48 protein-coding genes (1 of these 48 running past the window's edge) are annotated in these 57,671 nt (G+C 46.9%); 19 read left to right on the top strand and 29 right to left on the bottom strand.

The features are described 5' to 3' along the window. Window positions 1-1,032, top strand: the 3' portion of a protein-coding gene (locus tag E2R66_RS15330; protein WP_133234075.1) for a sodium:solute symporter. It extends 666 nt beyond the left edge of the window; 1,032 of the gene's 1,698 nt are visible here — the last part of the coding sequence; its start codon lies beyond the left edge, outside the window; its stop codon occupies window positions 1,030-1,032. A 2-nt stretch (window positions 1,033-1,034) separates the two neighbouring features. Continuing rightward, on the top strand, window positions 1,035-2,186 hold the full coding sequence (locus tag E2R66_RS15325) for an acyltransferase family protein (RefSeq protein WP_133234077.1): 1,152 nt from the start codon (window positions 1,035-1,037) through the stop codon (window positions 2,184-2,186). 34 nt (window positions 2,187-2,220) lie between these two features. On the opposite strand, the gene E2R66_RS15320 is transcribed toward E2R66_RS15325, so the two are convergent. From E2R66_RS15320 to rsfS, 3 genes are all read right to left on the bottom strand, one after another. Next, the gene (locus E2R66_RS15320; protein WP_133234079.1) at window positions 2,221-2,859 is read right to left on the bottom strand and encodes a LutC/YkgG family protein; all 639 of its coding nucleotides are present in this window, start codon (window positions 2,857-2,859) and stop codon (window positions 2,221-2,223) included. Between the two features lie 85 nt (window positions 2,860-2,944). Next, on the bottom strand, window positions 2,945-5,050 hold the full coding sequence (gene ftsH, locus E2R66_RS15315) for an ATP-dependent zinc metalloprotease FtsH (protein WP_133234081.1): 2,106 nt from the start codon (window positions 5,048-5,050) through the stop codon (window positions 2,945-2,947). A gap of 63 nt (window positions 5,051-5,113) precedes the next feature. Continuing rightward, entirely contained in the window at window positions 5,114-5,488 is a 375-nt protein-coding gene (gene rsfS, locus E2R66_RS15310; protein WP_133234083.1) for a ribosome silencing factor, read from the bottom strand. A gap of 92 nt (window positions 5,489-5,580) precedes the next feature. On the opposite strand from rsfS, the gene E2R66_RS15305 reads away from it, so the two are divergent. The 5 genes from E2R66_RS15305 to E2R66_RS15285 all read left to right on the top strand — a co-directional run bounded on the left by E2R66_RS15305 (window position 5,581) and on the right by E2R66_RS15285 (window position 10,555). Continuing rightward, window positions 5,581-6,306, top strand: a complete 726-nt coding sequence (locus tag E2R66_RS15305; RefSeq protein WP_240049330.1) for a biotin--[acetyl-CoA-carboxylase] ligase — start codon at window positions 5,581-5,583, stop codon at window positions 6,304-6,306. 1 nt (window position 6,307) lies between these two features. Continuing rightward, window positions 6,308-6,760 carry a protein-disulfide reductase DsbD domain-containing protein gene (locus E2R66_RS15300; RefSeq protein ID WP_133234087.1) on the top strand — a complete coding sequence of 151 codons (453 nt, stop codon included), beginning with the start codon at window positions 6,308-6,310 and terminating at the stop codon, window positions 6,758-6,760. Between the two features lie 21 nt (window positions 6,761-6,781). Then, the gene (locus E2R66_RS15295) at window positions 6,782-8,500 is read left to right on the top strand and encodes a protein-disulfide reductase DsbD family protein (RefSeq protein ID WP_133234089.1); all 1,719 of its coding nucleotides are present in this window, start codon (window positions 6,782-6,784) and stop codon (window positions 8,498-8,500) included. A 173-nt stretch (window positions 8,501-8,673) separates the two neighbouring features. Next, a complete protein-coding gene (gene pfkA, locus E2R66_RS15290) occupies window positions 8,674-9,651 on the top strand; it encodes a 6-phosphofructokinase (protein ID WP_133234091.1) in 978 nt (325 codons plus the stop codon). Between the two features lie 106 nt (window positions 9,652-9,757). Further along, window positions 9,758-10,555, top strand: a complete 798-nt coding sequence (locus E2R66_RS15285; RefSeq protein ID WP_133234093.1) for a TerC family protein — start codon at window positions 9,758-9,760, stop codon at window positions 10,553-10,555. A gap of 247 nt (window positions 10,556-10,802) precedes the next feature. Here the strand turns inward: E2R66_RS15285 and E2R66_RS15280 are convergent, their stop codons facing one another. The 3 genes from E2R66_RS15280 to E2R66_RS15270 all read right to left on the bottom strand — a co-directional run bounded on the left by E2R66_RS15280 (window position 10,803) and on the right by E2R66_RS15270 (window position 16,541). Continuing rightward, window positions 10,803-13,076 (bottom strand): Tex family protein, encoded by a 2,274-nt coding sequence (locus E2R66_RS15280; RefSeq protein ID WP_133234095.1) that lies wholly within the window; start codon window positions 13,074-13,076, stop codon window positions 10,803-10,805. A gap of 161 nt (window positions 13,077-13,237) precedes the next feature. Continuing rightward, complete coding sequence (locus E2R66_RS15275) at window positions 13,238-13,846, bottom strand: GIN domain-containing protein (protein ID WP_133234097.1); 609 nt, start codon at window positions 13,844-13,846, stop codon at window positions 13,238-13,240. A gap of 235 nt (window positions 13,847-14,081) precedes the next feature. Beyond that, window positions 14,082-16,541 carry a TonB-dependent receptor gene (locus E2R66_RS15270; RefSeq protein WP_133234099.1) on the bottom strand — a complete coding sequence of 820 codons (2,460 nt, stop codon included), beginning with the start codon at window positions 16,539-16,541 and terminating at the stop codon, window positions 14,082-14,084. Between the two features lie 124 nt (window positions 16,542-16,665). Here E2R66_RS15270 and E2R66_RS15265 point away from each other — a divergent pair, with 124 nt between their 5' ends. After that, window positions 16,666-17,322, top strand: a complete 657-nt coding sequence (locus E2R66_RS15265) for a metal-dependent transcriptional regulator (protein WP_133234101.1) — start codon at window positions 16,666-16,668, stop codon at window positions 17,320-17,322. A gap of 16 nt (window positions 17,323-17,338) precedes the next feature. Here E2R66_RS15265 and E2R66_RS15260 read toward each other — a convergent pair whose 3' ends face one another. Together E2R66_RS15260 and E2R66_RS15255 are read right to left on the bottom strand one after the other, a co-directional pair. Beyond that, the gene (locus E2R66_RS15260) at window positions 17,339-17,572 is read right to left on the bottom strand and encodes a hypothetical protein (protein WP_133234103.1); all 234 of its coding nucleotides are present in this window, start codon (window positions 17,570-17,572) and stop codon (window positions 17,339-17,341) included. Window positions 17,573-17,723: 151 nt separating this feature from the next. After that, the gene (locus E2R66_RS15255) at window positions 17,724-17,891 is read right to left on the bottom strand and encodes a PhnA domain-containing protein (protein WP_133234105.1); all 168 of its coding nucleotides are present in this window, start codon (window positions 17,889-17,891) and stop codon (window positions 17,724-17,726) included. A 163-nt stretch (window positions 17,892-18,054) separates the two neighbouring features. Between E2R66_RS15255 and E2R66_RS15250 the strand changes: the two genes are divergently transcribed. Then, window positions 18,055-20,490, top strand: a complete 2,436-nt coding sequence (locus E2R66_RS15250; protein ID WP_133234107.1) for a hypothetical protein — start codon at window positions 18,055-18,057, stop codon at window positions 20,488-20,490. A gap of 186 nt (window positions 20,491-20,676) precedes the next feature. Here E2R66_RS15250 and E2R66_RS15245 read toward each other — a convergent pair whose 3' ends face one another. After that, on the bottom strand, window positions 20,677-21,660 hold the full coding sequence (locus E2R66_RS15245) for a pyruvate dehydrogenase complex E1 component subunit beta (RefSeq protein ID WP_133234109.1): 984 nt from the start codon (window positions 21,658-21,660) through the stop codon (window positions 20,677-20,679). A gap of 310 nt (window positions 21,661-21,970) precedes the next feature. Here E2R66_RS15245 and E2R66_RS15240 point away from each other — a divergent pair, with 310 nt between their 5' ends. Beyond that, on the top strand, window positions 21,971-23,863 hold the full coding sequence (locus E2R66_RS15240; RefSeq protein WP_133234111.1) for a DUF4153 domain-containing protein: 1,893 nt from the start codon (window positions 21,971-21,973) through the stop codon (window positions 23,861-23,863). On the opposite strand, the gene E2R66_RS15235 is transcribed toward E2R66_RS15240, so the two are convergent. The 8 genes from E2R66_RS15235 to E2R66_RS15200 all read right to left on the bottom strand — a co-directional run bounded on the left by E2R66_RS15235 (window position 23,860) and on the right by E2R66_RS15200 (window position 32,136). Then, a complete protein-coding gene (locus tag E2R66_RS15235) occupies window positions 23,860-24,561 on the bottom strand; it encodes a peptidoglycan DD-metalloendopeptidase family protein (RefSeq protein WP_133234113.1) in 702 nt (233 codons plus the stop codon). The two genes, E2R66_RS15240 and E2R66_RS15235, sit on opposite strands and share 4 nt — an antisense overlap. 5 nt (window positions 24,562-24,566) lie before the next feature. Continuing rightward, a complete protein-coding gene (gene rbfA, locus E2R66_RS15230; protein WP_192901980.1) occupies window positions 24,567-24,947 on the bottom strand; it encodes a 30S ribosome-binding factor RbfA in 381 nt (126 codons plus the stop codon). Between the two features lie 344 nt (window positions 24,948-25,291). Next, window positions 25,292-26,518: an ABC transporter permease gene (locus E2R66_RS15225; RefSeq protein ID WP_133234117.1), complete on the bottom strand. Its 1,227-nt coding sequence runs from the start codon at window positions 26,516-26,518 to the stop codon at window positions 25,292-25,294. Between the two features lie 3 nt (window positions 26,519-26,521). Continuing rightward, the gene (locus E2R66_RS15220; protein ID WP_133234119.1) at window positions 26,522-27,157 is read right to left on the bottom strand and encodes an MBL fold metallo-hydrolase; all 636 of its coding nucleotides are present in this window, start codon (window positions 27,155-27,157) and stop codon (window positions 26,522-26,524) included. A gap of 245 nt (window positions 27,158-27,402) precedes the next feature. Beyond that, window positions 27,403-27,981, bottom strand: a complete 579-nt coding sequence (gene gldD / locus E2R66_RS15215) for a gliding motility lipoprotein GldD (protein ID WP_133234121.1) — start codon at window positions 27,979-27,981, stop codon at window positions 27,403-27,405. Between the two features lie 5 nt (window positions 27,982-27,986). Next, window positions 27,987-28,778: a shikimate dehydrogenase family protein gene (locus E2R66_RS15210; protein ID WP_133234123.1), complete on the bottom strand. Its 792-nt coding sequence runs from the start codon at window positions 28,776-28,778 to the stop codon at window positions 27,987-27,989. Between the two features lie 342 nt (window positions 28,779-29,120). Next, a complete protein-coding gene (locus E2R66_RS15205) occupies window positions 29,121-31,319 on the bottom strand; it encodes a tetratricopeptide repeat-containing hybrid sensor histidine kinase/response regulator (RefSeq protein WP_133234125.1) in 2,199 nt (732 codons plus the stop codon). Between the two features lie 166 nt (window positions 31,320-31,485). Then, on the bottom strand, window positions 31,486-32,136 hold the full coding sequence (locus tag E2R66_RS15200) for a class I SAM-dependent methyltransferase (RefSeq protein WP_204985937.1): 651 nt from the start codon (window positions 32,134-32,136) through the stop codon (window positions 31,486-31,488). A gap of 168 nt (window positions 32,137-32,304) precedes the next feature. On the opposite strand from E2R66_RS15200, the gene E2R66_RS15195 reads away from it, so the two are divergent. Then, complete coding sequence (locus E2R66_RS15195; protein WP_158288421.1) at window positions 32,305-33,507, top strand: glycosyltransferase; 1,203 nt, start codon at window positions 32,305-32,307, stop codon at window positions 33,505-33,507. Window positions 33,508-33,610: 103 nt separating this feature from the next. On the opposite strand, the gene E2R66_RS15190 is transcribed toward E2R66_RS15195, so the two are convergent. The 5 genes from E2R66_RS15190 to E2R66_RS15170 all read right to left on the bottom strand — a co-directional run bounded on the left by E2R66_RS15190 (window position 33,611) and on the right by E2R66_RS15170 (window position 38,983). Continuing rightward, window positions 33,611-34,459: a transglutaminase-like domain-containing protein gene (locus tag E2R66_RS15190; RefSeq protein ID WP_133234129.1), complete on the bottom strand. Its 849-nt coding sequence runs from the start codon at window positions 34,457-34,459 to the stop codon at window positions 33,611-33,613. A gap of 6 nt (window positions 34,460-34,465) precedes the next feature. Beyond that, window positions 34,466-35,188: a peptidase gene (locus tag E2R66_RS15185; RefSeq protein WP_133234131.1), complete on the bottom strand. Its 723-nt coding sequence runs from the start codon at window positions 35,186-35,188 to the stop codon at window positions 34,466-34,468. Window positions 35,189-35,328: 140 nt separating this feature from the next. Further along, the gene (locus E2R66_RS15180; protein ID WP_133234133.1) at window positions 35,329-36,309 is read right to left on the bottom strand and encodes a transglutaminase family protein; all 981 of its coding nucleotides are present in this window, start codon (window positions 36,307-36,309) and stop codon (window positions 35,329-35,331) included. Window positions 36,310-36,472: 163 nt separating this feature from the next. After that, the gene (locus E2R66_RS15175) at window positions 36,473-37,408 is read right to left on the bottom strand and encodes an alpha-E domain-containing protein (protein WP_133234135.1); all 936 of its coding nucleotides are present in this window, start codon (window positions 37,406-37,408) and stop codon (window positions 36,473-36,475) included. Window positions 37,409-37,534: 126 nt separating this feature from the next. Further along, entirely contained in the window at window positions 37,535-38,983 is a 1,449-nt protein-coding gene (locus E2R66_RS15170) for a circularly permuted type 2 ATP-grasp protein (RefSeq protein WP_133234137.1), read from the bottom strand. 521 nt (window positions 38,984-39,504) lie between these two features. Here E2R66_RS15170 and E2R66_RS15165 point away from each other — a divergent pair. Continuing rightward, window positions 39,505-40,086 (top strand): hypothetical protein, encoded by a 582-nt coding sequence (locus tag E2R66_RS15165; RefSeq protein WP_133234139.1) that lies wholly within the window; start codon window positions 39,505-39,507, stop codon window positions 40,084-40,086. 56 nt (window positions 40,087-40,142) lie between these two features. On the opposite strand, the gene E2R66_RS15160 is transcribed toward E2R66_RS15165, so the two are convergent. From E2R66_RS15160 to E2R66_RS15145, 4 genes are all read right to left on the bottom strand, one after another. After that, entirely contained in the window at window positions 40,143-40,874 is a 732-nt protein-coding gene (locus tag E2R66_RS15160) for a hypothetical protein (RefSeq protein ID WP_133234141.1), read from the bottom strand. A gap of 165 nt (window positions 40,875-41,039) precedes the next feature. Beyond that, the gene (locus E2R66_RS15155) at window positions 41,040-42,698 is read right to left on the bottom strand and encodes a response regulator (RefSeq protein ID WP_133234143.1); all 1,659 of its coding nucleotides are present in this window, start codon (window positions 42,696-42,698) and stop codon (window positions 41,040-41,042) included. A gap of 15 nt (window positions 42,699-42,713) precedes the next feature. Beyond that, on the bottom strand, window positions 42,714-44,117 hold the full coding sequence (locus E2R66_RS15150) for an ATP-binding protein (RefSeq protein ID WP_133234145.1): 1,404 nt from the start codon (window positions 44,115-44,117) through the stop codon (window positions 42,714-42,716). Continuing rightward, window positions 44,114-44,593, bottom strand: coding sequence for a group II truncated hemoglobin (locus E2R66_RS15145; RefSeq protein ID WP_133234147.1), 480 nt, complete (start codon window positions 44,591-44,593; stop codon window positions 44,114-44,116). The genes E2R66_RS15150 and E2R66_RS15145 overlap by 4 nt, the downstream gene beginning before the upstream one ends. Before the next feature lie 472 nt (window positions 44,594-45,065). Here E2R66_RS15145 and E2R66_RS15140 point away from each other — a divergent pair, with 472 nt between their 5' ends. The 3 genes from E2R66_RS15140 (at window position 45,066) to E2R66_RS15130 (ending at window position 48,629) form a co-directional block, all read left to right on the top strand. Then, window positions 45,066-45,530, top strand: a complete 465-nt coding sequence (locus E2R66_RS15140; protein ID WP_133234149.1) for a VOC family protein — start codon at window positions 45,066-45,068, stop codon at window positions 45,528-45,530. Between the two features lie 5 nt (window positions 45,531-45,535). Next, window positions 45,536-45,901 carry an iron chaperone gene (locus tag E2R66_RS15135; RefSeq protein ID WP_133234151.1) on the top strand — a complete coding sequence of 122 codons (366 nt, stop codon included), beginning with the start codon at window positions 45,536-45,538 and terminating at the stop codon, window positions 45,899-45,901. Between the two features lie 304 nt (window positions 45,902-46,205). Further along, window positions 46,206-48,629 carry an AsmA family protein gene (locus tag E2R66_RS15130; protein ID WP_133234153.1) on the top strand — a complete coding sequence of 808 codons (2,424 nt, stop codon included), beginning with the start codon at window positions 46,206-46,208 and terminating at the stop codon, window positions 48,627-48,629. 82 nt (window positions 48,630-48,711) lie between these two features. On the opposite strand, the gene E2R66_RS15125 is transcribed toward E2R66_RS15130, so the two are convergent. From E2R66_RS15125 to E2R66_RS15115, 3 genes are all read right to left on the bottom strand, one after another. After that, window positions 48,712-50,859 (bottom strand): S9 family peptidase, encoded by a 2,148-nt coding sequence (locus tag E2R66_RS15125; RefSeq protein WP_133234155.1) that lies wholly within the window; start codon window positions 50,857-50,859, stop codon window positions 48,712-48,714. A gap of 177 nt (window positions 50,860-51,036) precedes the next feature. Then, complete coding sequence (locus E2R66_RS15120; protein WP_192901979.1) at window positions 51,037-51,666, bottom strand: nitroreductase family protein; 630 nt, start codon at window positions 51,664-51,666, stop codon at window positions 51,037-51,039. 266 nt (window positions 51,667-51,932) lie between these two features. Further along, window positions 51,933-54,197 (bottom strand): transglycosylase domain-containing protein, encoded by a 2,265-nt coding sequence (locus E2R66_RS15115; RefSeq protein WP_133234159.1) that lies wholly within the window; start codon window positions 54,195-54,197, stop codon window positions 51,933-51,935. Between the two features lie 123 nt (window positions 54,198-54,320). On the opposite strand from E2R66_RS15115, the gene E2R66_RS15110 reads away from it, so the two are divergent. The 4 genes from E2R66_RS15110 to E2R66_RS15095 form a co-directional block, all read left to right on the top strand. Further along, window positions 54,321-55,412: an Mrp/NBP35 family ATP-binding protein gene (locus E2R66_RS15110; protein ID WP_133234161.1), complete on the top strand. Its 1,092-nt coding sequence runs from the start codon at window positions 54,321-54,323 to the stop codon at window positions 55,410-55,412. A gap of 179 nt (window positions 55,413-55,591) precedes the next feature. After that, window positions 55,592-55,870: a NifU family protein gene (locus E2R66_RS15105; RefSeq protein ID WP_133234163.1), complete on the top strand. Its 279-nt coding sequence runs from the start codon at window positions 55,592-55,594 to the stop codon at window positions 55,868-55,870. A gap of 95 nt (window positions 55,871-55,965) precedes the next feature. Then, window positions 55,966-56,586, top strand: coding sequence for a hypothetical protein (locus tag E2R66_RS15100; RefSeq protein ID WP_133234165.1), 621 nt, complete (start codon window positions 55,966-55,968; stop codon window positions 56,584-56,586). Window positions 56,587-56,828: 242 nt separating this feature from the next. Next, a partial coding sequence (locus tag E2R66_RS15095) for a dienelactone hydrolase family protein (RefSeq protein WP_134737934.1) occupies window positions 56,829-57,671 on the top strand: 843 nt, incomplete at its 3' end.

Below are 57,671 nucleotides of genomic sequence, written 5' to 3'. Positions count from 1 at the left end.
CACTTCGACCCCAAAAGCCGCTACAATGTGTGGAGCGGTATTATCGGCGGTTTCTTTTTGCAGCTGGCCTACTTCGGTACCGACCAAAGCCAGGTGGGCCGTTATCTCACCGGTTGCTCGGTAGAGCATAGCCGCCTGGGCCTCATTATGAACGGTATGCTCAAAATACCCATGCAGTTCCTCATCCTGTTGGTGGGCGTATTGGTGTTCAGCTTTTACCAGTTTAACAGGCCCCCTGTTTTCTTCAATAATTACGAGGTAGAGCAGGTAAAGAAAAGCAGCTACGCCCCGCAGTTTAACCAACTGGAGGCCCAGTATAATAAAACTTTCGACGAGCGGCGGCTAAAGGCCGATAACCTGTCCAAAGCACTCGATACCCATAACCCGGAACAGGTTGCAAGGGCGAAAGCCGAGCTGAGCAAACTGAATAAACAAGCCGGACAAATACGTACCGATGCCATCGCTGTTATCAAACAAAGCAACGATAAGGCCAATGCCGACGATACCAACTACGTGTTCCTTACCTTTGTTACCCAATATTTGCCAAAAGGATTGATAGGGCTGCTCATCGCCGTGATATTTTTGGCATCCATGGGTTCTACGGCCAGCGGTTTAAATTCGCTGGCATCAACCACCGCGGTAGATTTTTACAAGCGCATCATTAACCCCAACGCATCAGACAGAAGCTATGTAAACGCATCGCGCCTGGCAACCCTTTTCTGGGGTGTGGTTTGTATCGGCATGGCCCTTTACGCCAACAAAATTGGCAATCTTTTAGAGGCTGTGAATCAGCTGGGCTCCTACATTTACGGTACCGTGCTGGGAGTTTTCGTAGTGGCGTTTTACTTCAAGAGCATAAGGGCAACGCCGGTATTCATAGCCGCTGTAATTACCGAACTGATTATCTGTTACATGGGCTACAAAAACACCATAGCTTACCTCTGGCTAAACCCGATAGGTTGTTTTGGGGTGATCATCATCGCGGCAATTTTGAATATCCTCATCAAACCCAGGCAACCAGCAATAAATTAAGTATGCAAGCAACAGCCATAGCGGCGAATAAGAAACTCTACGGACTGGACCATCTGCGGGCTTTTGCTATCTGTTACGTTCTGATATTCCATTACAGGCTTTTTGGCCACCCGGATTGGGCAGCAAGCTTAGGCACATTTGGTTGGACAGGTGTAGACCTCTTCTTTGTGCTGAGCGGGTACCTCATCTCCTCGCACCTCTTCGCTGAAATTTCTAAAACGGGCACCATATCTTTAAAAACCTATTTTATCAAACGGTCCTTCCGCATATTGCCGGCTTACTTTTTTATTGTCGCTGTGTACTTTTTGGTACCCGCCTACCACGAGCGGGAAGCCTTATCGCCCCTGTGGCGATTTCTCACCTTTACCAAAAACTACGGGCTGGATGTGCGGGTATTTGGTACGTTTTCGCATTCCTGGTCGCTTTGTGTAGAGGAGCAATTTTACCTGGTACTGCCTTTGGTATTGCTACCTCTCGCTTATTTTAAAGCCGGAAAAAAGGGTTTGTTGATATTGGCAGGTGTCTTTCTATTCGGTTTTGTGATACGCTGGTACGGTTGGCAAATTATAGTGCCATATCTGGGTACCGATGCTTTTTGGCCTTTGCATCATCTATATATTTACTATCCCACTTACAACCGGCTAGATCCTTTACTGGTTGGTATTGCGGTATCAGCGCTGTACCATTACCGTCCGGGCTTTGCTGGTAAAATAGCTAAAGCAGCCAATTGGCTCATACCTGTAGGGATACTGATATTGGTAGCGGCTTATTATGTAAACAAGGACGAAGCCAGTTTTACCGCTGTTGTTTTTGGTTACCCGGTGGTAGCTATTGGCTACGGCATCATTGTAATGGCGGCAGTGCACCCGGCAAGCATCTTGTTCAAGCATCGGTCGGCCATTACCGAAAAAATCGCGGCGCTTTCTTACAGCCTCTACCTGTCACACAAAGGGCTGATGCCTTTAACGCAACGCTTAATTGCCCCTTATGGCATCAGCGAAAACAGTAACCTGGCCATGCTGATTTGCTTTATAGTAATAGCTATAGGCGCCATACTATTGCATGTAGCTATAGAAAAGCCTTTTTTGAAGATGCGCGACAGGATACTGAAGCCTAAGCCGCAGAGTATAACAGTCCAAAGTACAGTGTCTTGATGAAATAGGTAATCCGGGGGAAACGAAGACGGGTTTATCCGTCTAATAAAAAAACGAATAGTTCTTTTGGCCCATGGGCACCCAAAACCAATGTCTTTTCGATATCTGCAGTGCGGCTGGGGCCGGTTACGGTGGTGATCATAGATGGGATGCGGTCGGCATATTTTTCTTTAATCAGTTTGAAGCCGTCTTTAAGGTCCATTACCAATTGGGAGGTATAAGCCAGCACAATGTGTACTGGCGGGTAAATACTTAGCCTGCGACCTGCTGCATTTGCGTTAGAGAGCATTATGCTGCCATTGCGGGCTATCAGTGCTTCGCAAAGGGTAAAGCCAACTTCGGCCTGTTCAAAATCTTTATCGGTCTCAAAGAAAGGATATTCGTAGGTGTTAAGCACCTGCTGCAGTGCGGGTTCCCAGCAGTATATCTTGTGCCATTTGCGCTCTTCGGCAAGTTCCAGCAGGTTTTCTATAAACTGCACCTCATCTTCGCAGAAAACGAACTGGCCGTTAACGGCGGTAAATTGTTCTGCAAAAACCACCTCCAACAACTCATCATCGGGCGGGTACATGGGCAGGTCTTCAAGCGCCGGGTAAGGGTTATCACGCTTTTCTAAAAGCGCCTTGCGCACTTTTTTTAGCAACTTTTCTTTCGATGTGGTGATATCCCTCATGTTAGCCGTTAGTATAAAGTAAAAAAGTCGTAAGCCGTTCCCTATTTCAGGACTCCAGACTTACGACTTCAGACTTTTAAAATAATTAATCCTTACCTATCGGGTCTTCCTCGGTTCCTTCAATCCTCGAAAGCTCGGGGTTTATCACGCTATCCGGTATCGCGTTATTATCCGGTATCAAAGTAGGTTCGCCGTTAACGAATTTGTCGTATGCTGTACGATGCTCAAACGGGCGCTTGCCCAATATATCTTCCAGATCCGATTGGAACAGCACTTCTTTCTCCAATAGTTTTAACGCTACAGCCTCTAAGCCATCGCGATGTTTGATCAGCAACTCTTTGGTGCGGGCGTAAACCACATCCACCAATACGCGTACCTCGGCATCTATTAACTCTGCCGTGGCATCTGAATACGGCTTGATAAACTGGTTCTCACCTTGCGGATCGTAGAATGACAGGTTACCTACCTTATCATTCATACCATATATCTTCACCATGCCATAAGCCAGGCGGGTGATGCGTTCTAAATCGCTCAGGGCACCGGTTGTTACCTTACCAAAAACAAGGTCTTCGGCAACACGGCCCCCCATAGATAAGGTCATATCGTCAATTAACTCTTCCTTGGCCACCAAAAAGCGTTCGTTTGGCAGGTACTGGGCGTAACCCAATGCAGCCACACCACGCGGAACGATGGTTACTTTAACCAGCGGGTCGGTATGCTCCAAAAACCAGCCGGCTATAGCATGGCCTGCTTCGTGGTAAGCCACAACGCGTTTCTCTTCCGGAGAGATGATTTTGTTCTTCTTTTCTAAACCACCAATCACACGGTCTATCGCGTCCTGAAAATCCAGCATATCTACCGCCTCTTTGTTCTTACGGGCAGCAATCAGGGCAGCCTCGTTACAAACATTGGCAATTTCAGCTCCGGCAAAACCCGGGGTTTGCGCAGATAGTTTCTTGGCATCAACACCTTCTGATAATTTGATAGGCTTTAAGTGCACCTTAAATATTTGTTCACGGCCAATCAAATCGGGTTTATCAATAGATACCTGCCTGTCAAAACGTCCCGGGCGCATTAATGCAGAATCTAATACATCGGGGCGGTTGGTAGCAGCTAATATGATGATACCACTATCAGTACCGAAACCATCCATCTCTACCAATAACTGGTTCAGTGTGTTTTCGCGCTCATCATTACCACCTACAATATTGTTTTTACCACGGGCACGGCCAATAGCGTCGATCTCATCAATAAAGATGATACAAGGCGCTTTGTCTTTTGCCTGGCGGAACAAATCGCGAACACGCGATGCACCCACACCCACAAACATCTCAACGAAATCGGAACCCGACAGCGAGAAGAAAGGCACCTGTGCCTCGCCTGCAACGGCTTTGGCCAAAAGGGTTTTACCCGTACCCGGCGAACCAACCAGCAAAGCGCCTTTCGGTATCTTACCGCCCAGGTTAGTGTATTTTTTTGGGTTTTTCAGGAAATCTACAATTTCCATAACCTCTTGCTTGGCTTCTTCCAAACCGGCAACATCATTAAACGTTACCGATACCTGGGCCTCTTTATCAAACAAGGTAGCTTTTGATTTGCCGATGTTGAATATCTGGCCACCCGGGCCACCACCGCCACCATTGCCCATACGGCGCATGATGAACAGCCAAACGCCAACCAGCAACACGGCCATAATGATGCATTGCACCAACCAGTTACTCAGCAGGTTTTCTTTGCTTTGCTGATATTCTATAGAAGTTACCTGCCCGTCGTTTACGCTTTTATCAGCAGCAGCTATAGAAGCTTTAAGGCTTTCGTAAGAAGCATCGGTAAAGTAGTATTGTGGTCCGTCGGAATTTACTTTTAACGTGCCTGTGTTTTTGTTGGCATCCTTGTACTCGGGCTTGCCCAGGCTATCTGCTTTAATATAAACTTCTGCTACGATCAAATCACCGTTTTTATAAGCGCTTATTTTCTCAACGTCGCGCTTTTTAAGCATGCTGTTGGCAAAACGCTGAAAATTGATTGCTTTGCCGTTGTTTCCGCCTATTAGCGTAGGTACTATCACTATGCCTATAAGGGCTATAGCGTACAACCACATCAGGTTGAATTTTGGCGGTTTTGGCGTAATCTTTTTATTCGGAATTTTCCTTATCGGTTTCTGGCCATCGGCCTTTTTATCTTTTTCCATTTTCTACAAGGTCATCTATCAATAATAAATCATTAAAAAAGGGCATTTTTTGTCGCGCCTTAATTAAGCGCTTTTATAGCTTTTAATTTCAGCATCGCCCCATAAATCTTCAACACCGTAATACTCACGCTTATCGGTGCGAAAGATGTGTATCACAACGTCAACATAATCCAGCAGTATCCATTCGCCATGCTCCAGCCCTTCCTTGCGCCAGGGGTCTTGCTGCATGGCTTTATAAATTTCGTCCTCAACGCTGTTTGCTATTGCTTTTACCTGTGTGGCAGAATCGGCATGGCAAATCACAAAATAATCTGCTACCGAGCTTTTGATGTTCCGGAGGTCGAGCCTCACCAGTTCATTCCCCTTTTTTTCCTGCATGCCATGTATGGCCAGTTCAGAAATATAGGTGGATTCATTTATCACTTTACTTTTTACCATCAAAAAGAATTAGTTTTGAACGATTTGGGTTTATAAATTATTATACGTTGCAAAATAACATAATTTCAGGATTATTTGTTGGACAAAATTTAGTGACACTAAAAGAAGTTGACTCCACCAATAGTTTCCTCAAAAATATCCTGTCAAATTCCAAGCCAGTACCCGAAGGTACGGTCATTATGGCAGAAAGCCAATACGCGGGCCGCGGGCAGCATCAAAACACATGGCATGCCCAGCCAGGCAAAAACCTAACTTTCAGCCTGTTGCTCAACCCTGATTTTCTATCGCCAACCAAGCAATTCGACCTCACAAGAGCCGTTAGCTTAGGGGTTTACGATGCCTTGCACCCCTTATTGGGCAATGCCCTTAAAATTAAATGGCCTAACGATATTTATGTAGGTAACCGTAAGCTGGGCGGCATGTTAATTGAAAATATGATACAGGGCGGACAAATACGCCACTCCGTTATTGGCATAGGCCTTAATATAAACCAGGATGATTACCCCGAAAGCGCCGGGAGTGCCATTTCGCTACGGCAGATATTACATAGGGATTATGATTTAAAAGAGATATTATCCCAAATTTGCAGCCATATAGAAGGCTGGTACCTGCAACTAAGAGCCGGAAAGCTTGATGTTGTAAGGAATACGTACCTAAGCCGACTATACCGGTTAAACGAAGAGGCCTATTATGCATCTAACGATAAGCCGTTCCGTGGCGCAATAACCAATGTGACCGAAACCGGCATGCTGGTGGTGGTGCACAATGGAGCAGAAAACACATATAATTTAAAAGAAATTACGTTTTTGAATAAATAGCATGAAGAAAGTATTTTTAGTAATTGCAGCGTTAGTAATGGCTGTAGGCGCAAAAGCGCAAATTGAAACGCCCGTAAAATGGTCATATGCGGCCAAAAAAGTAAGCGCTACAGAAGCCATCGTTTATTTAAAAGCGAGTATCCAAAATGGCTGGCACATTTATTCGCAAACGGTTAAAGATGGCGGCCCGGTTAAAACATCGTTTACCTTCACCCCATCAAAAGACTATTCGCCGGTAGGCAAAACCCTCGAACCGAAACCCATTAGCAAATACGAAGACGTTTTTAAGATGAACGTAGGCTATTTTGAGAAAGAAGTTGTGTTTAGCCAGAAGATAAAACTAAAATCGGCCAAAGCCAGCGCGGTTGATGGCAAGGTAGAGTTTATGGTTTGCAACAACTCAAAATGCTTGCCGCCAGATGAGGTTGCATTCTCTATCCCTTTAGGTAAATAATATTAAAACGCCGGATAGCTGATGACCCCTTTTAACAACCGTAGCACGCTGCGCAACTTTATATTGTTCTTTACAATAATATTTGCCTTTGCTGTTCTTGCACCCAATAGCGCAAATGCATTCCAAAAGGCAGATGAGGGCGCGCCTTCCGATTTACAGTTTACTTCCCTACCTACCGCAGCAGATAGTATTGCCATCCGCAAAAAAGCCGATTCGGTTGCTAAAGCAAAAACAGATTCGGTTGCCAGAGTACAGGCAACGGCTAAAGCGGCGGCAGAAGAAGCTCCGAAATCCCTTTGGCAGCTTTTTGTAATTGGTTTCCTCGGGGGCTTTGCAGCCTTTTTGCTGCCATGCGTTTATCCAATGCTGCCACTTACCGTTAGTTTTTTTACCAAAAAAGGGGGCACCCGGGCCAACGCAATATGGCAGTCGATTTTGTATGGGTTATCCATTATATTTATTTACGTTTTTTTCGGCTTGCTTATTACGCTGGTTTTTGGTCCGGCCGCTTTAAATGCGCTGGCTACCAACGGCGTTTTCAACTTCTTTTTCTTTTTAATGCTGGTGGTATTCGGCGTATCCTTTCTGGGTGCGTTCGAGATAACCCTACCGAGCTCCCTTGCCAATAAACTCGATCAAAACTCCGATAAAGGGGGGCTTGCAGGCATCTTTTTTATGGCATCTACGCTTGTAGTTGTGTCATTTTCTTGCACCGGCCCGGCTATTGGCGGGGTGTTGGCAAGTGCCTTCACTAAGGGCGAAAGACTGGCACCAATAATCGTAATGTCGGGCTTTTCATTAGCTATTGCGTTGCCGTTCACCATTTTCGCTATGTTCCCGTCCCTGCTTAAAAGCCTGCCCAAATCGGGAGGATGGCTTAACAGTGTAAAAGTAGTTTTGGGTTTTATAGAGATTGCCTTTGCGCTTAAATTTTTATCGAACGTAGATCTCGCCTATCATTGGAACCTGATAGACCGCGAGGTTGTGCTATCGATATGGATAGCTATTGGGGTTTTATTGTCCTTGTATCTGACTGGCAAAATAAAATTCGCGCATGATAGCGATATTAAACACCTCACGGTAACACGTACCTTTTTTGCCATGGCTGCATTTGCCTTCACCGTTTACATGGTGCCGGGTTTATGGGGCGCACCATTAAAATCCATCAGTGCACTGCTTCCGCCGTTAAGCACCCAGGATTTTGATCTATCTGCGGGCGGCAGCCCCGCCGCTGCGGCCCCTGCCAACACTACTACCATCAAAGTAAAAAAATACGAGGAACTTTTTAAGCGCCTGCCTAAAGTAAAAGGATTAGAGGAGTGGTACGATTACGACCAGGCCATAGAGGTAGCCAAACAACTGCATAAACCCATATTGATTGACTTTACAGGTTGGAACTGTGTTAATTGCCGCAAAATGGAACAAGAAGTTTTTCCTGACCCTGCAATTTTGAAGAGTTTGCAAAACGATTTTGTGATGCTGCAAATGGTGATAGACGAAAAGACAGATTTGCCTGCTGCGGAGCAGTATAAATCTGCCGTAACCGGCAAAAACATTACTACTATTGGCGGCAAGATGCTTGATTTTGAGATATCCAGATACAACTCCAACGCCCAACCTTTTTATGTAATTGTAAACGAAAAAGGCAAATCGCTTGTAACACCGCAGGGGGCCAGCAATATCGAAACCTTTAAAGCATACCTTGCCAGCGGCCTTGCCGCTTACAAAGCGGCCAAATAGGACCGCCATTTAAATCAATATCAGCTCATTGGCTTTTGTAGCATTCGTTTTCGCCGAAAAAGTGTAAATTCGCGGTGATTTTGAGCTACGGTGTATAGCTAACACTATTTACGCCGCCTCAAAGCTATGCAAACCCATTATACAGACTATAGGGCGTTTCCCTCTGAAACAAAATGACGCAGATTAAAAAAATAGGACTCTATACATCGGGCGGCGACGCGCCGGGAATGAATGCCGCTATCCGTGCGGTAGTACGTACCGCCAAATACTATAATATCGAAGTAATTGGCATACGCCGCGGCTACGAAGGCATGATTAACGGCGAATTTTTTCCGATGGACGGAAAATCTGTTGCCAACATTATACAGCGCGGTGGTACTATCCTCAAAACTGCCCGCAGCGAACAATTCAAAACCCCCGAAGGCCGCCGGCTGGCTTACGACCAATTGATGAACCACGGCATACAAGGCCTTGTTGCTATTGGTGGCGATGGAACTTTTACCGGTGCACGCATATTTGGCAACGAATATGATATGCCGGTTGTTGGCCTTCCCGGCACTATAGATAACGACCTTAACGGCACCGATTTCACCATCGGTTACGATACCGCTATCAATACCGTAATAGATGCGGTGGATAAGATACGTGATACAGCAGAATCGCACGACAGACTTTTTATAGTAGAGGTAATGGGCCGCGATAGCGGGCTGATTGCCTTGCGCACGGGCATAGCATCGGGCGCGGAAGCCATTATCATACCCGAAACCAACAGGGATATCAATGCTTTGATGGACCGGCTGGAAAATGGCCGCAAGGATAAATCATCAAAAATTGTGATGGTTGCCGAGGGTGAAGACGCCGGAGGTGCATTTGAAATTGGACGCCAGGTGAAAGAAAAATTCCCGAACTATGATACCCGCGTATCTATTTTGGGCCACATTCAGCGCGGTGGTAAGCCGTCTTGCATGGATAGGGTTTTAGCTAGCCGGGTAGGTGTTGCCGCTGTTGAAGCGCTACGCGATGGCCACCGTAACGAGATGATTGGCATTGTGCACAACGAGATCTCTTACACACCGTTCGAACATGCCTGTAAGCATCACGTAGAAATTAATGCAAACTTTTTGAAAATAGTAGAGATATTGTCGATATAAGTTACTAAAACAAAAAACAAAAGCGTTATTTATGGCGTTTTTTGCAAAACCCTTGCCGCATTAGGCAGGGGTTTATTATTTTAGTGCGCATACAAAAAATCACTCCATGGAAATATTTACCGACCCGGAAGCCTGGGTATCCCTCATAACACTAACCGTATTGGAAATTGTGTTGGGTATAGATAACGTGATATTCATCTCCATCCTGTCGGACAAGTTGCCCAAGCATCAACAGGCGCGCGGCCGCAAGATGGGTTTGGGCGGCGCCATGCTTACCCGAATATTGTTGCTGCTATCCATAACCTGGGTAATGAAATTAACCGCGCCATTGTTCAATTTATCAGGCACTTTCGGCATAACAGACCCTGAATGGGTTGAAAAACTGGCCATATCGGGGCGTGATTTAATACTCCTCATCGGCGGGATGTTCCTTATCTATAAGAGTACTGCTGAAATCCACCATAAAATTGAAGGCGAAGAGGACGATGCCGGCAAAGTAAAACCCAAATCGTTCTGGGCCACCATCTTCCAGATCATGCTGCTGGATATCGTGTTCTCGCTCGATTCGGTAATTACCGCTGTAGGCATGGCCAGCCATGTAGAGATCATGATAGCAGCCGTAGTAATAGCCGTGGGCATTATGATGTGGGCATCGGGCGGCGTGGCGGAATTCGTAAGCAAGCACCCAACCGTAAAAATGCTGGCGCTGTCGTTCCTTTTATTGATAGGCGTATCGTTGTTAGCAGAAGCTTTAGAGCAGCACATCCCTAAAGGATACATCTACTTTGCTATGGCTTTCTCTGTACTGGTAGAAATGCTGAACCTCAAAATGAAAGCAAAGCGGACGGCTAGTGGCACCGAGGCAACGGCTAAGAAGGTTAAGACTGCACCGACGAAGAAATAGCGCGACTATACGTTGAGGAACAAAGCAATCACTCACCATTGCGTGATTGCGAGGCACGAAGCAATCTCCGGATAGGCAGAGCGGCCAAGCAAAGTCGCCTGTCCTTCTTAGAGATTGCTTCGTGCCTTATAATGACGTGGTAGTAAGTTATTGATAATCAGTATATATTTTGCACATCATAACCTTTTTTTTCAGGGTTACCCCTGATGGATACTCGCAATGACGATGAGGTTTGTTGATACTAAACCTACTTAAACTTATTTTTCAGCGCAGCCAATTTGCTCATCATATCCATCTCCGGCTCGGGAGCGGGTTTGTTGGCCGGGCGCTGGTTAAAGGGTTTTTGCGCCGGGCGGTTATCGCGTGGTTTGGCAGCAACCGGTGCTTCGCGCTTCTCATTCTCTTTCATGGATAGTGAGATACGCTTGCGGTTGGCATCAACCTCGGTAACGGTAACTTCTACCTTCTGATGTACTTTCAATACCTCGTTAGGATCTTTGATGAAGCGGTTGGTAATCTGGCTTAAGTGTACCAAACCATCCTGGTGCACGCCGATATCCACAAATGCACCAAAGGCGGTGATATTAGTTACAATGCCCGGCAGTTTCATGCCCACCTTTAAATCGTTGATGCCGTTAACACCATCCGTAAAGCTGAATGCCTCAAACTGTTCACGCGGGTCGCGGCCGGGTTTGGCCAGCTCGGCCATGATATCGTTCAGGGTGGGTAAGCCCACGGTTTCAGAAATATACCTTTGCAGCGGGATAGATTTGCGCAATTTATCATCGTGCATCAAATCCTGCACCTTGCAGTTCATGTCTTTGGCCATTTGCTCTACCAATGCATATCGCTCGGGGTGTACCGCGCTGGTATCTAAAGGGTTTTCGGCTCCCCGGATACGCAAAAAGCCTGCTGCTTGTTCATAAGCTTTATCGCCAAGGCGGGCAACTTTTTTCAATTGGTCGCGGCGTTTAAAGGCACCGTTTTGGTTGCGGTATTCTACAATGTTTTGCGCCAGCTGCGGGCCAAGACCCGATACATAGGCCAATATTTGTTTGGATGCGGTGTTCAGCTCCACACCTACTGCGTTTACGCAGCTAATAACGGTATCATCCAATGAGGTTTGCAGTTTGTTTTGGTCTACATCGTGCTGGTACTGACCCACACCGATGGATTTCGGATCAATCTTCACCAGTTCGGCCAAGGGATCCATCAGCCTGCGACCGATAGAAACCGCGCCACGCACGGTAATATCCTTATCCGGGAATTCTTCCCTGGCTACATCTGATGCGGAGTAAATGGATGCCCCGCTTTCGTTCACCATAACGATAACCGCTCCCGGTAAATTTAGGTTACGTACGAACACTTCGGTTTCGCGGCCGGCGGTACCGTTGCCAATAGCGATAGCCTCTATTTTATATCGTTCAAACAAATGCTGTACGGTTTTTTCGGCTTCTTTGGCCTGCCCTGCGCCCGTGTGTGGGTAAATGGCGGTGTTCTCTAACAATTGCCCCTGCTCATCTAATACAACCAGTTTGCAGCCGGTACGGAAACCGGGGTCAATCGCCATCATTCGTTTTTGGCCAAGCGGCGCACCCAACAAAAGCTGGCGGGCATTCTCGGCAAATACACGGATGGCTTCCTCGTCGGCTTTCTTTTTGGTGAGCAGGCGTATCTCGGTCTCCATGGATGGCTTCAGCAAACGCTTATAGCCATCGCTGATGGCTAAACCCACCTGCGATGATGCGCCGTTACGCCCTTTTACGAATTCGCGCTCCAGCAGGTCAATGGCTTCCTCTTCGGTTGGCTTGATATCCAGCCAAAGGATTTCTTCTTTCTCGCCGCGGCGCATAGCCAGTATGCGGTGCGATGGTGCAGATTTTACCGGCTCTGTCCAATCGAAATAATCTTTGTATTTGATGCCTTCCACCTCTTTACCATCGGCAACTTTTGATTGAAAGGTGCCTTTTTCGGTAAACAGTTCGCGCATTTTAGCACGGGTTTCGGCGTGCTCGCTAATGTACTCGGCGATGATATCGCGCGCACCGGCCAGGGCCTCTTCTATATTCTTTACGCCTTTTTCCTCGTCGATATATTTACCGGCTTCCAGTTCCGTATCGAAGTTCTTTTGTTCTAGCAACACATCGGCCAGCGGCTGCAAGCCTTTTTCGCGGGCCGCAGTGGCGCGGGTTTTGCGTTTTGGGCGGTAAGGCAGGTAAATATCCTCAAGCAGGACCATCGTTTCGGCGGCGTTTATTTTCGCCTCCAACTCCGGCGTAAGCTTGCCCATATCCGTAAGCGATTTCAGGATGGCCTCGCGGCGTTTATCCAGATCGCGCAGTTGCTGAACGCGATCGCGAATGGCGGCCACCTGCACCTCGTCCAGGCTGCCGGTTACCTCTTTACGGTAACGGGAAATGAAGGGTACCGTTGCGCCTTCGTCTAATAAAGCAATCGTTGCGTTTACCTGTTTTGAACTTACTGCAAGCTCCTGCGCTATTTTAATATCGTGATTGATCATACTTTCAATTTCGGACTGCGAAGTTGGCACTCTTTAGCCACATATCAAATTAGAATTTTTTAAACGATTGTTGATGATTAGTTCTTTTTAAACCCAAAAAAGCCCCCGTTTACACGGAGGCTTCAACTGAACATATATATTGGAATTTACGAAAGTGTTGCTTACAAAGCTGCTGCATCGTTAGCCGCAACTACGAATTTGTTGGTTACGTTTTCTTGTTTTACCGTAGCAACCAATTCGCTTTGGTTTACGGTTGCAGATTGGTCGTGTGTTAAGGTATATTCGTTAACGTTACCTTTGATATCGGCTTTTGCGCGGTCGCTTACGGTGATGCTTGCTTTGTAGGCATCAAGGTTTAACTGTGCCGATGCATTGTTGAACAAATCAACGTTCAGTTCTATTTTAGACAGGTTACCGAAAGATTTAACCTGTGAATTGTCGTAAGCAGAGATGGCACGCAGGTCGGCAGCGGTTACCCAAACCACCAGGGTTTTGGCGTTGTATGATGCAATGCGCAATACGCCGTTATCGTTTTGCACCATGGCACTTTCTGCGTAGTATTTGTTATAAACCTTTACCTGGTCGGCAGCGCCGTCTGAAACGAATAGCTGCACATTGCCGCGGATCTCGATTTTGTTGATCTGGCGTACGTTAGTCAGCACGGTGCTAACTTCTTCTTCGGCTTTGTTGTTTGTTGCTGCGAAGGTTGTTGATACAGTACCTAAGGCTAAAGTAAGAACGGTTGCTATGGTTAAGAATTGAGTTTTCATGATTATAATATTTTGATTGTGAGTGCTATTTGTGTTTTTCGTTTTATTAAATACACACATATGACGCACCCAAACCACATCCGTTACAGCGGTTTTGGGCCTAATAGATGTACGGCGGGATTACATCGGTAAACGGCAGAAAAGGGTCGGCGAAAAGAGTTGAGATAAACAGAGATCAGAGGCCGGAGATCAGGTATTAGGAAAGCCCCCTTTTTAGGGGGCCGGGGGCCGGGGCCTAAAACGGCACAATCACCTTCACACTCAAATTCCGGCCGATGTTGTAGATGCCCAACTTGCCGTTGGGCGAGGCATTGTAGTATTCGAAATACTTGAGCCGGTTGAGGTTGGATTGATAGGCCACATCGAAAAGGTTATCGGCCTGCAAAAACAAATCGAACAGCGGCTTGCCGCCTTTGCGGCCCACGGTTGCGCTGATGCCGGTATTGATGAGGGTATAACCCGGCGTGGCGGTTTCGGTATTGTGCAGGGCGTAGAAGTGGTTTTGCGCCGAATAGATATCAGCCTCAGCACGGAAGCTTACCTTACTGAAGATACCATATACGCCCTGCAACTTTATGCCCACCTGCGAGCGCACATGTAGCGGCGGAATAAAGGGCAGGTATTTAGCGGCACCGTTGCTTTGTGCTACGAGCTTCTCGTTTTGGTTTAGGCCGACTACATAGGCCAGGCTATTGTTGAACGACAGCCATTTTAAGTTATGCGGATGCAGGTTTACGGTAAACTCGGCACCATAAAGCCGCGCTTTCGACTGCTGGTATTGGTAGGTGCTATTGCCCGGCACAATGACAACCGGGTTGCCGTCGGCATCATCCAACCGCGACTGGTAAATGTAGTTTTGCACCTGGTTGTTGAACAGTTCGGCGGTAATGTCGGCATCTTTAAGGTAGGCAATAATGCCCAAATCTTCCTGCAAATTAAATTCGGGCACAAAGCTACGGTTGCCCAGGTAAACGATGTGTGCGCCCGGATCAAGCCCGTTGCTGCCTATTTCGGTGATATTTGGCGCGCGGTAACCGCGTGCAATGTTGGCCTTAAGCAACAGCCGTTCGTTCAGGTTGTAGGTGATGCCTATGCTACCCGATATACCGTGATAGTTATGGTTGAAGTTGGGGAACTGCAACCGTCCGCCGGGCGTATTGGCCGCAACTCTTTGTTCAAAGCCGTTGCCTGGGTTTGGCCCCACATAAAAATCATCCCATCGAATGTTGCGGGTATCGTACCGTATCCCGCCTGATATATCTGCCTGCCCGATAGTTTTTTTGGCGAAGAAGAACGCTCCAACATCGAACAGGTTATAATCGGGTATGGGGAAATCGGTTGCCGCTTTGCTGCGGTTGGCCTGATAAATACCGTTGAGGCCAAAGCTGGTTTCCAGCCCGGCAAAAACCGGGGGACTATATCGCAAATCGTAGTTCAGAGTATTCAGTATTACATAAAGCCCTGCCTGCTGCGGCTGCGTGGGGTGGTTGTATTCGCGGCGTACGCTTTGCTGCCAGCCTAACGACGCATCCAATACGCCGTCGCCCAGCTTAAACTCGTTTTTGCTGTATATGCGGTAATGCTGTATATGCTGATAAAGGGGCGTTATGGCGTAGGATTTTAATAAATCCTCCGGGACAAAAGGGCGGTTCTTGATATCGTCATTCGGCCCTTCGGCAACCTGACGGGTAAATTTGCGGGTAAGCGAATCGCGGCTGCCATCGGGTATTTCCTGCTGGTTATTGTAGATGGTGGCCGCCAGTTGCGCATAACCCCACTTTTTATCGGTACGCAGCATGCCCGAAAGGATATACTCCCTAAAGGCAGAGTTATACACAGGCCCGTCTATCTTGTTCTGGTAATTGTGCGCCATTTTGCCCGTGGCCCTAAATGCATACTTCCAGGCAGCCTTTTTGTAAGATAACCCAAGCGATGAGCCGACGAGCCCGTTATTGCTATGGTAATCGGCAATCCAATCGCCATTTAGTTTGCCGTCTTCGCCATTGGGGATGTAAGGTATCAGGTTGATTACCCCGGCCAGCGCATCAGAGCCGTAAGTGAGGCTCGCGGGGCCTTTGATTACTTCGGCGCGGGTAATGCCGTACTGGTCTATCTCTATGCCATGCTCATCGCCCCATTGCTGCCCTTCCTGGCGTATGCCGTCGTACAAAGTCAGCACCCGGTTATAGCCCAGCCCCCTGATGAAGGGTTTGGAAATATTTGGCCCCGTGGTAACCGCCGTAACGCCCGGCACGCCTTTGATAATAGCATCAATGATGTTGTTATTTACGTGTTGATCTATCTCTTTTTTGTTCATGACCACTATGGGCACCGGGTTGCTGCGCAACTGCGTAGCGCGCGATACGCCGGTTACCACCACTTCGTTCAATTGGGCGTTGCCTTCTTTTAAATCGGCACCCAGAGTTGTGGCTGCGTCAGCGGCAATCGTAACCTTGCTGCGCTCCGGATAATAGCCCAGGCTGCTGAACACCACCTGGTATTGGCCGGCGGGTAGGTTGTTGATTTGGTAATGCCCCTGCTCATCGGTTTTAGCGCCATGCCTGGTGCCTGCAAGCGTTACTGTAGCGTATGCCAGCGGGGTGTTATTGGCAGTTACCTTGCCGGTTAAGCTCCCCTTTTGAGCGAAAGCAGTTGATATACAAAGCAAATATAGGGCAATTATTAGATAGCGCATTTGATGTTATTTTGTGCAAACTTATCAATAAAGCATGAGTTATTAAATAAATAAAATTAGGCAAGGCTAATTTTATTTATAACGGGTGTTTTTTGTTTATGTTTGTACAAGCCAATAATTTGCTATGCATACGCTATCAGAAGAAAATTACCTTAAATGCATTTACCGCCTTTGGCAGGATAGGGGCGAAAAGATCACCCCCACCGCTATAGCCGAGTGGCTGGGCAACAACCCGGCATCGGTAGTAGATATGATACGTAAGCTTACCGATAAGCAGCTCATCATTTACGATAAAAAGAAAGGCGTGGAGCTTACGGCACAGGGGCAAAAAGATGCTACGCTGATTGTACGCAGGCACCGCCTATGGGAGGTTTTTTTATTAGAGAAGCTTGGCTACCATTGGGACGAGATACACGATATTGCCGAGGACCTGGAGCATATTAAAGATGCCACCCTGGCCGACAGGCTGGATAAGTTTCTGGGCTTTCCGGAATACGACCCGCATGGCGACCCTATACCTAAGGCTAACGGTAAAATGGCTAAGCGCCACTCCATTACCCTGGCCGATGTTAAACCTGGCACGCATTGCCGCGTTGCTGCTGTAAAGGATACCACCAGTGCATTTTTGCAATACCTACAAAAGCTGGATATCAGCATCGGCACAAAAATTCAATTGATAGAAAAGATACCCTTCGATGGCTCGCTGGTGATCAGCATAGCTGGAGGCGAACGCACCACCGTTTCGCAAAAATTCGGGGAAAATATACTGACGGATATATAGAGGCTGTAGCCGGGGCTTATTGGTCCAGGTGGTTTTCAGAGCCTTCTTCCTGCTCTTTGTCCTGGTATTTGTATTTCATAATTACCAGTATAGTAGCCGCGCTGAACATAATGGTGGGGATAACCGCAATAACCAGCCGCCAGGTTTGGTGCGACTCGATAGCTCTATTGATGGAATTAACGCCTACCGCAACCATACCGATGAATATCATCAGCGGCACAATTAATTTGCGGTTCTCGGGTGTTGCCATTATTTAAAGTTACACAAAAAACAACACAATTAATATTAATTTAACAGATAAAGTTAATTAACAACACTATACGGTTTCGTGCCTGGGCAAAACACACCTAAGTAAACTATCTTTTCTTCAGAAATCCGGTGCACAGCAATACAAATACCACCTATCTTACAATTAACTTCCTCACTACCCGCTGGTCAGATTTTTTTACCAACATGCCCTGCTTGAGCGTGCTGCTGCAACCTTTTGGCTTTAAACTTTTTATCAGCGTTACGCTGTCGCCATTGTTCAATTGGTTTCCGTTGCTGTCTTTTACTATAAAATCGCGCATGGGGAAAAGTTACACAGCTAATGTTAAATAGCTGCCCTCCGCAGATAATCAAACTTGGCAGTTATAACGAATTTTATTTGCTGACTATAATTTCCTAAATTGCTCAAAATCAGCAATCCCTTGTTGATAACCAATTACCAAAAATACCTAAACTTCGTAGCATATGAAAAGTGTAACCGTCTGCATTGCCTGTATAATACTCTCAGTTGCCCACACCTTTGCACAAACAGATAAGGCAACCAGCTTAAAAGAGCAGGCCGCACGGCTGAAGGTTTTTTTCGCACAGCACGAAATAGAGAAGGTTTACTTGCATTTTGATAAGCCTTACTACGCAGCAAGCGATACCATCTACTTTAAAGCTTACGTGGTTGCGGGCGAGAAGAACGCACTAAGCCAGTTAAGCGGCGTTCTGTATGCCGATTTGATAGACCCTCAGAACAAAATAACCAAAGCAATCAAACTGCCTATTGCTAACGGCCTGGCCTGGGGCGATTTTGCACTGCCCGATTCATTGCCTGCGGGCAACTACCGCATACGCGCTTATACCAAATTGATGCAGAGCTACGGCAGCGAGCTCTTTTTCGATCGGGTAATACCTGTCGCCGCTATCATCAACAACACGGCTTTGAAACCTACTTCGCAGTCCAAAAAAGCCGACGCTGTTATTACTGCACCCGATATTCAATTCTTTCCGGAAGGTGGCGACCTGGTAGCCGGCGTTCCTTGCAAGGTGGCTTTTAAAGCAATTATCCCGGCAGGGAGCGGCATTAACGTAACCGGCACCGTATTTAACAAGAATAATGAAGCTGTTGTAAAGTTTGCATCTGTCCATTTAGGGATGGGCGCATTTAGCTTGATGCCTATGGATGGTGAAAGCTATCATGCCGATGTTTTATACGCCGATGGCCGCACGCAAAGTGTTCCGCTACCCGCAATGAGGGCCTATGGGGTAGCCATGGCTGTTTCAGATTCTGCACAAAAGATATCCGTAAACGTTAACCCTTCCCGGGTATTTTATGAGCAGAATAGAAATCAGCCGCTGGGGCTGTTCATTTATTCGGGCGGCCGGCTCACCACAGTTTCAGACGTAATGGATGGGCCGGATATGCGTTTCGATATCAACAAGAGCGGCCTTCGGTCGGGCATTACGCAAATAACGCTGCTATCGGCAACAGGCGAACCCTTATGCGAAAGGCTGGTATTTATTGATAAGGACGACAAGCTTCCAATCACCGTAAGCCTCGATAAAAAAACCCTCAAGCCGCGAGGACAAGTAAAAGTGAACCTTCATTTGGACGCGGCGGACACCCAGGCAAATAAGACGCATTTGTCAGTAACCGTAATCGACAGAAGCAAAGTGCTTATTGACGAAAACAAGGTGGAAAACATCCTGACCTACCTGCTATTCACCTCCTGCCTTAAAGGGAATATTGAAGAGCCGGGTTATTATTTTACCGGCATTGATGCAAAAAAGAAGGCCGAATTAGACCTGGTGATGCTCACCCATGGTTACCGCCGTTTCAACTGGAGAGCGTTATCAAACAATGATGTTTTGCCCCCTACCGGCCCCGCCGAAAAGGGCTTAAGTATAGCCGGGATTGCCAAATCCATTTGGGGCAAGCCCGTAAAGGATGGCGTGGTTACGCTGGTACCCACCACCGGAGGAGCGTTCCTGACCGAAAAGACCGACAATGCGGGCACCTTCAGTTTTAAAAACCTGGCTTTTTATGACAGTACCCGCTTTGTACTGAATGCGGTAAATGCAAAAGGCGGTAATAATACCGAGTTGCTTTACAAACCGGAGTTACCGGCACCGATAGCAGATGGGGTTTATTCTGCCAGCACAGATACCTCGTCGGCAGATATTGTACGGTCATACCTGCAAAGCAGCCAGGGCCGGCATAACGATTATCTGAAGTATGATGGGCCGAGCAGGCAACTGAAAGAGGTGGTTATCAAGTCGGTAAAACCGGCTACCTATCGCACTCAAAGCCGGGTAGGCGCTGGCAATGCCGACCAGGTGATACATATGGCTGATATCAAACAAACCGGAATGTTGTCTGATATTTTAAACGGCCGGCTGAAGGGAGGGGTAAGGTTTGTGAAGGGCGGGCTGGTATCGTCAGTAGACCAAAGCGACTTATTGATCGTAGTAGATGGCTTAGAGCGGAACGATGGCAGCGTAGACGACATTCTCCCGTCTGATGTTGAAACCATCGAGCTGCTATCGCCCTTGGGTGTAAAAGGGCTTATTTATATGAACGGCAGCCACGGGGTTTTAATAATTACCACCAAACAAGGTGTCGGTCGCGACCCGAAAGACATCCCATCCCGCGGCGTGCTACCGCTTACAGTTACCGGTTTTTATAAAGCACGTGAGTTTTACGCCCCGCGCTACGATGTGGTAAACAACCACGTCCGCCCCGACTTGCGCAGCACCATACACTGGATACCCGAGATTACGACTGATAAGAATGGCGATGCCTCTTTCGATTTCTTTAATGCCGACGGAACCGGGAAATACCAAATTATCATAGAAGGAATAAATAATGAGGGTGTTGCAGGTGCGGCGAAGCTGATTTATGAGGTGAAGGAGTAGATGCTAAACCCGTTCGTCATTGCGAGGAACGAAGCAATCTCTACGCCGGACAAGCCGCTTTGTAAGTCCGCTCTACTAATAGGGAGATTGCTTCGTTCCTCGCAATGACGAAGTGGATACCCCGTGGTGGATACAAAAAAAGCCTTCCCAATCGGGAAAGCTTTAAAAATATCTGGCGGCTATAAACTATTTAGCCACGTACATTACTTCTTTCACTGCTTTTACTACGCGGTCTGCATTTGGCAGGTACTCTTGTATCAAAGTTGGTGCGTATGGCAATGGTACATCGCCACCGGTTATGCGCAGGATAGGCGCATCCAGGTAATCGAACGCATCTTTCTGCACTTTAAAGGCAATTTCTGTAGCAATTGAACCTAATGGCCAGCTTTCTTCTACGATAACCAAACGGTTTGTTTTCTTAACCGATTCGATGATGCAAGGATAATCGATAGGGCGCACGGTGCGTAGGTCGATAACCTCGGCGTGGATGCCTTCTTTTTCCAGTTCGGCGGCAGCGGCGTTAACCACTTTCATTATCTTACCGAAACCTACCAAGGTAACATCAGTACCTGTTTTGGTTACAGCAGCTTTGCCTATTGGGGTGTAGTATGTTTCTTCGGGTACTTCGCCTTTATCGCCGTACATCACTTCCGATTCCATAAAGATACATGGATCCGGGTCGATGATACATGATTTTAATAAACCTTTTGCATCGGCGGGGTTTGATGGTACAACTACCTTTAAGCCCGGGCAGTTGGCATACCAGTTTTCGAAGCACTGGCTGTGCTGCGAGCTAAGCATACCTGCGTTGCCTGTTGGCCCGCGGAATACGATGGGTACCGAGAACTGGCCGCCGCTCATGCTCATGATTTTGGCTGCGCCGTTGATGATCTGGTCGATAGCAACGAGCGAAAAGTTGAACGTCATGAATTCTACGATAGGTTTCAAGCCGTTCATGGCCGAACCTATGCCTATTCCGGCAAAACCTAATTCAGAGATTGGTGTATCTATAACGCGTTTAGCACCAAACTCATCCAGCATACCCTGGCTTACCTTGTAGGCACCGTTATACTCGGCAACCTCTTCGCCCATTAGGTACACATTTTCGTCGTTGCGCATTTCTTCCTGCATGGCTTCCCTAAGCGCTTCCCTGAATTGTATTTCTCTCATTATTATTTAAAATGAAGTTTTTGCGATGGCAAATATAATCAAAATGTGGAAAATGCAATCAGCCGCCATGGAAATCGCGTTTAAAATAATATGCGAGAGGGGCTTGTGCGATTCCCCTCTCGAGAGGGGTGCAGGGGTGTGTTGGCGTTAAAAGCATAGCCGAACACACCCCTGCAACCGCACTTTCCATCGCACCCCCTCTCAAGAGGGGAATGAAAAACCTAAATGCGATTTCCCTAAATCAGCCGCGCAATACACTTATTGTTTATCTATTATTTGTTACATTGCCCTAACCAAAACCCGCTCTCCTATGAAATTCCCATCGGTAAAAAATCTGTTCGAAAGCGTAGGCATAACGGTAGAGCGCTTCCCCATCGAATCCATATTCGCGCTGGCAGGCACCGTGGCAGCAACTATCAAAATAGAGCTCACCTATACCAGCCGCATACAAGAGAACTGGAGCCTGCGCGCTATTTTGGTGGCCAATCTTGGCCTGTTGCTTAGCCTTTCGGCAACGCTGTTTACCGAAAGCAAGGGTATCGCCGGTAGCAAAAAGCTGCTCATACGGATAGTAACGGCCATTGTTGCCGGCCTGTTTATCTTTATCATCAACCCGGGCGAGCATGGGTCAGACCATATCCGCTTTGTGCTGCTCAGCCTCTCGTTCCACTTACTGGTGGCCTTTGCGGCTTTTACCAACAAGGGGCACATCAATGGCTTTTGGCAGTTCAACAAAACACTATTCTTACGGTTTTTAACCAGTGCCTTGTATGGCGTCGTGCTGTTTGCAGGCCTATCGGCGGCCATTGGTGCCATGAATTTCCTGTTCAATTTTAAATTTGAGTGGGATACCTTTTCGATACTTTTCGCCTGGATAGTGGGCATCTTCAGCACCTTATTCTTCCTGGCCGGTGTGCCCGATAATTTCGAGAACCTCGAAACTGACGACAGCTACCCCAAAGGCCTCAAATTTTTTACACAATACGTGCTGATACCGCTGGCTATGGTTTACGTAGCTATACTGCTGGCCTACGAAATAAAAATACTGCTTCAATGGGAACTGCCCAAAGGACTGGTATCAAACCTGATATTGGGCTATGCCGTTTTCGGCATTCTCTCTTTACTGCTGGTTTATCCCATCCGCGAACGCGAGGAGAACAAATGGCTCAAAACCTATGCGCGTTACTTCTACTTTTTGCTTATCCCCCTGCTGGGTTTGCTGTTTGCGGCGGCGGGTACGCGCATCTTCAGGTACGGCATTACCGAAATGCGCTACTTTTTGATAGCATTAGCTATATGGCTGTTGTTTATTACGTTTTACTTCCTCATCGCCAAAAAGCAAAGCATTAAAATGATACCCATATCCTTATCGCTGCTGATATTGCTATCGACTTATGGGCCGCAAAGCGCGTTTACCGTGGCTATGCATTCGCAGCAAAGCGTATTAACAGGACTGTTCAAAAAGTATGAGGCATTTGATAAAGACATGCTGATGCCGGTAGACAGCAATAAAATAAAAACCGAAGATGCAACCCGGGCGGTTTCTACTATAGATTACCTTATATACAGACATGGGCTATCATCCTTGCAGCCATTTTTTAAGCAGGATTTGGATAAGGTACATGATTCGCTGGCTGTTGAAAATACCACCCGCAATATCGTGGTAAACGTTTCTGATTGGGAGTTGCGCTTCCGGCAGGTGAATTGGGCAAAAAAGCAGCTTGGGCTGCATAAATTTTCGCAATACGACGATTATGCAACTGTAGATACCGCAGCTTCCAAATTAAAAACCTATGTTTTTAAAATCAAAAATTCCGTGGCCCTTGATGTAAAAGGGTACGATTTCATCGCAGCAGAGAATAAGACCTACGACGACACCACAACCTACACTATCAATACCAATAGTTGCAGGCAAATAGTTACCAATTATTCCTATTCGCTGCAAATTGATGGGCAAACCGCATACTTTGGCGTGTTGAAACACTTAAAGGACTTGGTAAAAAAGAACGCAGCGGACAAACCAGGCACTACTAATGACAGAGGCCAGCCTGAGTACGTACTGCCCGACAGTGCGCTTACGCTTACAAAAAAAATAAAAGGTTATACTGTGACTTTTAAAATTAAGCAAGCAATTTTTGGCACAGATGGCGGCGAGTTTGCCATCGAGTCGATAGATGCCGACTACCTGGTAAAAAAGGATTAAATCAACAGGCCGGAGGCCTTTAATATGAGCGCGGGGTTAGGGATGTTTTGTAGCAAAAGTTCTTTCTCCGAATACTTGCCCACGCCCGGATAATCGCCTTTGGCATCGGCTATATCCAGCATCAACTGAAAGTGGAGGTGCGGCGGCCAATGGCCGTTTTCGGTGGCGTTGCCAAGCGCGGCTATTTGCTGGTTAGCCTCAATCTGCTGCCCAACGGCCAATCCTAGCAGGCTTTCCCGGCTCAGATGCCCGTACAGGCTATAAAGGGTAAGGCCATCCAAATTATGCTGCAGGATGATGGTTGGCCCATAATCGCCAAAGTTGTCGTTATCCTGAAAGCTGTGGATAATGCCTTCCAGCGGCGAGTAGATTGCTGTGCCGGCATCGCCCCAAATATCTACACCCATGTGCAGGCGGCGGGGTTCGTCTGCCGTATCGAAGTGTGCACTACGGGCGTAAATGGTACGGTGCTCCATATAACCGCCAATGGCGTAACGGCAATTATGCTCCAAAAGTTTTTTATCGATGTAACGGCTGAACGCATCCGTATCGGCAACTATATCCGGGTACAGTTCGGTATTAGTGGCGGTTAGGTCAAGCGGGAATAGCTGGTCCATACCGGTATCAAAATCCACAACCTTGCCAATAACGCCTTGGTATGTACCTAGGCATGCGGCTAATTTTTCGGTAGCACCCATAGGGTTTAGCTTTCTTCGGTAGTATCGGGCTGGCGCTCTTCTTTGCTTATCTTGTCGAATATTTTATCCATGCGCTCTACGTACTCGCTGGTATCGTCTACAAAAAATTCCAGCTGGGGTATTACGCGTACCTGGTCTTTAATGCGGGCGCCCAGCTTATAGCGTATTTCTGATGCGTGCAGCTTAATGGTAGACAGTGCGTGTGCATTATCGGTACCGTTAAAAAAACTGAGGAAGATACGTGCGATGGCCAAATCGGGCGTTACGCGTACTTTGGTAATGGTTACCAGGGTGTTGGGCAGGTAGTTCATGCCCTCGCGTTGAAATATAGCGGCCAGGTCTTCTTGTATTACCCCGGCAAATTTTTGCTGACGTTTTGATTCCATGATGATTGATAACGCCGGTTAGGCAAATGAGTTTGAATTATTATATGTATTGCGCGGCAAAAAGCTAAAGCTACTTATTTTGGACCGCTGATTTTTTGTTTATAATTTATTTTTAAAAGGTACTCAAGATGGCTTCGCCGTTTTAATGATTTTTTTTGATTTCACCGATTACACCGATTTTTTTGATTTCACCGATTATGTTTTTTGTTTCTTCATTCCGTCATGCCTAACTTGTTTCGACACCCCACACGTCAGGTAAGGGGCGTGCATGGCGGTTTAGCATTGGGGCAAATTTTATGATGGGGTACCGAAACAAGTTCGGCATGACGTTTTAGGCGCCCCACCTACAAATCCTGTTTTATCTCGTCCAATCTTTTCACGCTCAGGCTGGCGCTTATGCCCGAAGCTATTACTGCTATCACAAACACCGTAACAAACACCAGCAAATAATCGCTGGCTTTAAAGGCTACGGGGTATGCATCCAGTACCGACATTTTTGTGCCCATTTTAATGAGGCTGAATTGTAATTGGACAAGGCAGATGATAGATCCCAGGATTATGCCGCCTACACAGCCTATCATCGATATCATCATCCCCTCAAAAAAGAAGATGCCCCTTATTAATGGCTTACCGGCCCCAAGGCTGGTAAGAATGGCGATATCTTTTCGTTTATCTATCACCAGCATGGTAAGCGAGCCTATGATATTGAATATGGCAATGATCAACACGAATACCAATATCATGAATATCGACCAACGTTCGTAATTGATGGTTTTATACAAGCCGGTGTTCTGCTCCTTACGGTTCTTCACCACGTAGCCGTTGCCCAGCTTTTCCTGTATGTCGGCCTGCGCATCATCTATATTAGTGCCGGGCTTCAGGTTTATTTCTATGGATGATACGTTTACGGGTTCTTCCAGTAAATCGCGCGCAAACGCTATGGGGGTAATCACCATATCATTAAAATCCTGCTGTACCGAAAACACACCCGATGGCGTGATGGGCCGGTAAACAAAATCGCTCAGGGGATTGTTGGCGCTGCCGGCGGCACGACGCGGCGAGTATATCTGCATCGGCGTAAACTGGTCGCGCAGGCTTATACCCAGGCTGCTTTGCACCGTGCTGCCAATTACCGCAAAATAGTACCGCTCATCTTTTATGATAAAGGGACCGGGCTTAACAATGCTATCGAGTTCCTTCTTCTTCAAAAAATCATCGGTTACGCCTTTTAGGGTGGCAATAAATGGCTTATCGGCATACCTGATGAGTACTTTATCCTGTAGTACCAATGTGTACGAGAATACCCGGCCATCTTCCTTCAACTGCTTTAATTGAGCGGTATTTGGGTCGAAGGTTTTGCCCTCGCGCGGCTCTATGTTAATCTCGGGCGTAAAATCGCTGTAGAGCGATAGGATAACCTTCTCGAAGCCGTTGAACACCGAAAGGATAACGATAAGCGCTCCGCTGGCCACCAGCACGCCGAGCATGGATATACCCGATATGATATTGATGGCGTGCGTCTGTTTTTTGCTGAACAGATACCTTTTGGCTATGTAAATGGAAGTGTTCAAGCGTTATAAATAAGGGTTGTGCTTTTTTTCGTAGCCGATGGTGGTTTCGGGACCATGGCCCGGGTACACGGTACAATCATCGGGCAGGGCAAAAAGTTTTTCCTCGATGTTTTTTACCAGGGTGCCATAGTCGCCACCGGGTAAATCGGTACGGCCTATACTGTTGCGGAAAAGCACATCGCCCCCTATCAGTATATTGGCATCGGCATCGTAAAAGCACAAATGCGCAGGCGAATGTCCGGGCGCAAATATCAGCTGCAGGGTAGTATTGCCAAAAGCGATGGTGCCGGTTTCGGGCAAAAAGGTATCGGGCAAAGGCGATGCATCGTACCTAAAACCCATTGACGGTGCATAGGCAACAACAGCCGCCAGCACTTCCGATTCGCCCTGATGGAACTGCGGTTTGAGGCCGTACTGGTCGAACACGAACCGGTTGCCCAGCACGTGGTCTACATGGCAATGGGTATTGAGCAGCGCAACCGGCTTAAGGCCATTATCGTTGATAAACTTTACCACGGTATTTTGCTCGGCAGCGGTGTACATGCCGGGATCGATTATGACGCATTCCTTGCTATCGTCGAATAAAATATAGGTATTCTCCTGGTAAGGGTTATTTACAAAGGACTGAACGTTTGCCATGGTGCAAAGCTAAGGATTTTTTGGAGGGTGGTTAAAATAAACAACTTGTCATTTCGAGGGAAGCGTAGCGACGAGAAATCTTCTGCGGTTGCACACAACCGCTCTGCCAAGCCTGGTGCGAGGCCTCCATGCATAGCTGAATAGCATATTGTATAAGATTTCTCTTTCGCCCAAGCACCTGCACCCTGCCCTTCTGCTCTATCGAAATGACAAAGTAGTTAATTTAGGTGCAATGTATCATGTGGCTACTGCTTCCACTTAAACGTCTTGATCATCACATCCACATCCTTTTTCAGGAAATCGAGCACCGGTTGAATAGAATCCAGCCTCGGCTCAGAGTTGAAGTATAATGCGCCACGCAGGTAATGTTTGGTGCTATCCGTCAAAAAAAACTGGGCCGATGAAGCGGCGTTGCCATCTATGGTGTAATAAATACCGTAAACTTTTTTTGCCGGGTAGGCAATTACGCCCTCGTCTATAGAAGTTGCTTTTACCGTGTGCTTAAAGCTTAGCTTGTGGGCATCTTCTATCAGCTCGTTAAACTCTTTTTGGGATGTTACCGGCTGATAGCTCAGGTGCAGCGTGGCGTTAAATTGCGTAAACTGTATGTTTTGCCAGCAAGGCATAGCACCGCGAGATTTATCGGGCTCGATGCTGCTGTATTTAGGGTAGTCGAACGTAAAAGGGCAGCCCTCGGTGTAGGCCTGGTACTCTTTTTTTGGATAAACAATACGAAAATACCCGCGTGGCTTGGGCGAATAATCGGGCTGACCGCCACAGGCCGAAATAACCAGGATAATTAAAGAAAAAGCTGCTTTTTTCACGGGAATTAATCGTTTGTGTTCCAAATTTCCCAGGCTTTTTCGGCCTGCAATACTAACATTTCGTAGCCGTTTTTGGTGGTGGCACCACGTTCCTGGCCTTTTTTCATAAACAGGGTAAGCGGCGGGTTGTACACCAGGTCGAAAAGCAGGTGGTGGTGGCCGATGGCTTCGTAGGGTATGGGCGGGCATTCATCTACATTTGGGTACGTGCCCAGGGGCGTAGTATTGATGATGAGCTTATATGCAGCGATATGATGAGCCGTAAGGTCGCTGAAAAGGATATTGCCCTCGGCAGGCTTGCGGGTAACGCTTATGTAATCGATGCCTTTGTTTTCCAGCACACATTTTACGGCCTTAGCCGCGCCGCCATCGCCTAATATTAAGGCCTTATCGTGGTGGTGATCCAACAACGGACTCAATGAACCATCGAAACCATGAATGTCGGTATTGTAGCCCTCCAGCCTGAAATCGTGCCCTTTGATGCCCAATTCGCCCGAAAACGCTGCGCAAACCGGGCTTTCGGCAATCACCTTGATGCAGTTTACCGCACCAGCGGTTTTAGCGTCGTGCTCTATCCAATCCAGGTACTTCATTACGCTCACCTTATGAGGGATGGTAACGTTAAGCCCGCAAAGGTTAGGATGTTGGTGCAATAGGGCGGGCAGTTCTTTTATATGTTCAAGCGGGTACAGGTCATAGGCCGTATCCTTTATTTTTTCGGCGATGAATTTCTCGGTAAAGTATTTCTTAGAGAACGAATGCGAAAGCGGATAGCCGATGAGCCCGTAATTTTTCATGTTGGCGGTCATAATTTAAACCGAAGGGTTTAATGCGGTAATATTACCAACAAAGCACGAGGATTTATAATTTTATTATCAACCGCACGGTTGTCCCGGAGGGTAGTTTAGTCCTTAATAGGGTTTACACGAGTGTTTCAAAAGTCTTCCGTTCGGGGTAAAAAAAGTGTTCCACCCATTTTTTGCTAATTTTATTTAAGCAGTTAATGATAAGTAAATTATCAGCCTTCACTTAAACTATGAGGGTGTTCCACCAAAACAATAACTACCTGATAACCAATGCATATTTAAAAACAAGTGTTCCTCATTGAAAGCGGAACACCTGCCGCCGGGGCACCCGTGCTATTGCGCCTGCAGCAGTGCCAGGTACAACCTTTCTATTTCTATGGGTTTGCGCAAAAAGCCGTTGAAATAGTTCTTATAATTTTCGTTGCTTTCGGCGGTAATATCGGCCGTTAGGGCAAAAACGGGGGTATTTTTATTGGGGTTGCTATTCAGGCGTATTTGCTCGGTGGCATCAAAACCGTTCATCTCGGGCATATGTATATCCATCAAAATAAAGTCGAACGCCCTGAGGCTCGCTTTTTCTACAGCCTCCATCCCATTCACTGCATGTTCGCTTTGCATGCCCCAGTTGGCCAACAACTTGCGCGCCACCATGGCGTTTATCATATTATCCTCGGCCAGCAATACGGTTTTACCCTTTAGTCCTTCGGCATTCATAGGCACAGCCCTACCGGGGATAATCGCCCTTTTAAGGGTAAGTTCAAACGAAAATTCCGACCCTACACCAATCTGGCTTTTTACCGCCACAGTGCTTCCATATAGGCCGGTCAGTTTTTTTACGATAGCCAGGCCCAGGCCCGAGCCGCCCTGCTTGCGGGTGGTTATGGCTTTGGGCTGCGAAAAGGTCTCGAATATTTCTTCAAAATGCTCCTCGTGTATGCCGGTTCCGGTATCTGTAACGGCAAAGCGTATGGTTTCGGTGTCCTCGTTGGCGCTTAGCTTCTGCACATGCAAGGTTACATTGCCCTCGTCAGTATATTTTACGGCATTACTGATGAGGTTTCCCAATATCTGCGAGAGCTTGGTTTCGTCTAACTCGTAGCAGCCGGAAAGCGTGGTATCGGCTTCCAGCAAAAGCTCAATGCCTTTTTTGTGGGCCAGGCTGTTATAGGTTTTTATTACCCGGTCCAGTATCTCCTTCAATACGCGGGGGCGGTTCTCTATTTCTACCTTGCCCGAATCGAGCTTGGTGAAATCCAATATATCATTTATTACCAGTAGCAGGTTGTTCGATGCTGATTTAAGCGAATCCATCAGCTCCTCGTCGTAAGCAGATTTGGCGGTGATCATAGAGGTGATGGTGGTAACGGCGTTGAGCGGGGTGCGTATTTCATGGCTCATGGTGGATAGGAACTCCTGCTTCATCCTGGCCGATTGTTCTGCACGCTTCTGCTTTTCCTGTATGGCCTCGCGCTCTTTTTGCAGCTTAGCCTCCTTCTCCATCGATTCCATTTTGGTGATGAGCTCGTAGTTCTCTATCACCTTTAGCGTTTGGGTGTTTATTACCGCCTCTTTCTGACCAAGGTAAAGCTCCAGGTACTCAAGTGATTTTACGGTATCGCCTTCCATTTTACTTATCTGGTACAGCAGATAATTACACTTGAAACGTATAATGGCGATGTTGTATTTATTACTGAAATCGAGCCCCTTTTGCAGTATCAATTTGGCTTTCTCCAGCCTGCCCATGGCAATATACAGCTGCCCCATCTTTTGATAGGCCATGCCCAGGCCCAGCTTTTCGCCCGCGTTGATGTGTATGTCAATAGCATTCTTAAAGTCGTTTTCGGCTTCCTGCAAGCGACCGGTTACCGTGTACACCTTGCCGCGGCCATACAGGGCAAAGGCCAGGCCGCGTATATCGCCGGTTTTTGATTTAATGGCGATAGAATCCTGTATTACGCGCAAGGCTTTTTCTATCTTACCCTGCTTCAGGTAAATGCCCGATAAGGGGTTATACGCGTTTGATACCAGGTTAAGGTCCTTTACCCTTCGCGCAGCATCTATGGCGGCTTCGTATGATTTTACAGCGTTTTTAGGGTCGCCAAAGTACTCATAAATGGTACCTAGCGATTTAAGCGTACGCGCCTGGTTATGCCAATCGTTGTATTTACGGTAAATCTTCAGGCAATCGAACAGGCAGATGAGGCCGAGGTGATAATTATCGGTTTTGTAATAAACACCGGCTATGCTGTATTTGGCATCGGCAATACCCTTGTCGTCATGCAGTTCCTCAAAACAGCGAATAGACTCTTTGGCCATGTTTACCGAGCGTTTGTAGCCGCCTTGTATCATGTAGAAAAGCGAGAGCTGATTGAGACTTTTACCGATGAGTGCTTTTTGATTGTGCCTGCGGCTTAACTGCAAGGCCTCGGTAGCCAACTTTATGCTATACTTTAAATTATGCACACGGTTGGTGTAGGCATCATCCAGTAGCTGGTTAATGGTATTATTTTCCGCTATGCCTATCGCCTCCATAAATGTTTATTGTACAATACTAATATATTAAATATTAATCCATAAAAACGCATGCTACCTTAAACCAAACAGCTATACCCAACAGGCGGGGGAGACCTGGAAATAATAAAGGCCATATTATCCTTTTTACGGACGATACAGCCTGTTTAGTTGCCTTAAGCAAAATTTACTTTATCGCCTCAAACTTTACTACAAGTTCCCAGCGCTTTTTGTTTTCAACCAGCTTAAACATGGGGTCGGCACTATCGTTGAATTCGCAGCGGCGGATATTGGTAAAACCGGCATCGCGCAGCTCTTTCTCGGTAGATTCCCAATCCCATAGCCACAGGTGTTCCAGGTAGCCAAACAAATGCTTGGTAACTGCCATAAAATTACGCGGCCTTACCTCAACGCCCATCATCATCCTTTTGATAAGGGTGATAGAGGCCTCCGGGTCGTGCTTTACGTCTTTATCATTGATATAATCGCGTACCAGCACTTCCAAATCGGGCATAATAATACGGAAGATACCGCCCGGCTTCAGCATGTTGTATGTATTGCGCAACGCTATGCGAAAATGCTCTAACGACATATGTTCCAGCACGTGCGAGCAGTAAGCACCATCAACGGTACCGTCTTTAATACCGGGCAAGCCTTCGGTAATATCGCCGTACTGAACGTTTTTATCGAATACCTGGCCCAGGCCTTTTTTCAATACGAAACCTAAAATGGGTGTCTTCTGGATGCGCAGGGTTGGCGATACATCAAAATTCTTCCATTCGGGAGGAGCAGCCTGGCCGCAGCCATAGTGTACATACAGTTTTTCTTCTATTGGCATCTGGTATAAATAGATATGCGATGTATTAATAAAAACGGCATCATAAATTGCCGTTTTAAAGATAAATGATTTTAACAAATAACGGATAATTTTTAAACGTTAATGCGGCCATTCCAATTACAAGTTGTCAATAATATTGTTAGTTTAGCAAAAAAAGAAAACACCTGCATGCTCCAAAACCGCAATATACTCTGCATAAGCGGCACCGAATGGCACGGTAACTACATTAAGGCGGTGGTTGAGTTGATGAAAGTGCTCTCGGCCGGCAACAAGATACTTTTTGTAGAAAACCCCTACACTTATAAAGATGCCCTGACCGGGGTAAAAGACAAAAACAAGGTAGATTACATGCAGGCCCTTGGCTTCAAAAGCCGTTTGAGTGAAATACATCCCGAAGGTGGCGGCACGGTGCACATCCTTACCCCTCCGCTTGTTTTCCCGGTGAGCTTTTTGCCTGCGGGGAAATTCTTTAATGCCATGCTCCATTACAACGGCTGGCTGTTACGCCGCAGCATCCGCAAGGCATTAAAGCAGCTGGATATGCAGCAACACCTCATCAACTTTGTATCATTTAACCCTGGCATGGGCGTGATGACGGGCCGCCGCCTTGGCGAGCAAACGCTGATATACCATTGCTACGACGAGGTAAAGGGTGCCCACCCCTGGCTAAGCAAGCATGGCGTAAAGCTGGAGCAGGTATTTATGAAGATGGTAGATGCCGTTATAGTAACCTCAAAAGGCCTGTTTAACAGCAAATGCCACGAAACCAAACGCTGCTACACCGTACACAATGCGGTAAAGGCATCGCTTTTCAGGCAAGGTTTCAACCCCGATGTTAACCCAGCTACCAGGAACATAGGTTACGTGGGCAGCGTGGATGACCGGCTCGACTTCGACATCCTGGAATACCTGTTCACAAAAATGCCCGATGCAACGTTCACTTTCGTAGGCCGCATCATCAGCGATAAATCGGAAGCTATACTTAAGAAATATAAGAACGTAAAGCTGGAGGGCGCTAAAGCCCCCGAGTTACTGCCTGCTTACTCCAGGCAATTTTCGGTAGGTATAATCCCCTTCATTAAAGACGATTTTACGCGGGGCATTTATCCCATGAAGATTAATGAGTACCTGGCCGCAGGCCTGCCCGTAGTGAGCACCGATTTTAGTGACCTTTCGGACTTTGAAGGCATTATTAAGATAGCCGATAACAAAGATAACTTCCTGAGCTATTTGTTAGAAGAAATAAACACCGATACCACCGCCAAACGCGAAAGCCGGCTGGCCATTGCCGAGGGCAATACCTGGGGCCGCCGCGCAGAGGAACTCTCTGACGTGATTGAAACCGTAGAGCGGGAGCTTTCCCCGGCATAGCATATGAGTGAACTGGCAGGTAAATTAAAGCGATGCCCGCACCCCAGCTTCATGGGGAGCACGCGGTTGTTAATCGGTGAAATCGAAAAAATCGGCGAAAAACCTACAAATACGTAATACCGTCAAAAATCGACTTAGTGTAATATAAAGGGCTAAAGGGTTCCTGGCTTGCATACTCGCATGAGACCTGCATGTTGGTGCAATACAGGTTGCCAAAAATACTGGCGATAGAAGCATCGGCAGCATCGCGGCTAGTGGCGATTTTTACCAGTCCGTTTAACGGTGCCAGGCGCGTCGCGTCAAACAAAACCCAATCACCACCAAGGTAAGCTTCGAAACAGGCATGAAAATCGGGCGGGTTAAGCTGGTAGGCATAGCCCGTAAAATACCTTGCAGGGATGGTTAAGGCGCGGCAAAGCGCTATGCCCAGGTGCGCAAAATCGCGGCATACGCCGGCCTGCTGGGTTACTGTATCATAGGCAGACGTTTCCGAATCGGTAGAACCGCTAAGGTATTCCACGTTGCGGTAAATCCAATCGGTAATAGCAAACACCTGCTCAAAGGGGCTGTTGATTTGGCCAAAGTTGTTGTTGGCCATGCGCGAGAGCTTGTCCGACTGGCAATAGCGGCTTGGGTTTAGGTACGGCAGTACCGATGCATCGCAGCGGCCTACAGGAGTTTCTTCCACCGCAGAATAATCCTTTACCTCATAATAAGTATCAACCAGCGCTTCGTATTTGATATTGATGTGGCCTGTTTCCGGCAACTCCAGCCGCACGAAACGGTTCTCACCGTTCGTTGCGTTGAGTTCTTCAATTTTTATGTAAGGATCTATAAATAAGGTCTCTTCCAGCACGGTTTGGTGTGCTGTTCTTAGGGCATGTATGTTTAGTATTATGGTGCTCGGCGCTATGATATCATACGCTAACCCGGCCGATACTTTGAATTTCATTGGTTGCTATTTAGGTAATTGGTCAAACGCTTTATCCATCCATTCGCCCGGGATGTTCATCAGCGCATTTTTTAACTCGTCGGCCCATTGCGCAGATATATCTGCCATATCGCGCTGGGTATAACGCTGCTCCACAATTTCGAAAGTATCCCTTTTATACAGGGCTACGTCTATCGGGAAATCAACATTATTGCTGCTTACCCGGGTGCTATCAAAAGACAGGAAACCCGCCTTTAGCGCCAGTTTCATGTCAGAGCTTTCCTCCAATATACGGTTAAGGATTGCTTTGCCGTGCCCCGAGTTGCCAATTACTACAAATGGCGCGCCAAGGCCCAGCTCTACCCAATTACCTTCGGGGTAAAGCAGGAATAATTTGTGTTCTTCATCATCTTTCAGCTGCCCGCCGATGATGGTATTGAGGTCGAACCTGAAACCGCTTTTCTCCAATGCGGCACGGTCCTCATCGGCCACGCGACGCACTTGCTGGCCAAAAGCGTTTACAGCCTGGTAAAGCTGGGTAAACTCTTCGGTTTTCAGCAACTCGTTAAAATATACGATGGCCTTATCGCGCACAGAACGCAGGCCACTGGTCATGATGAACAGGGAGTGATGGTCCTTCTGTACTATGGTAATCTTTTTTTTAACGGTAGTATCGGTACCGGTGGTAATGCGGGTATCGGCAATAGCCACAAGGCCCTCTTTAACTTTTATTCCTAAGCAATAAGTCATAAATCAAAAGTAGGCTTATAGCTTAAGAAACTACGATTAATTTATACCGATGATATTTTCCCAAAAAAGCACAAAAACCTGCAGAGCTAAAAGTATAGCAGATATGCAGCTGTTATATTGCCATAAGCAACTTAAAAACACTATTGCTGCTGTTGTTGCTGTTGCTGGATAATCTCCATATACCTTTCGTAGCTGTTGCGCGGCTGGGTTGGCTTTTCAACCACAGGGAACGTGGTAGCGGCAAACACTTCATCGGGGTGGGGCAACGGACTTTCATCTTCGTAACCAACAGAGACAGAAACCGTAAGTATATGCTTGGCAGAACCTTTATAAACGCCTTTTACCGGCGAGCAATCGCTAAAATTGCGGCCCACGGCCAGGCGGATGTGGTTTTCATTAGCTATACAGTTGTTGGTAGGATCGAGGCCCAGCCAGCCATAGCCAGGCAAATAAGCTTCGGCCCAGGCATGTGTTGCACCTTCGCCGCGCATGCCATCGCGGTTGGGGCAAATATAGCCGCTTACATAACGGGCAGGAATGCCCACCAGGCGCAGCATCACCATCAGTATGTGTGCAAAATCCTGGCAAACGCCGGCTTTAAGCTGCCAAATCTCATCGAGGGTGGTTTCAACGGTGGTTACGCCTTTGATGTATTCGAAATTTTTGTAAACGTATTCGGTAAACTTAAGTGCGGTTTGATAAGGTGTATCGTTGCTTTGCCTTACGGTGTTTACAATAGGCGTTAATTCGCTCAATCCCTCAAAATACTCCTGCTTCAAAAAATCGATGTATGGCACGATGTATTTAATATTGAATAGCTCATCCCACTGGGTTACCGATGGCGCATCATCAACCGGCAATGGCCTGGGGTGCGTGCTTACCGATAGTATAGAGTTTATCACCAGCAAATTGTGCGGCTCGCTATAGGTAAAGCTACCCACTTCGTTTCCGTAATAATCTACATAAGTGTCTATTTGCGGGTGGCCGGTAATATCCAATTCGTGCTTTAAAACCTCCTGGTAAATATCGGCTATGGGGTACAATATAATGCTGTTGGCGCTATCGCGCACCAGGCTATCATATGAGTATTTGGTAACGTGCTGTATTTTAAATTCGGGCATGGGGGTCAATAGTTAATTTGAGGGTTCGAAGATCAGTTAATTCGAAAATTCGGCAATTCGAAGGTTTGAAAATGCTGTCGCGGTAGGTTAATCTTCAAATTCCAAATCACCAAATTTTCAAATTAGCTTTTCTTCAACCAGTATTTTTTTCAAATTCAGTTCATCAGGAGTTTGCGAAATAATATTCGTTGAGCGAGTTACCAATTTTGTACAGGTCGTCTTTTATCAACGTCAGGAACTGGTGCAACCCCTGGTTGGTAATGCTTTTTACCGAACTGTATTTGATGCTGCTTTGCAACTTACCTATCAGGAATGATATCTCGCGGTAATCGTTTACGTTGCTGTTGTTCTTCAGCCGCTCAAAATACCGCTGTATATTATTAACCGAATAAATAACCGAACGCGGGAAATCGTTATTGAGGATAATCTGTTCAATTACGTTCTGCGCCTCCAAACCGTCGCGGTAAGTTTTAAGGTATAATTCGTACCCGCCAATGGATAGCAGCAAGTGTTTCCAGTAAGTGATATCTGTAAGCAGGGTTGGGTTGGCAGTTGTGGGTTTATATTTAATATCCAGGATATCGATAGATTGTATGGCCCGCTCCAGGTATTTGCCAATGTTCATGAAACTGCGGCCCTGGCCGCGCTCCATGGTAATTTCGGCGGTGCCATAATAAAGCATTACTTGTTTGATCACGATATCGAGCACAGTTATCGGGTCTTCCCGCTGCAGGCGGATATCAAGATTAGGGTCTTTAACGGTATGGTAGTACTCGTTGAGGCATTGCCACAAATCTTTGGGGATATGCTCCTGCACGCTGCGCGCATTTTCGCGGGCAAACGTAATGATATTGAGGATGGAGTTTGGATTATTTTTATCGGTAACCATGTACCGTAAAACCGTGCGGCTATCATTGCCCAGGCGTTCTTCCAGCTCTTCATCGTGCCCCGAAAATATGCGGATAACCGGCGCCCAATTAAATCCCTCGGTAGAATCCTGAGAGGAATTGTAGTTTATCTTCAGCATCCTCAGGATACCGTCGCTCCGTTCTATATAACGGCTTAACCAATAAAAACTTGCTGCTACCCTGCTTAACATATTTTATCTATTTCGGATTTGGGATTTTCGATGTCGGATTTACCTTCTCTCTTATATCTTGATTCCTGATTCTTGTCTCTTGCTTTCGATTTTCTTTCTTGATTCCTGACTCTTGCCGTCTTGCCTCTAACTGAGTACCCAGGTATCCTTGCTGCCGCCGCCCTGCGAACTGTTTACCACCAGCGAACCTTCGTTCAGTGCCACGCGGGTTAAGCCGCCGGGTACTATCTCTATACCATCGGGGCCGCAAAGGGCATATGGCCTTAAATCTATACGGCGTGGCTGCAATACGCCGCCTATATAACAAGGCGCTGCCGAAAGGCTGATGGTTGGCTGCGCGATGAAGTTGCGCGGATCTTTCAGTATTTCCAGCTTGTATTCTTCTATTTCTTCTTCGCTGGATGCATGGCCCATCAGCATGCCGTAGCCTCCGCTGCCATTTGTTTTCTTTACCACCATTTTGTTGATATTCTTGAAAACGTAATCGCGCTCATCCGGGTTGCTCAGGCGGTGTGTAGGTACGTTCTTGAGGATAGGTTCCTCGTTAAGGTAGTACTTGATCATATCCGGCACGTAAATATAGGTGGCTTTATCATCGGCCACGCCGTTACCTATCGCGTTCACAATAGCTACGTTGCCTTTGCGGTAAGCACCCATCAGGCCGGCTACGCCCAAAACGCTATCGGGGTTAAACACCAGCGGATCTAAAAACTCATCATCAACCCGGCGGTAAATTACATCTATCTGTTGCAGGCCGGTGGTGGTTTTCATGTACACCTTGTGGTTGTTTACCACCAGGTCGCGGCCCTCTACCAGCTCTACGCCCATCAGGCGGGCAAGGGTAGTATGCTCAAAATAAGCCGAGTTGTATATACCCGGACTAAGCAGCACAATAGTAGGATTACTTATTTGCCTTGGCGAAAGCGAAAGCAGGTTTTTATATAGGATTGACGGGTATTCGGTAACGCTGCGTACGTTACAATTGGGCAGCAGATCCGGGAAGAGGCGTTTGGTTATCTCGCGGTTCTCCAGCATATAGCTCACGCCCGATGGGGTGCGCAGGTTATCTTCCAGCACGTAAAAGGTACCATCGTAATCGCGGATCAAATCTATCCCGGCGATGTGCACATATACATCGTACGGTACATCCAGCTGGTACATCTCGCGAAGGAAATGCGGGCAGGAGTAGATAATATCTATCGGCACGATGCCGTCTTTAATAATGAACTGGTTGTGGTAGATATCCTTGAGGAACAGGTTGAGCGCAGTAAGGCGCTGCTTGATACCCCGCTCTACAAAGGCCCACTCGGCTGCGGTAATGATGCGGGGAATGATATCGAAAGGGAAAATCTTCTCTATGCCCTCGCCACTGTTGTAAACGGTGAAAGTAATGCCCTGGGTCATGAAAAGCCTTTTGGCCAGTTCCTCTTTTTTATTGAGATCATCCGGCGATTCTTTGGCCAAATAATCAATTACCTTCTTATAATGGTCGCGAACGATGCTTTTTTCATTGTACATTTCGTCCCATACGCCGTTTATTAGATTGTATTTGTCAAAATGTTGCGATTGGTACATAAAAAACTCCCCCTGGTTGCCTAAAAATTGCCGAAACGGTCTATAAGATTGTAATAGTAATCAAAAAACGCATCAAAGCCCTAATTTTTTTGGTAAATTATGAAAAAAATTAGGTAATTAATACAAGTTTAATATTTATCTCTGGTTTTCTATTAAAAAAACAGTCGTATTTATAAAAAAAACGCAAAACATATTTATCCGCATCGGGAAAAAATGTAGGCTTTTGCGCAAGCCATAGCAGGTTTATAAATAGATGAGGGTAAGTTAAAAAGAAAAATGCCCCCGGTCAAGAGAGCATTTTTTTAAATGAGTTAAGCGTATGTTATTATTCAATAACCTTTACTACTCGGCTTTTGAGTCCCCCCTCTTCGCTAAGCCGCTTTCATGACTATAATCAACTTCCCGCAAATGCTTCGAGGCATCGGTCCACATCTATAATTTGTAGAGCAATTTAAGTACTTTGCAGGTACATAAATATAATGCAAATCAGGCACCTCCCATTCGTTGGCATTTTTGTTTTAATGAGTTTTTTGCTTTTGGTGGCCGTATCTATGACGGACCGCACTTGCGACGCTTTAAATTATTATAGAATAAACCGGGATTTTTTAGGGGACATTGATGCCCAGTTTTTGGCGGTTGGCCTATTTGCCGGCGGCGTGGCCGTGTATTACCTTATCACGCGTTTGTTTAAATGGGATAACGAAATTTTCAAATACGCCTATTGGGGCTTGCTACCTCTTTTGGTATTCCATGGCGCAATATTAACGGTGAGCCACAATTTAAAAGTTGGGGCTACCGAGCGATCTATCTGCAACAAAACAACAAGGGCAAAAAAAAGCGGCGGCATGGTATCCACCAACTTAACTTTGAAAGAATACCTATACCTGCAACCAAACCGCAGAGAATTCCCCAATCTTCCCCCAACTTCAAAAAATATTACTATTTGGTTTAACGGGGGCGATTTTATTGGCGATTACACCCTCCAACTAACTTTTACCTGCAGCGTTAAGGAAACCATAGGTAAAAATGAGCGGTGGACTGTAAAAAACATCAACAAGGCTGTAGGGACTAAAACGGTAAGCTATTTGGATTTCGACCGATGACAAAACAGCCCGGCACATTACTGCGTAGGGCTGTTTTATTGTTCAATGGGCTGTTATTATTTATGATGCTTTTCGAAATGCCTGGCGGCGAAAGCCAGCAGTACATTCAGCTTTATTTTTGCATATAATGCAGGGTTGCTGGTGCTGCTTATAACTATTGTACCACCTGTGCGGGTAGCAGCGTCAATCTGTGCGGATGTAATGCCAAAAAGCAGCTTGTTTAAATGCATATCTGCACCGGCCGTTACATTATTGGTGCCATCTACCGTAATGTTCTCTGCTTCCAGCTTGATGAGTGCGTCGTCATTAAAATCGTATTCTATCGGCACAACCGCACCGCCTTTGCTGGTAAAGGTTCCCTTTAGCGTAAGCGGTATATCTGTGCCGGTTGATTTAACTAACAGGATACGTAGTTCTATTTCTTTATAAGTACCCGTATCGATATTGGCTTTTACGAATGCCGGTATAGCGGCCAGCAAATCTACATTGGTGAGGTTGCTTGTGGATACTTCTTTTTCCACGCCGTTCTTTTTGGCTTCGAGTTTAAATTGGGCTATGTTGGCTATGCCCGATGTCCAGGTTACGCCGGCGGTTAGCGCATTGGTTCCTGTGCTCTGTATTACCGGGCCGTTCACCGCATCAAGCGTAACGCTTGGGTTATCGGTATTTACGGCAAAAGAAATCTCTGACGTTGCGGCCACGCTTGTACCGGCACTATCTTTTTTACAGGATGTTGCGGCCAAACTAATAAGGGCAATAAAGCCGAGGTTCAATAAAGGTTTTCTCATTTTTTGTAGGGTTTTGTTGTTATATACGAGTGGCGCACATGATAAGTTGCCTTTATGAAATTACCGCTTGTAATTGACGACACAAAACATCCATTAAAACAAAAACGGGATAAACGGCCAGCCTATCCGTTCATCCCGTACAAAAGCGGTGCAAGCCAATGATTGCTATATCTCTGCCAAATATTTATGCACGAAACTGATAGCCATAGAGCCCTCGCCAACGGCAGAGGCCACGCGGTTCATGGCACCTGCGCGTACATCGCCTGCGGCAAAAATGCCGGGGATGCTGGTCTCCAGCAGGTATGGGTCGCGCTTAGATTTCCATATCTTCTCAAAATCCTGGCAGCTATTGAGGTCGCGGCCGGTCTCTACAAAGCCTTTGTCGTTTTTGATGACGGCTTTGCCCAACCATTCGGTAAAAGGTTTGGCACCTATGAAAATGTATAGCGCATCGGCATCTTCGGTGCGGGTTTCGCCATTATCCAGATTTTTTATCACCAATTGCTGTAGGCGGCTCTCGCCTTTAGCTTCAACAATTTCGCAGCACGGCAGCAGAGTAATATTGGTAACGCCAGCAATCTGGTCAATAAGGTATGACGACATGGTAGCCGCCAAGCTCTCTTTGCGTATCATTATATAAACATGCCTGGCAAATTTGGAAAGGTACATAGCCCCCTGCCCTGCCGAGTTGCCTCCGCCCACGATATACACGTTGGCATCCTTGCAGCTGGCTGCCTCCGTCATGGCGGCGCCATAGTAGATGCCCGCCCCGGTGAATTTTTCGATGCCGGGCGTGGTCAATTGCCTGTAATCAACCCCGGTGGTTATCACTACCGATTTGGTTACCACCTCGCTGCCATCATCCATCACCACGGTTTTATAATTGTCCTTCAGCCTGATTTCCTTTACCGATTGCGGCGAAAGGAAATCTGTACCAAAACGGGTGGATTGGGTAATGGCCCTGCGGGTTAAATCCGCACCGCTCAATCCGGCAGGGAAGCCCAAATAATTTTCGATGCGCGAACTGGTGCCTGCCTGGCCACCGGGCGCTTTGCGCTCTATCAATAAGGTCTTCAAACCCTCCGATGAGCCGTAAACTGATGCTGCCAACCCTGCGGGACCAGCACCTATTATCACTACATCGTAAAGCTCATTTTTGGCAGATTGGGTCAAGCCTATCTTTGCCGCCACATCCTTTATGGCGGGGGTTTTCAACAAGGTACCATCGGCAAATATGATGGCCGGGAGATGTTTCGCATCCAGTTTGTTGATGGCCGATAGTTTTTTGGCCTCTTCGGAATTGGCATCCAGCCACAGGTAAGGCACTAAATTACCCGATAAAAACTCCTTGATATCGTGCGATTTGGGCGAAAATTGATAACCTATTACCTTTATCCCTTTAAAATCGGGGCGGTAATTGCCCTGCCAATCCTCCAGCATATCGGTTATGATGGGGTACAGTTTTTCCTCGGGCGGGTCCCAGGGTTTGGTAAGATAGTAATCCAGCTTTACGTCGTTGATGGCTTTGATGGCTGCCTCGGTATCGGCATAAGCGGTAAGCAATACACGCTTGGCCTGTGGGAAAAACGTTTGGGCCTTACAAAGGAAATCCACGCCTTCCATCTCGGGCATGCGCTGGTCTGATACGAACATAGCCACTACTTCGCCTTTGTTTTTTAGCTCCAGCAGGCTGTCTAATGCTTCTTTTACCGAAGTGGTACTCAGGATGCGGTAGTCCTGCCGGTAGTGGTTTTTCAAGTCGCGCGTAATGGCCCGCAGTACCTGCGGGTCGTCGTCAATAGCAAATATGATAGGTTGATCCATGTCGTTCTAAATAAATTAATCGTCGTTTATGGGGAAGCAGATGATGAATTCGGTGCTGCCCGGTACCGATTTTACCTTCACCGTGCCATTGTGCTGGCGTATAATACGGGTAACTACATCCAGGCCAAGCCCGGTGCCCTTGCCCATATCCTTAGTGGTAAAAAACGGATCGAATATCTGCGATTGCATTTCCTCGGGTATGCCCGGGCCGTTATCTTTTATCGTAATTTGTACAAATTGCCTGTCTTGTTGTGTTTTTATCTCGAGCAGGCCACTGCCGTTTACCTCCATGGCATCTATGGCGTTGTCTATAACGTTCGTCCATACCTGGTTCAGTTCGCCGGCCATGGCTTTTACCTGTGGTAGGTTCAGGTCAAAATCCTCGGCTAATTTAATATTTCCTTTCTTAAGCTTATAATCCAGCATGGTAAGGGTGTTGCGTATGCCGCTGTGTATATCCAGCAGTTGCTTATCGCTATCTCTATCCATATGGGTAAACGTTTTTACCGAGGTAACCAATTGCGATATCCGTTGCGAAGATTCTTTGATATCGGCAATCATTTTGGTGGCCAGCAGGTAATTGTTTACCCAGGCCAGCACAATCTCTAATTGCTCAGAAACCGGTGTGCAGGCGTTCATATGATCGAGGTCGCCGGGTACAAAATCAAAATCTACCAGGTTTTCGGCAAATTCCAGTTTTTTTATCTCGTGGTCCATCAGCCAGTCGGCCAAATCATCTTCTCGATCAGCTTTATCCATCATGCTCAATACCGGCCTGTCGGTTTGATTGGCGCGGGTAACCAGCAAATCATTTATTTTATCAACCTTTTCGGGTGTCATGTTTAAGGACACGATGGCTTTGAACATAGCCGGCAGATTTTGTATTTGGGCATGCAATGACGATGCCCCCCTGCTAATGGCCGCCGCCGGGTTATTCAGCTCGTGCGCCAGCCCTGCGGATAGCTTGCCCAGCGCAAACATTTTTTCGTTTTGCTGCTGTAGCGAAGTAAAGTCGCGGATGCGGCTGGTCATGGTGTGTACCAGGGCCTCGGTTAGTTCGTAGTGTACCTTGGTGGCTTCCTTGATCTTTTCGGCAGGCACCCTAAAAACGCGGCCATTTTTGGTACACTCGCCAAACCCGGGTGTTTTCTTTGCCCGAGAAAAGGGCAGGTACCCCGTAATGCCTTGCTCGCGGATAACCGCTATCTCGCGGAACTTCCCGTTCTGCAGCACGCATATGCGTATGCGGCCTTCGAGCACAACAGTGGTCATGTTTACCGGTTCGCCCACTTCGAACATGCGCTGGCCTTCTTCCATCGCTACTATTTCGCCATTATCTATAAACCATTGCAGTTGCTCATCGGGCACCTCGGCCAGCACCGGGATGGCCTTTAAATCTTCTAAGGATATTGCGTTCATTGTTCTTTGGGTATATAAGGGCCGCCGGGTACGCCCCATCCCCATTTGGGCATAGGCGCATCGTGCTGCAAAGGATTATCGGTTAATTTGGAATTGATTACGGCTATACGGCTGCCCCACTCCAGGTAAGCCACCAGTGCCGAGCGAAACTCCGGGTCGTCGGCAATCCCAAGTTCGTCTACGCTTTGCAGCAGCAAGGCTATCCAGCGTTGGCGCTGCGCTTCGGTAAGCAGCTTGCCTACATGGTGGGCCACCATTTTGGCGTGGCTGCCATCATCGCCCTGGGTGTATAATTCGGGGCCGCCAAAAACTTCGGCAATAAAATGCGCCACATGTTTGGTGTGTGCTGCCGACATGTTCTTGAACACGTGTTGCAACAAATCATCGTGTAGCACCTTATCATAAAAAATCTCAGTAAGTTTTTCTAAGGCATCGTTGCCACCCACCCAGCTATACAAGGTTGGTATGTTTTTCATAGTTCATAAAATTAGTAATAAAAAAGCTTTGGTTGCAAGCAAGGATTGTCTGAATCAGAATTTACAGGATTGTAGAAATGAACAGATTTTCCGGTAATCCCTTTTTTATAGAGAAGCCACTTATTCTGAATAATTTTCTGATTCTGACATTATTTTCAAAGGGACATGATTATTTTGTTAACTTATAAATCCTTAAATTTAAATGCATAGCCAAAAATTTTGTGGTGAGCTGCCCCGCGAACGCTACGGCGCAACCAGGCATGGCTAACTAAACGTTCATCTAAACTGACTAAAAGAATTTTATGAATTATCAGAATTTCCGGGAACTCCGTTTATTCTGCCAATTCTTTAATTCCCTAAAATTCGAGTTCAGATAAGCGCCGCGTCCGGCCCGTTAACTAGTCGCATTAACACCCTGTCGGTACGGATGAGCGGCAGTAGCTTTGATAAACAATTATAAAACTAAAATAGTATGCAAAAGATCAGTCCGTTTTTATGGTTCGATGGCCAGGTGGAAGAAGCCATCAACTACTACACCTCCGTTTTTAAAAACTCGAAAATAAAAAATGTGCGCAACCACCCCGCAGAAAAAGGCGGCATCTTCACCGCCACCTTCGAACTGGAAGGTGTGGAGTTTATGATATTGGATGGTGGCCCTTATTACAAGATTGAAAACCCGGCCATATCTTTCTTTGTAAAATGTAAGGACCAGGCTGAGGTAGACGAGCTATGGAATAAAATTGCTGAGGAGGGTACGCCATCACGCTGCGGCTGGATAACCGATAAGTATGGGGTATCGTGGCAAATCATCCCTAATGCATTAGGTCAATATCTTGGCGGCAGCGATGCTGCTGGTGCGCAACGTGCCATGCAGGCCATGATGAAAATGGTTAAGATAAACGTGACCGAATTGGAGGCTGCTTATTACAACAGATAAACACCATGAGAACCCCAAAAAGCGTTGAGGAATATTTCTCCTGGTTTCCGCAGGAAACGCAGGATGCCATGAACCAGGTAAAGGATGCCATATTAAAAGTAATGCCCCAGGCTGAGGAAAGCATTAGCTATGCCATACCTACCTATAAGTACAAGGGTTTGCTGGCGCATTTCGCCGCGTACGAGCACCATATCGGCCTTTACCCCGGCTCTTTAGCCATAGAAGTTTTTGCGGAGGATATTGCAGGCTACAAAAGCGCCAAAGGTTCGGTACAGTTTCCGCTGGATAAGCCTATGCCCCTGGAGCTGATTACCCGGATAGCAGAATTCAGGTTGAATGAGAATTTAAAAGCACCAAAAAAATCTAAATGATGCAGCTCTTGCCGCGCAAATCAAGTACTACACTATCCCAAGCAAACTAAACTCAAGCGCTCAGATATGCTTTTTGGGGATATTGGAGCACAATGCGTTACATTACATTGGACCAATAATCCACCCACGGCTTCATGACCAATGGCCGCGTTTTCGTCCACAAAGTTGCTTCCTAAGAGCGGCTTTTTTTGTTTTATGGCATCTCATTCCTGTTAGCTATGCTATTTATAGGTAATATGTTGGTTACCATCGCCCAAATTAAAACAAAAGTGACCTTTAAGTTTTCTTACATAAATTATTTGCAATGCCAAAGTGGTTAAAAATTTTATTAAAGGTACTGGGTGGTTTAATACTGCTGTTCGTTTTGGTAGCCGTGGGAATAACCATTTATGTGGCCAACAACAAACAGCAGGTGCTGGCACAGGTGATCAAAAAACTCAACGAGAATTTAGACGGCACCCTTACCGTTGGCGATATTAAGCCATCGTTCTTCAGCAATTTCCCATATGTATCGCTCGCACTGAAAGATGTGGTTATCCGCGACAGGCAGTTCCCCAAACACCATCACACCCTACTGGCCTCTAAGGACTTTAATGTATCCGTAAACGCTGCGGCATTGTTCAGGGGCGTTATCAGCATTAACAATATTGGCATCAACAACGCATCTATAGATTTGTACACTGATAGCACGGGCTACAGCAATACGGCGGTGTTTAAAAAGAATAAAAAAGACAGCATCAAAACAGAAAAAAATGAAGGCAATTCGTCAACCCAGTTAAAAAGGTTCAGCCTGGCCAACGTAAACTTTACCATTAACAACCAAAAGGCAAACAAGCTGTTCAACTTTGCGGTAGACCAACTTAACGGCAAAATGAATTACCCCGATACCGGCTGGCACGCCGCCGTGCATTTGAATGTATTGGCAAAAAGCCTTGCCTTTAATACCAAACGCGGCAGCTTCATCAAGAACAAGCAAATACAAACAGATTTGGAGGCCGGCTTTAACGAAGAAACCGGGAAGATTTCGGTAAAATCAAATAATTTCGATATCGGCGGCGATGTATTTGGCCTGAACGCGTTGTTTGTTACCGGCAAAGGCGATGATACTTTTGCCTTCCACCTCACTAACGATAAATTGCTTTGGCGCAGGGCATCTGCGCTGCTGGCGCCTAATATTCAAAAGGTGTTAAACCGATTCAATCTGGATAACCCGATTGGCGTGAAAGCCCTCATATCCGGCAGCTTCGGTGGCGGCGATCCTTACTTTTATGTGTCCGCCCTGGTTGGTAATAATCGCCTTACCATTCCCGGTGCCGTTATAGATGATTGTAATTTCAATGCCGTTTTCACTAATGAAAATATCAAAGGCAAAGGTTTTACAGATGCCAACTCCATCATCCGGCTCAGCAACTTTAAGGGCAGTTACAATAATTTGCCTTTTATGATAGATGCCGGCAACATAACCAACCTGGAGGTGCCGATAGCCACGGGTAACTTTAAGTCTAGTTTCCCGGCAACCAATTTCAATAATATACTGGATAGCAAAGTGGCCAAATTCACAAAAGGCAGCGTTGATATGAATCTGAACTACAAGGCGGATATTATTAACCTCACGCTTAATAAACCTGTAGTAACCGGTTCCATCAACCTCGCGAATGCCAATATCAGTTATTTTCCCCGCAACCTTAACCTCACCAATACATCCATTTCGCTCAATTTTGTGGGGAATGACCTCCTTTTGAAAAACATCCGCCTGCAAAGCGGGCAAAGCATTGTACGCATGGAGGGCCAGGTAAAAAACTTCATGAACCTGTACTACAGCGCGCCCGAAAAAATACTGATTGACTGGCAGGTGACGAGTCCGCAAATTTACCTTGCAGAATTTATAGGCTTCTTAAACAGCGCAAAACCCTCGCGTAAGCCTGCCAAAGCAAGCAACAATGGCGATATGGTGAAGCGATTAGCTACCGTTTTAAATAGCGCCAAGGCCGATATGCATATGCGCATCAACGAACTACATTACCGCAAATTTTTAGCAACCAATGTTAATGCCGACCTGCTTTTATCCGAAGACGGTATCCGTATAAAGCAGGTAAGTCTGAAAACTTCAGATGGCTCGCTGAGGCTGAACGGCAACCTGGTACAGAAAGAAAAAGTGAACGACTTCATCGTGGCCACTACCATCAGCAACGTAAACGTTAGCAAGTTTTTCTATGCGTTCGATAATTTCGGGTTGACAGATTTGACCAGCGAAAACCTCAAGGGCTACCTTTCTGCAAGGACAAGTACCGTAGGCTCGATTACCAATACCGGCGACATTGTAAAACACTCCATAAGAGGCAAGGTGCTGTTGAATTTGAAGGACGGCGCACTCTTGAATTTTAAGCCGATAAAGAGCGTTGGCAAGTTTGCATTCCCGTTCCGCGATTTGAATAACATTACGCTATCTGCACTTAATGGCGATTTTGACCTGATGGGCGATAAAATAACCATCAATCCCATGGAGATAAGCTCAAGCGTGCTTAACATGGATGTGGCAGGCGTTTACGGCCTAAGCAACGGCACCGATATTGCGCTTGATGTGCCTTTACGTAACCCCAAAAACGATGCGCAGATAACCGATAAAGAAGAGTTGAAAAAGAAACGCTTCAAAGGCATCGTGCTGCACATACGTGCGCACGAAGAAGAAGGCAAACTAAAAATCGGCTGGAATAAAAACCATAAATAGTCTCGCCGTATCTTCAGGATCACAAATGAAAAAAGGGCGGACAGCTAAACGCCGTCCGCCCTTTCTTGATTAGGATAGTAACCTATTTAGCGGCCAATTCAGCCGGCACAGGCTTCATTAACAAATACTGGTAGATAAACCTGTTCGTTTCCATGGTTTGGTGCGCGGCCTTTTGGGGGTCGCGAAAACCGTGGCGCTGACCGGGGTATAGCATAAACTCAAAATGCTTGCCTTCGTCCTGCAGTTTGCTAATCAGTTGTATGCTGTTTTGCGCGTGCACGTTATCGTCCATAGTGCCGTGTACAATACGCAAAACGCCTTTCAGCTTATTGGTATACGTTAATACCGAACTGCTTTTGTAACCTTCGGGGTTGTTTTTTGGGGTGCCCATATAGCGCTCGGTGTAATGGCTATCGTACAGGCTCCAGTCCATTACGCCGAAGTTGGCTATGCCGTGGGTAAAATAATCCGCACCATAAGTAAGCGCATAGGCAGTGATATAACCGCCGTAGCTGCCGCCGGTAATGCACATTTTGGTTGGGTCTACATAGCTAAGGGTGCGCAGGTATTTCACCATTTCTATATAATCGGCCAATTCCCATTTGCCCAGGTCTTTATACATATAGTTCTGGCCCATTTTACCGAAATGGCCCGATGCACGGTGGTCCATTGCCACCTGTATCATGCCCTCTTTAGCCCACCATTGTGCCATGCCGCTAAAACGCCAGGTATCCATCACCGTGCCTGCATTAGGGCCACCGTAGATGCTGATCATCACCGGGTATTTTTTGTTCGGGTCGTAGTTCAATGGCAGCATAATGGTCATCGGCAAATCGAAACCATCGGCGGTTTTCACGCGGATAAGCTTTGTTGTAGCCAGTTCGTAATCTCCGTATTCAGCGCCTTTACTATCGCCTATCTCTTTTATCAATTTGCCTTTGGCATCGAACACCGCCGTTTTTCCCGGGGTTGCCACGTTGGAGTAGGTATCGGTAAAATAGCTCCCCTGGGGCGACATGGATACCGAGTGGTTAAACTCCCCAGCGGTTAGGCGGGTAAAGCCCTTACCATTGAAGCCCGTTTTATACAGATCTACCCTTGCGGTATTCTCTTTGCGGGCGGTAAAGTACACCAGCTTATTTTTTTCGTCGATGTACTGGATGCCGGTTACGGTGTAATCGCCGGTGGTTACCTGCTGTTTCAGCTTACCATCCATGCCGTACCAGTAAATATGCTCCCAGCCGCTTTTGTCGCTCATCACAATAAAGCCTTGGTTATTCTTCAAAAAGTTGACATCCTTAAACCAGCTGATCCAGGTTTTTTGCTTCTCGTCGTAAATTTCTTTTTTGGTACCAGTGGCAGGGGTAACGGCATAAAGTTTCAGATCGTTCTGGTCGCGGTTCATCCACTGCATCCACAGTTCGGTACCATCGGGCGACCAGATGGGCGTGCCCAGGTAAGTATCATCATTCTCGTTGAAATCGGCCCAGGTAATTTTATTGGCAGGCACGTTGTAAAAGGCCAGTTTTACTTTGGGGTTCGGGTCGCCCGGCTCGGGGTAGCGGGTTAATTCGGTAAAGCCGTGCTGCCCTTCAGAATTGTACAGCGGGAACATCGGCACCTGCGTATCGTCGAAATGCATCCAGGCCAAGGTCTTGCTATCGGGCGACCACCAGAACGCTTTGTAGCGTGATGACCTGCCCAATATCTCCTCATAATATACCCACGATGCATAGCCGTTGTAGATTACATCGGTACCGTCGTTTGTGATCCTTTCCGATTTGCCGCTGGCCACATCCAGTATGTAAAGATTACCGCCGAAGGTATAAGCTACCTTGCTGTTATCAGGCGAGAGGGTTGGGTTCTGCTCCTCGTCGCTGGTTTTAGTGAGGCGGCTTTCGGTACCGTCCACCTGTTTCAGGTAAATATCTTTATCGTGTACACTCACCGTCATGTTGGTAACGGGTGGAGTATATGGGGTTTCGGTACCGGTAAGTACATCAATGGATACGCTGCTGCCACCATTGCCACCACGACCACGGGCGGCGCCTTTTATGTAATGACTATCATCGGCCCAGCCGGTGATGTTAGGCAGCGCGGTGATGATTTTATTGGGCTCGTTCTTGAGCATTTGCCCGGTAGTAAGCTGCTTTTTTTGCGCTTGCGCGGATAATGCCGATACGGCCAGGGCAATCAACAGCGCCCGACGGAGATGGAGAGATACAGTCATAAGATCAGTAAAAAGTTTAACCGCTAATTTTGTAAAAATCAAGCAGATTGCATGCCTTGTAAGCGTAATTTTACAAGCCACCTGTTGGCTTACAGCACAATAAAAAAGGCACGAAGGGAAAACCTCCGCGCCTCATCACGCAACACTTAAGGGAGAAACCTCCCTCATCCACAATCTTTATATGTGTATAAACAGCTCGCTTTGGGGCCTGCGCACTTTTACCAATTTGCTGTAAGCGTCGTCTTCGGCGCGGAAACCAACGGCGGCAATTACTGTTGCGGTTAAGCCTTTTTCCTTCAAGCCTAAAATCTCATCGAATTTTGCAGGGTCGAAACCTTCCATTGGAACGGCATCAATCCCTTCTGCTGCTACTGCAGCCAACAATATGCCCAAGGCGATATAGGCTTGCTTTTGCGCCCATAGCAGAAGCTGCTCGGGCGTGCGGTTGGCAATGCCACCAAGCACCATGCCCTCTAAGCCGGCAAGGCTCTCGCGCGATACGTTGCGTGTCTCGGCAACCAGATCTACGAAGCTTTTGACGTAAGCCTCGTCAATATTCGTTTCGGCAGCAAATACAATCAGTTGCGAAGCATCGGTAACTTGTGGCTGGCCGTAAGCAGCTTCGCGCAGTTTTGCACGTACTTCGGGGTTTTCTACTACGATTACTTTATAATGCTGCAAGCCATAAGATGATGGGGCAAGCTGTATAGCTTCCAGTAGGTAGTCTAATTGTTCTGCCGAAAGTCTTTTGGTGCTATCGAATTTTTTGGTGGCGTAACGCCATTTTAATTGATCTGTTAATGACATGATGTTCTAAATATTTTGACAATGCAAAATTGCTTGTTTAAACATTTAAACGCGTCACACTTAAGTAAATACTACTAAATTGGTAGATGATGATGTTTTTCGAAACCGGGTAACTTATCGTCATGTTGAATTTATTTCAACACCCCATCATAAAAGTAGCCGGTATGGTACTTCGCCATGCAAGTGGTCGACCTGTCCTGTGGGGTCCTGAAACAAGTTCAGGATGACGGTTAGTGTTGTTTTGGTTATACCTAAAAGCCTAACCCTTACGGCAGGTGGCTGCGCATCTCCTTCTCTTTATCTTTCATTTCCTGTTTCAGCCGCTTTTTCTCTTCCTTCACCTCTTTATTGGTACGACCGGTGGTGTCTACGTTGTTCATCCGGTTTTTATAGTCGGCTTTCATCTGCTCAATTTCCAGCTTAATGCGGGCTTTGATCATATCGTTGGTCTCTTTTATCCGTTCCTCCACCTTGGCGGCCTGCGAGGTATCCTTTTTGCCAAATAGGCGCTGGATAAAGGTAGGCCGCTTTTCTTCAAGTTCGGGTGCGGGTATGCCTACGCCAACTCCGTCGTTTTCGTCGGATTGTTTGATGAGGCTATCCACCACGGTGGTGTCAACTACCGGCATTTCGCGGCGCAGGCTTTCTCTCAAACGTACGCTGTAAAAACCATAGGCATTGGTATCGCGCTCGGTAAGTCCCTTGCCTGCCATCAGTCGACCTATGAGATTAAAATAGCCATGCAGGCCCGGCCTTAAAGTGCCGTCTGGCTGGAAGGCGTAAAGCCCGGCTTTAGGGCGGGGAACAATACTGGCCAAAAAGATACTTTCACCAAGCGTAAGTTCTGATGGTGATTTGCCGAAATAATAATGCGATGCCTCGCCAATGCCATAAATATTGCGGCCCCATTCAATAATATTGAAGTAAACCTCCAGCATGCGGTTCTTGCTCATCAGCCGGGTATTTTCTATTATCCAAACAATCAGTATCTCTTCTATTTTGCGCGAAAGCGTTTTGCTGCGCACAAGGAAAGCGTTCTTAATGAGCTGCATGGATATGGTGCTGCCGCCACGGGTAAACTTCTTGGTTTTGAAATCCGTAGCTAATGATTTGCGAATAGATTCATCTACGAAGCCCCTGTTGCGGTAAAAGGAAGGGTCCTCTGCCGTCATCACCGCGTTGCGTACATCGGGCGATATTTGTTCTAAAGGCGTAAACTCCGGGTTTTCGGGCCCTATTACGTGCGGTGCCATTGGCTTGCCGTATTCGTACGGCGTGTAAACGAAGGTTTTGTTAAGCTTGTTGAAATCAGTTTTGCCGAATTTCACGATTTTGAAGTTCTCGTTATTCAACCGCGAATCGAACACCAAATCATCGATATGCTGCGCGTTCATGAAGAAATTGAGGCTGTAATTCAAGCGACCGGCTACCTGCATGCCTTCCATTGATTCGAACAGGCCGGTAGGGAACGAATCGAACACATCCTGCGCATTAACCCAGCCGGTATTTATCTTCATCTCATAAATCTTAACCGGGTTAAGCGTGTATTTAAGGAAAGGCCTTGCGGTTATCTTCTTGAGGTGGATAACCGATGAGCTATCCAGCGAAAGGTAATTGGCCCCCACAAAGATATTGGCATCTATAGAGCCCGATGGCACAATGATATCCTTGAGTGAAAGCCCTGCGTGGTTCACCAGCAGGTTGCGCACCGCACAGGAAGTAAATATTTGGGTTTCGCCATCGTTGCGCTCTACTTTGCTTAGCTTGGTGGTCAAGGTATCAAAGTTGAGACGTACGTGGAATTTCTTCTGCAGCACCGGCAGCTCCACCTTTTTGCCATCGGCATACAGGCGCACGTCGATATCTTTATCAGATGGGTGCATCTTGCCATCAAAATGCCAGGTAGACGCGGCGATGCCATCATTCACCAAAATGGTAGAGGCCAGTTTGCCATCATTTATCAGGGCCGATTTGGCCAGCATGGTAATGTGCGTGCTATCGTCTGTTGCCGAAACCAGGAAATTATCGAGCGACAGGTTATCTGGTATTTTGTATAGCACCTGGTTTATGAGATTGTCTGATAATTCGGCCAGGTTAAGTTTATGGCTGGTTTGGGTGCTGTCTTTTTTCTTCTTGAAAAGAAAGTCGAAGTTTTTTACACCTTTTAAATTGGTGAAGTTGAGGTGACCGTTTTGCAATACCACATCGCCCAGTTTAATGTTGCCGAAAAGTAACGGGAGCAGCTTTACGCTTACATCGAATTTCTTGATAGACAGGAAGCTATCGCGCTGAAAGGGAACCACGGAAATATCCGTAAAAGCCACGGTTGCAAGGCCTGTAAAATGGGCCGATCCTATTTTTACATCTAAATTATAATCTCTCTTGGCTTTTGATTTAGCTTTGCTGATAACCGATTGCAGGATTGCCTCGCGTTTAGAATAGGCAATGCTGCCGACTATAAGCGTAATAACTACGATAACTGCAACAACGATGCCTGCTATACGGAGATATTTAGGATTGATTCGGCGCATTTGACAAAATTATTTTCAAAACTAAACTAAATATGATGCCTTGCAACGCTTTGTTGCGGCAAATTGTTTTTTCTTAACAACCCTGGCACGCGCTCTGTTTTTGTATTTTTGCGCCTTAAGTATATGGAAATTACCCAACAACAAGTTTTACAAGCACTTAGCAATGTAGAGGAACCCGACCTTAAAAAAGACCTGGTTACCCTCAACATGATACAGGATATCGTTATCGATGGCCATAAGCTGAGCTTTTCGGTGATATTAACTACCCCAGCCTGCCCGCTCAAAGCTTTGATAGAGAACGCCTGCCGCAATGCTATCAAGCATTTCGTCAGCAAAGATATCGAAGTAAGCATTAATATGACCTCGCGGGTAACCTCGCAACGCAACACAGGCGTGCCGGGCGTGAAGAATATTATTGCGGTAGCATCGGGCAAAGGCGGCGTAGGCAAATCTACCGTATCGGTAAACCTGGCGCTTGCATTAGCTAAAACGGGGGCAAAAGTTGGGCTGATAGATGCCGATATTTATGGCCCCTCTATCCCGATCATGTTCGGCCTGGAAGGCGCTAGGCCCATGGCCAGCAATGTGGATGGCAAAACCCGCATAGAGCCTATAGAGAAATACGGCATCAAGCTGCTTTCGATTGGCTTTTTTACCGACCCCAACCAGCCCGTGCCATGGCGCGGACCAATGGTATCTACTGCAGTAAAGCAATTGTTTAACGATGCCGACTGGGGTGAACTGGATTATCTGGTGATAGACCTGCCGCCGGGCACAGGCGATATACATATCACGGTTACGCAAAGCTTCCCGATTACGGGTGCGGTGATTGTAACCACCCCGCAGAACGTGGCCCTGGCCGATGCGAAGAAAGGGATTGGCATGTTTATGATGCCGGCCATCAACGTTCCTATTTTAGGTGTGGTAGAAAACATGAGCTACTTTACCCCTGCCGAATTGCCCGATAACAAGTATTATATTTTTGGCAAAGGCGGCGGCCAAAAGCTGGCACAAACATTGGATGTACCCTTTTTAGGCGAGATACCTTTGATAAAAGGGATAAGCGATAGCGGCGATGCGGGCAAACCCATTGTACTGGAAGATGAAGGCGGCATGAGTATTGCTTTTATGGAAATGGCACGCCGCGTGGCGCAGCAGGTTTCTATAGCAAATGCAGCCCCACCCCAAACCCCTCCCCGGCAGGGAGGGGCTTAAGAAGCGCCCTCTAAACGGCGAAGCCATCATGAAAGCTAAAAAGAAATAAAACCGTGAATAATCTCCCCCGGCAGGGGAGACTTTAGGAAAAAATTAAAAAGCCCTCCCTACCGGGGAGGGTTGGGTGGGGCTTGTTTATTGAAATATAATTAATAACTTTACGTATATAAATCATCAAAATGAGTTTAATAGATCAGGTAGAGGCTGCGTTAGATACCATTCGCCCATATTTGGAGGCCGATGGCGGTAACGTGTCTGTAGAAGAGATAACGCCTGAAAATGTTGTTAAGTTGAAGCTGCTAGGCTCTTGCGGCTCGTGCCCCATGAGTATCATGACGCTTAAGGCCGGTATTGAGCAGGCCATTAAAAAGGCCGTGCCCGAAATTACCGCCGTAGAGGCCGTAAACCTAACGGATATCGACGATCCGAATGCCGTGCTACCGGAGAACCTGAGGTAGTGTTAAGAATTGTTAAATTGCTGTATATAACAGGAAATAGCGTAATTTTGCAGCCCGCGTAACGTATATATCATTCAACAGCTGCGCTAAGTATAATGAAAAAGCTAATTGGCATATTATTAATGTTCGTATCACTTTCGGCAATTGCCCAAAAGGAAAAACCTTTGGTGCAATTTACCGGCGTTATACACAATGCCGATAGTGCCGGGGTGGTGGTACCTTACGTAACCATTACCAACAACAGCTACCGTAATGCTACTACTGTGGCAAGCTATAATGGCTATTTCTCGTTTGTGGTGCATGAGCAGGATACGCTTACCTTTACTGCGGTTGGTTACTCGCCGCTGCAGGTGGTTATCCCCGCAAACCTGGCCAATAAAAGCTATACCACGCAAATAAAAATAAAGCCGCAGATAACCAACCTGCCGGTTTTCCGCGTGTTTCCATGGGCCACTACAGATGAGTTCCGCCGCGATTTCGTTACCGCCAAACTGGCCGATGATGACCTGGAGATTGCCCGCAAAAACATCAGTCGTGCATCAATAGCCGCACTTACTACCTCGCTGCCGCGCGATGGACAAGAGATACAAGCCGCAAATGCCGGGCAAATGCATACCAATATTGTAAACTCCCATTCTATTACCAACCCGCTGCTTAACCCGCTTGCCTGGGGCAGCCTTATCAAAACCATCACCGATGGGGATAAGAAGAACTAGCGCCTTAGCTTAGAATCAAGACTTCAAGAATCAGGAATCAAGACAGCTACATTACATGAGCACCCACCTGACGTAAAATTTGGGTCCGTGCCCTTTGTGTTCCTCCCTCCGTGGTCTCTGTGTTGAAAAATAACCAACAAGGTCTTTTCTCAGCCCCGAAAAACATTTACCGTAACGACACTGTTACCAATTGGTTTGCAAGCCATTGCATCGAATAACTAAATTTGAGCAAACCAATTACCATGAGCCACATCAATAAAGAAGACGTTAAGCAGGAAGTGTTTGACCTGTATGACGATTATGCGCACAACCGGCTCGACCGCCGCTCCTTCGTCCAAAAATTATCGCTTTATGCCGTAGGCGGCCTCACCGTGCCCGCGCTGTTGAGTTTTTTGATGCCCGATTATAAGGGCAATATACAAGTGAAAGCCGATGACCCCAGGCTGAAGTCGGGCTACATCAAATATGCTTCGCCAAAGGGTGGCGGAACTATAAAAGGGCTACTATCCAAACCCATCGATACCAAAAAGAAACTGGGCGGCATCATTGTGGTGCACGAGAACCGTGGGCTCAACCCCTATATTGAAGATGTTGGCCGCAGGGCCGCCCTTGCCGGCTTTGTTTCACTCGCACCAGATGCGCTTACCCCACTCGGCGGCTACCCCGGTAACGACGATGCCGGGCGCGAACTACAAGGCAAGCGCGATAAAGGTGAGATGGAGGAAGACTTTATAGCTGCATACGAATACCTCAAAACCCACCCGGACTGCAACGGCAAGGTGGGCGTAGTTGGCTTTTGCTACGGTGGTGGCATCTGCAACATGATGGCCGTGCGCATACCCACCTTAGCCGCATCTGTACCTTTTTACGGCTCACAGCCTGCCGTTGCCGATGTGCCGAAAATTAATGCGCCGCTGATGCTTCACTATGCATCATTGGATACCCGCATCACAAGTGGATGGCCGGCCTATGAAGCCGCACTAAAAGAGAACAACAAAAAGTACCAGGCCTTCATCTACGAAAATGTAAACCACGGCTTCCATAACGATACCACCCCACGCTACGATAAAGCCGCCGCCGAGCTG

Origin of the sequence: Mucilaginibacter psychrotolerans, assembly GCF_004519315.1 — a bacterium.
Classification (GTDB): Bacteria; Bacteroidota; Bacteroidia; order Sphingobacteriales; family Sphingobacteriaceae; genus Mucilaginibacter; species Mucilaginibacter psychrotolerans.
The sequence above is the reverse complement of the archived record's forward strand: the minus strand, read 5'-3'. Positions and strand labels throughout refer to the sequence as shown.

What these genes read in the sequence shown, in the direction of transcription:
- E2R66_RS15325 (WP_133234077.1), top strand. Translation starts at nt 1,035, where the DNA reads ATGCAAGCAACAGCCATAGCGGCGAATAAGAAACTCTACGGACTGGAC.
- E2R66_RS15320 (WP_133234079.1), bottom strand. Translation starts at nt 2,859, where the DNA reads ATGAGGGATATCACCACATCGAAAGAAAAGTTGCTAAAAAAAGTGCGC.
- ftsH (WP_133234081.1), bottom strand. Translation starts at nt 5,050, where the DNA reads ATGGAAAAAGATAAAAAGGCCGATGGCCAGAAACCGATAAGGAAAATT.
- rsfS (WP_133234083.1), bottom strand. Translation starts at nt 5,488, where the DNA reads ATGGTAAAAAGTAAAGTGATAAATGAATCCACCTATATTTCTGAACTG.
- E2R66_RS15300 (WP_133234087.1), top strand. Translation starts at nt 6,308, where the DNA reads ATGAAGAAAGTATTTTTAGTAATTGCAGCGTTAGTAATGGCTGTAGGC.
- E2R66_RS15295 (WP_133234089.1), top strand. Translation starts at nt 6,782, where the DNA reads ATGACCCCTTTTAACAACCGTAGCACGCTGCGCAACTTTATATTGTTC.
- pfkA (WP_133234091.1), top strand. Translation starts at nt 8,674, where the DNA reads ATGACGCAGATTAAAAAAATAGGACTCTATACATCGGGCGGCGACGCG.
- E2R66_RS15285 (WP_133234093.1), top strand. Translation starts at nt 9,758, where the DNA reads ATGGAAATATTTACCGACCCGGAAGCCTGGGTATCCCTCATAACACTA.
- E2R66_RS15280 (WP_133234095.1), bottom strand. Translation starts at nt 13,076, where the DNA reads ATGATCAATCACGATATTAAAATAGCGCAGGAGCTTGCAGTAAGTTCA.
- E2R66_RS15275 (WP_133234097.1), bottom strand. Translation starts at nt 13,846, where the DNA reads ATGAAAACTCAATTCTTAACCATAGCAACCGTTCTTACTTTAGCCTTA.
- E2R66_RS15270 (WP_133234099.1), bottom strand. Translation starts at nt 16,541, where the DNA reads ATGCGCTATCTAATAATTGCCCTATATTTGCTTTGTATATCAACTGCT.
- E2R66_RS15265 (WP_133234101.1), top strand. Translation starts at nt 16,666, where the DNA reads ATGCATACGCTATCAGAAGAAAATTACCTTAAATGCATTTACCGCCTT.
- E2R66_RS15260 (WP_133234103.1), bottom strand. Translation starts at nt 17,572, where the DNA reads ATGGCAACACCCGAGAACCGCAAATTAATTGTGCCGCTGATGATATTC.
- E2R66_RS15255 (WP_133234105.1), bottom strand. Translation starts at nt 17,891, where the DNA reads ATGCGCGATTTTATAGTAAAAGACAGCAACGGAAACCAATTGAACAAT.
- E2R66_RS15250 (WP_133234107.1), top strand. Translation starts at nt 18,055, where the DNA reads ATGAAAAGTGTAACCGTCTGCATTGCCTGTATAATACTCTCAGTTGCC.
- E2R66_RS15245 (WP_133234109.1), bottom strand. Translation starts at nt 21,660, where the DNA reads ATGAGAGAAATACAATTCAGGGAAGCGCTTAGGGAAGCCATGCAGGAA.
- E2R66_RS15240 (WP_133234111.1), top strand. Translation starts at nt 21,971, where the DNA reads ATGAAATTCCCATCGGTAAAAAATCTGTTCGAAAGCGTAGGCATAACG.
- E2R66_RS15235 (WP_133234113.1), bottom strand. Translation starts at nt 24,561, where the DNA reads ATGGGTGCTACCGAAAAATTAGCCGCATGCCTAGGTACATACCAAGGC.
- rbfA (WP_192901980.1), bottom strand. Translation starts at nt 24,947, where the DNA reads ATGGAATCAAAACGTCAGCAAAAATTTGCCGGGGTAATACAAGAAGAC.
- E2R66_RS15220 (WP_133234119.1), bottom strand. Translation starts at nt 27,157, where the DNA reads ATGGCAAACGTTCAGTCCTTTGTAAATAACCCTTACCAGGAGAATACC.
- E2R66_RS15210 (WP_133234123.1), bottom strand. Translation starts at nt 28,778, where the DNA reads ATGAAAAATTACGGGCTCATCGGCTATCCGCTTTCGCATTCGTTCTCT.
- E2R66_RS15205 (WP_133234125.1), bottom strand. Translation starts at nt 31,319, where the DNA reads ATGGAGGCGATAGGCATAGCGGAAAATAATACCATTAACCAGCTACTG.
- E2R66_RS15200 (WP_204985937.1), bottom strand. Translation starts at nt 32,136, where the DNA reads ATGCCAATAGAAGAAAAACTGTATGTACACTATGGCTGCGGCCAGGCT.
- E2R66_RS15195 (WP_158288421.1), top strand. Translation starts at nt 32,305, where the DNA reads ATGCTCCAAAACCGCAATATACTCTGCATAAGCGGCACCGAATGGCAC.
- E2R66_RS15190 (WP_133234129.1), bottom strand. Translation starts at nt 34,459, where the DNA reads ATGAAATTCAAAGTATCGGCCGGGTTAGCGTATGATATCATAGCGCCG.
- E2R66_RS15185 (WP_133234131.1), bottom strand. Translation starts at nt 35,188, where the DNA reads ATGACTTATTGCTTAGGAATAAAAGTTAAAGAGGGCCTTGTGGCTATT.
- E2R66_RS15180 (WP_133234133.1), bottom strand. Translation starts at nt 36,309, where the DNA reads ATGCCCGAATTTAAAATACAGCACGTTACCAAATACTCATATGATAGC.
- E2R66_RS15175 (WP_133234135.1), bottom strand. Translation starts at nt 37,408, where the DNA reads ATGTTAAGCAGGGTAGCAGCAAGTTTTTATTGGTTAAGCCGTTATATA.
- E2R66_RS15170 (WP_133234137.1), bottom strand. Translation starts at nt 38,983, where the DNA reads ATGTACCAATCGCAACATTTTGACAAATACAATCTAATAAACGGCGTA.
- E2R66_RS15165 (WP_133234139.1), top strand. Translation starts at nt 39,505, where the DNA reads ATGAGTTTTTTGCTTTTGGTGGCCGTATCTATGACGGACCGCACTTGC.
- E2R66_RS15160 (WP_133234141.1), bottom strand. Translation starts at nt 40,874, where the DNA reads ATGAGAAAACCTTTATTGAACCTCGGCTTTATTGCCCTTATTAGTTTG.
- E2R66_RS15155 (WP_133234143.1), bottom strand. Translation starts at nt 42,698, where the DNA reads ATGGATCAACCTATCATATTTGCTATTGACGACGACCCGCAGGTACTG.
- E2R66_RS15150 (WP_133234145.1), bottom strand. Translation starts at nt 44,117, where the DNA reads ATGAACGCAATATCCTTAGAAGATTTAAAGGCCATCCCGGTGCTGGCC.
- E2R66_RS15145 (WP_133234147.1), bottom strand. Translation starts at nt 44,593, where the DNA reads ATGAAAAACATACCAACCTTGTATAGCTGGGTGGGTGGCAACGATGCC.
- E2R66_RS15140 (WP_133234149.1), top strand. Translation starts at nt 45,066, where the DNA reads ATGCAAAAGATCAGTCCGTTTTTATGGTTCGATGGCCAGGTGGAAGAA.
- E2R66_RS15135 (WP_133234151.1), top strand. Translation starts at nt 45,536, where the DNA reads ATGAGAACCCCAAAAAGCGTTGAGGAATATTTCTCCTGGTTTCCGCAG.
- E2R66_RS15130 (WP_133234153.1), top strand. Translation starts at nt 46,206, where the DNA reads ATGCCAAAGTGGTTAAAAATTTTATTAAAGGTACTGGGTGGTTTAATA.
- E2R66_RS15125 (WP_133234155.1), bottom strand. Translation starts at nt 50,859, where the DNA reads ATGACTGTATCTCTCCATCTCCGTCGGGCGCTGTTGATTGCCCTGGCC.
- E2R66_RS15120 (WP_192901979.1), bottom strand. Translation starts at nt 51,666, where the DNA reads ATGTCATTAACAGATCAATTAAAATGGCGTTACGCCACCAAAAAATTC.
- E2R66_RS15115 (WP_133234159.1), bottom strand. Translation starts at nt 54,197, where the DNA reads ATGCGCCGAATCAATCCTAAATATCTCCGTATAGCAGGCATCGTTGTT.
- E2R66_RS15110 (WP_133234161.1), top strand. Translation starts at nt 54,321, where the DNA reads ATGGAAATTACCCAACAACAAGTTTTACAAGCACTTAGCAATGTAGAG.
- E2R66_RS15105 (WP_133234163.1), top strand. Translation starts at nt 55,592, where the DNA reads ATGAGTTTAATAGATCAGGTAGAGGCTGCGTTAGATACCATTCGCCCA.
- E2R66_RS15100 (WP_133234165.1), top strand. Translation starts at nt 55,966, where the DNA reads ATGAAAAAGCTAATTGGCATATTATTAATGTTCGTATCACTTTCGGCA.